This window comes from Klebsiella sp. BIGb0132 (assembly GCF_024810075.1).
Classification (GTDB): domain Bacteria; phylum Pseudomonadota; class Gammaproteobacteria; order Enterobacterales; family Enterobacteriaceae; genus Klebsiella; species Klebsiella terrigena.
In genome coordinates, this window is the sequence record NZ_JANUDW010000009.1 from 1 (window position 1) to 57,671 (window position 57,671).

The 57,671-nt window shown below is 55.4% G+C and carries 48 protein-coding genes, 6 tRNA genes, 1 other RNA gene and 3 pseudogenes; 28 read left to right on the forward strand and 30 right to left on the reverse strand.

The genetic code is table 11. The features are described from left to right. From M2416_RS21015 to M2416_RS21055, 9 genes and pseudogenes are all read right to left on the reverse strand, one after another. A pseudogene (locus tag M2416_RS21015) lies at positions 1-743 on the reverse strand (type VI secretion protein VasK); the annotation flags it as partial. A gap of 224 nt (positions 744-967) precedes the next feature. Then, positions 968-1,240 (reverse strand): annotated as a pseudogene (locus M2416_RS21020) (PAAR domain-containing protein); the annotation flags it as partial. 168 nt (positions 1,241-1,408) lie between these two features. Next, positions 1,409-2,581, reverse strand: a complete 1,173-nt coding sequence (locus M2416_RS21025) for a hypothetical protein (RefSeq protein ID WP_259226502.1) — start codon at positions 2,579-2,581, stop codon at positions 1,409-1,411. 98 nt (positions 2,582-2,679) lie between these two features. After that, positions 2,680-3,174: a hypothetical protein gene (locus M2416_RS21030; protein ID WP_259226504.1), complete on the reverse strand. Its 495-nt coding sequence runs from the start codon at positions 3,172-3,174 to the stop codon at positions 2,680-2,682. 4 nt (positions 3,175-3,178) lie between these two features. After that, positions 3,179-4,156 carry a hypothetical protein gene (locus M2416_RS21035; RefSeq protein ID WP_259226505.1) on the reverse strand — a complete coding sequence of 326 codons (978 nt, stop codon included), beginning with the start codon at positions 4,154-4,156 and terminating at the stop codon, positions 3,179-3,181. Positions 4,157-4,174: 18 nt separating this feature from the next. Continuing rightward, a complete protein-coding gene (locus tag M2416_RS21040; protein ID WP_259226507.1) occupies positions 4,175-6,673 on the reverse strand; it encodes a type VI secretion system Vgr family protein in 2,499 nt (832 codons plus the stop codon). Positions 6,674-7,664: 991 nt separating this feature from the next. Next, positions 7,665-9,053 carry a carbohydrate porin gene (locus tag M2416_RS21045; RefSeq protein ID WP_259226509.1) on the reverse strand — a complete coding sequence of 463 codons (1,389 nt, stop codon included), beginning with the start codon at positions 9,051-9,053 and terminating at the stop codon, positions 7,665-7,667. 431 nt (positions 9,054-9,484) lie between these two features. Beyond that, the gene (locus M2416_RS21050; RefSeq protein WP_259226510.1) at positions 9,485-11,164 is read right to left on the reverse strand and encodes a glycoside hydrolase family 43 protein; all 1,680 of its coding nucleotides are present in this window, start codon (positions 11,162-11,164) and stop codon (positions 9,485-9,487) included. 60 nt (positions 11,165-11,224) lie between these two features. Next, the gene (locus M2416_RS21055) at positions 11,225-12,664 is read right to left on the reverse strand and encodes an MFS transporter (RefSeq protein ID WP_259226720.1); all 1,440 of its coding nucleotides are present in this window, start codon (positions 12,662-12,664) and stop codon (positions 11,225-11,227) included. Between the two features lie 442 nt (positions 12,665-13,106). Between M2416_RS21055 and M2416_RS21060 the strand changes: the two are divergent. The 3 genes and pseudogenes from M2416_RS21060 to M2416_RS21070 form a co-directional block, all read left to right on the forward strand. Continuing rightward, positions 13,107-13,190 (forward strand): annotated as a pseudogene (locus tag M2416_RS21060) (hypothetical protein); the annotation flags it as partial. Between the two features lie 296 nt (positions 13,191-13,486). Then, a complete protein-coding gene (locus tag M2416_RS21065) occupies positions 13,487-13,738 on the forward strand; it encodes a diguanylate cyclase domain-containing protein (RefSeq protein WP_405047861.1) in 252 nt (83 codons plus the stop codon). An 80-nt stretch (positions 13,739-13,818) separates the two neighbouring features. After that, positions 13,819-14,214 carry a VOC family protein gene (locus M2416_RS21070; protein WP_076947758.1) on the forward strand — a complete coding sequence of 132 codons (396 nt, stop codon included), beginning with the start codon at positions 13,819-13,821 and terminating at the stop codon, positions 14,212-14,214. A 19-nt stretch (positions 14,215-14,233) separates the two neighbouring features. Here the strand turns inward: M2416_RS21070 and M2416_RS21075 are convergent, their stop codons facing one another. Together M2416_RS21075 and M2416_RS21080 are read right to left on the reverse strand one after the other, a co-directional pair. Continuing rightward, positions 14,234-15,454: an arabinose transporter gene (locus M2416_RS21075; RefSeq protein WP_076947685.1), complete on the reverse strand. Its 1,221-nt coding sequence runs from the start codon at positions 15,452-15,454 to the stop codon at positions 14,234-14,236. Between the two features lie 85 nt (positions 15,455-15,539). Then, positions 15,540-16,199, reverse strand: a complete 660-nt coding sequence (locus M2416_RS21080) for an O-methyltransferase (RefSeq protein WP_076947686.1) — start codon at positions 16,197-16,199, stop codon at positions 15,540-15,542. Between the two features lie 127 nt (positions 16,200-16,326). Here M2416_RS21080 and M2416_RS21085 point away from each other — a divergent pair, with 127 nt between their 5' ends. Both M2416_RS21085 and M2416_RS21090 read left to right on the forward strand, forming a co-directional pair. After that, the gene (locus tag M2416_RS21085; RefSeq protein WP_076947687.1) at positions 16,327-16,968 is read left to right on the forward strand and encodes a TetR/AcrR family transcriptional regulator; all 642 of its coding nucleotides are present in this window, start codon (positions 16,327-16,329) and stop codon (positions 16,966-16,968) included. A gap of 254 nt (positions 16,969-17,222) precedes the next feature. Then, positions 17,223-18,023, forward strand: a complete 801-nt coding sequence (locus M2416_RS21090; RefSeq protein ID WP_076947688.1) for a MipA/OmpV family protein — start codon at positions 17,223-17,225, stop codon at positions 18,021-18,023. Between the two features lie 7 nt (positions 18,024-18,030). Here the strand turns inward: M2416_RS21090 and cynR are convergent, their stop codons facing one another. Next, positions 18,031-18,933: a transcriptional regulator CynR gene (gene cynR / locus M2416_RS21095; RefSeq protein ID WP_076947689.1), complete on the reverse strand. Its 903-nt coding sequence runs from the start codon at positions 18,931-18,933 to the stop codon at positions 18,031-18,033. 218 nt (positions 18,934-19,151) lie between these two features. Here cynR and M2416_RS21100 point away from each other — a divergent pair, with 218 nt between their 5' ends. Together M2416_RS21100 and ypdK are read left to right on the forward strand one after the other, a co-directional pair. Continuing rightward, positions 19,152-20,357 carry a cyanate transporter gene (locus M2416_RS21100; protein ID WP_310504039.1) on the forward strand — a complete coding sequence of 402 codons (1,206 nt, stop codon included), beginning with the start codon at positions 19,152-19,154 and terminating at the stop codon, positions 20,355-20,357. 360 nt (positions 20,358-20,717) lie between these two features. Next, complete coding sequence (gene ypdK / locus M2416_RS21105) at positions 20,718-20,789, forward strand: membrane protein YpdK (RefSeq protein WP_115193904.1); 72 nt, start codon at positions 20,718-20,720, stop codon at positions 20,787-20,789. Positions 20,790-20,858: 69 nt separating this feature from the next. Here the strand turns inward: ypdK and alaC are convergent, their stop codons facing one another. Then, complete coding sequence (gene alaC / locus M2416_RS21110; RefSeq protein WP_133599322.1) at positions 20,859-22,097, reverse strand: alanine transaminase; 1,239 nt, start codon at positions 22,095-22,097, stop codon at positions 20,859-20,861. Positions 22,098-22,496: 399 nt separating this feature from the next. On the opposite strand from alaC, the gene M2416_RS21115 reads away from it, so the two are divergent. Together M2416_RS21115 and M2416_RS21120 are read left to right on the forward strand one after the other, a co-directional pair. Further along, the gene (locus M2416_RS21115; RefSeq protein ID WP_175636998.1) at positions 22,497-24,176 is read left to right on the forward strand and encodes a sensor histidine kinase; all 1,680 of its coding nucleotides are present in this window, start codon (positions 22,497-22,499) and stop codon (positions 24,174-24,176) included. A gap of 11 nt (positions 24,177-24,187) precedes the next feature. Beyond that, positions 24,188-24,931: a LytR/AlgR family response regulator transcription factor gene (locus tag M2416_RS21120; RefSeq protein WP_259226526.1), complete on the forward strand. Its 744-nt coding sequence runs from the start codon at positions 24,188-24,190 to the stop codon at positions 24,929-24,931. A gap of 38 nt (positions 24,932-24,969) precedes the next feature. On the opposite strand, the gene glk is transcribed toward M2416_RS21120, so the two are convergent. Then, positions 24,970-25,935 carry a glucokinase gene (glk, locus tag M2416_RS21125; RefSeq protein WP_041146633.1) on the reverse strand — a complete coding sequence of 322 codons (966 nt, stop codon included), beginning with the start codon at positions 25,933-25,935 and terminating at the stop codon, positions 24,970-24,972. A 264-nt stretch (positions 25,936-26,199) separates the two neighbouring features. On the opposite strand from glk, the gene M2416_RS21130 reads away from it, so the two are divergent. Further along, positions 26,200-27,435 carry an ion channel protein gene (locus tag M2416_RS21130; protein WP_259226529.1) on the forward strand — a complete coding sequence of 412 codons (1,236 nt, stop codon included), beginning with the start codon at positions 26,200-26,202 and terminating at the stop codon, positions 27,433-27,435. On the opposite strand, the gene M2416_RS21135 is transcribed toward M2416_RS21130, so the two are convergent. Then, the gene (locus M2416_RS21135) at positions 27,432-29,093 is read right to left on the reverse strand and encodes an alpha-keto acid decarboxylase family protein (protein ID WP_259226532.1); all 1,662 of its coding nucleotides are present in this window, start codon (positions 29,091-29,093) and stop codon (positions 27,432-27,434) included. The genes M2416_RS21130 and M2416_RS21135 overlap by 4 nt on opposite strands. Before the next feature lie 176 nt (positions 29,094-29,269). On the opposite strand from M2416_RS21135, the gene mgrA reads away from it, so the two are divergent. Together mgrA and M2416_RS21145 are read left to right on the forward strand one after the other, a co-directional pair. Next, on the forward strand, positions 29,270-30,262 hold the full coding sequence (gene mgrA / locus M2416_RS21140) for an L-glyceraldehyde 3-phosphate reductase (protein WP_259226534.1): 993 nt from the start codon (positions 29,270-29,272) through the stop codon (positions 30,260-30,262). Between the two features lie 144 nt (positions 30,263-30,406). Continuing rightward, on the forward strand, positions 30,407-30,754 hold the full coding sequence (locus M2416_RS21145; RefSeq protein WP_045856170.1) for a DUF2502 domain-containing protein: 348 nt from the start codon (positions 30,407-30,409) through the stop codon (positions 30,752-30,754). 61 nt (positions 30,755-30,815) lie between these two features. Here M2416_RS21145 and M2416_RS21150 read toward each other — a convergent pair whose 3' ends face one another. Then, positions 30,816-32,054, reverse strand: a complete 1,239-nt coding sequence (locus M2416_RS21150) for an Nramp family divalent metal transporter (RefSeq protein ID WP_076947694.1) — start codon at positions 32,052-32,054, stop codon at positions 30,816-30,818. A gap of 346 nt (positions 32,055-32,400) precedes the next feature. Here M2416_RS21150 and M2416_RS21155 point away from each other — a divergent pair, with 346 nt between their 5' ends. After that, positions 32,401-33,603, forward strand: coding sequence for a NupC/NupG family nucleoside CNT transporter (locus M2416_RS21155; protein ID WP_041146639.1), 1,203 nt, complete (start codon positions 32,401-32,403; stop codon positions 33,601-33,603). A 41-nt stretch (positions 33,604-33,644) separates the two neighbouring features. Here M2416_RS21155 and M2416_RS21160 read toward each other — a convergent pair whose 3' ends face one another. The 3 genes from M2416_RS21160 to M2416_RS21170 form a co-directional block, all read right to left on the reverse strand. Beyond that, entirely contained in the window at positions 33,645-35,825 is a 2,181-nt protein-coding gene (locus M2416_RS21160; RefSeq protein WP_123551801.1) for a sensor domain-containing phosphodiesterase, read from the reverse strand. Between the two features lie 208 nt (positions 35,826-36,033). Then, positions 36,034-36,109: transfer RNA gene (locus M2416_RS21165), tRNA-Ala, on the reverse strand. Between the two features lie 40 nt (positions 36,110-36,149). Beyond that, a tRNA-Ala gene (locus M2416_RS21170) sits at positions 36,150-36,225 on the reverse strand. A gap of 219 nt (positions 36,226-36,444) precedes the next feature. On the opposite strand from M2416_RS21170, the gene M2416_RS21175 reads away from it, so the two are divergent. After that, complete coding sequence (locus tag M2416_RS21175) at positions 36,445-36,798, forward strand: YfeC-like transcriptional regulator (RefSeq protein ID WP_076947696.1); 354 nt, start codon at positions 36,445-36,447, stop codon at positions 36,796-36,798. Between the two features lie 4 nt (positions 36,799-36,802). Further along, positions 36,803-37,204, forward strand: coding sequence for a YfeC-like transcriptional regulator (locus M2416_RS21180; RefSeq protein ID WP_076947760.1), 402 nt, complete (start codon positions 36,803-36,805; stop codon positions 37,202-37,204). Positions 37,205-37,248: 44 nt separating this feature from the next. Here M2416_RS21180 and gltX read toward each other — a convergent pair whose 3' ends face one another. Continuing rightward, entirely contained in the window at positions 37,249-38,667 is a 1,419-nt protein-coding gene (gene gltX, locus M2416_RS21185; protein WP_259226541.1) for a glutamate--tRNA ligase, read from the reverse strand. A 259-nt stretch (positions 38,668-38,926) separates the two neighbouring features. Between gltX and M2416_RS21190 the strand changes: the two genes are divergently transcribed. The 5 genes from M2416_RS21190 (at position 38,927) to M2416_RS21210 (ending at position 39,492) form a co-directional block, all read left to right on the forward strand. Next, a tRNA-Val gene (locus M2416_RS21190) sits at positions 38,927-39,002 on the forward strand. 44 nt (positions 39,003-39,046) lie between these two features. Then, positions 39,047-39,122: transfer RNA gene (locus tag M2416_RS21195), tRNA-Val, on the forward strand. A 46-nt stretch (positions 39,123-39,168) separates the two neighbouring features. Then, a tRNA-Val gene (locus tag M2416_RS21200) sits at positions 39,169-39,244 on the forward strand. A gap of 4 nt (positions 39,245-39,248) precedes the next feature. Beyond that, positions 39,249-39,324 (forward strand) — tRNA-Lys (locus M2416_RS21205). 31 nt (positions 39,325-39,355) lie between these two features. Next, a non-coding RNA gene (locus tag M2416_RS21210) (RtT sRNA) lies at positions 39,356-39,492 on the forward strand. A gap of 62 nt (positions 39,493-39,554) precedes the next feature. Here the strand turns inward: M2416_RS21210 and M2416_RS21215 are convergent. Further along, positions 39,555-40,481, reverse strand: coding sequence for a LysR family transcriptional regulator (locus M2416_RS21215; RefSeq protein WP_041146643.1), 927 nt, complete (start codon positions 40,479-40,481; stop codon positions 39,555-39,557). 89 nt (positions 40,482-40,570) lie between these two features. Between M2416_RS21215 and M2416_RS21220 the strand changes: the two genes are divergently transcribed. Continuing rightward, positions 40,571-41,569, forward strand: coding sequence for a bile acid:sodium symporter family protein (locus M2416_RS21220; protein WP_259226543.1), 999 nt, complete (start codon positions 40,571-40,573; stop codon positions 41,567-41,569). Here M2416_RS21220 and M2416_RS21225 read toward each other — a convergent pair. The 3 genes from M2416_RS21225 to zipA form a co-directional block, all read right to left on the reverse strand. After that, positions 41,566-41,784, reverse strand: a complete 219-nt coding sequence (locus tag M2416_RS21225; protein WP_041147715.1) for a DUF3820 family protein — start codon at positions 41,782-41,784, stop codon at positions 41,566-41,568. The two genes, M2416_RS21220 and M2416_RS21225, sit on opposite strands and share 4 nt — an antisense overlap. 1 nt (position 41,785) lies before the next feature. Beyond that, positions 41,786-43,801, reverse strand: a complete 2,016-nt coding sequence (ligA, locus tag M2416_RS21230; RefSeq protein WP_135184171.1) for an NAD-dependent DNA ligase LigA — start codon at positions 43,799-43,801, stop codon at positions 41,786-41,788. Positions 43,802-43,875: 74 nt separating this feature from the next. After that, a complete protein-coding gene (zipA, locus tag M2416_RS21235; protein ID WP_259226546.1) occupies positions 43,876-44,880 on the reverse strand; it encodes a cell division protein ZipA in 1,005 nt (334 codons plus the stop codon). 230 nt (positions 44,881-45,110) lie between these two features. Between zipA and cysZ the strand changes: the two genes are divergently transcribed. The 5 genes from cysZ to crr all read left to right on the forward strand — a co-directional run bounded on the left by cysZ (position 45,111) and on the right by crr (position 50,029). Beyond that, the gene (gene cysZ / locus M2416_RS21240) at positions 45,111-45,872 is read left to right on the forward strand and encodes a sulfate transporter CysZ (RefSeq protein ID WP_076947701.1); all 762 of its coding nucleotides are present in this window, start codon (positions 45,111-45,113) and stop codon (positions 45,870-45,872) included. A 222-nt stretch (positions 45,873-46,094) separates the two neighbouring features. Further along, the gene (gene cysK, locus M2416_RS21245; RefSeq protein ID WP_041146648.1) at positions 46,095-47,066 is read left to right on the forward strand and encodes a cysteine synthase A; all 972 of its coding nucleotides are present in this window, start codon (positions 46,095-46,097) and stop codon (positions 47,064-47,066) included. Positions 47,067-47,447: 381 nt separating this feature from the next. Continuing rightward, positions 47,448-47,705 (forward strand): phosphocarrier protein Hpr, encoded by a 258-nt coding sequence (gene ptsH / locus M2416_RS21250; protein WP_000487600.1) that lies wholly within the window; start codon positions 47,448-47,450, stop codon positions 47,703-47,705. 44 nt (positions 47,706-47,749) lie between these two features. Beyond that, on the forward strand, positions 47,750-49,477 hold the full coding sequence (gene ptsI / locus M2416_RS21255; protein ID WP_041146649.1) for a phosphoenolpyruvate-protein phosphotransferase PtsI: 1,728 nt from the start codon (positions 47,750-47,752) through the stop codon (positions 49,475-49,477). 42 nt (positions 49,478-49,519) lie between these two features. Beyond that, positions 49,520-50,029 carry a PTS glucose transporter subunit IIA gene (gene crr, locus M2416_RS21260; protein ID WP_041146650.1) on the forward strand — a complete coding sequence of 170 codons (510 nt, stop codon included), beginning with the start codon at positions 49,520-49,522 and terminating at the stop codon, positions 50,027-50,029. 67 nt (positions 50,030-50,096) lie between these two features. Here crr and pdxK read toward each other — a convergent pair whose 3' ends face one another. Further along, the gene (gene pdxK, locus M2416_RS21265) at positions 50,097-50,960 is read right to left on the reverse strand and encodes a pyridoxine/pyridoxal/pyridoxamine kinase (RefSeq protein WP_041146651.1); all 864 of its coding nucleotides are present in this window, start codon (positions 50,958-50,960) and stop codon (positions 50,097-50,099) included. An 82-nt stretch (positions 50,961-51,042) separates the two neighbouring features. On the opposite strand from pdxK, the gene ptsJ reads away from it, so the two are divergent. Next, complete coding sequence (gene ptsJ, locus M2416_RS21270; RefSeq protein WP_076947702.1) at positions 51,043-52,374, forward strand: MocR-like B6 salvage transcription factor PtsJ; 1,332 nt, start codon at positions 51,043-51,045, stop codon at positions 52,372-52,374. Further along, positions 52,356-52,757 carry a YybH family protein gene (locus M2416_RS21275; protein WP_123710298.1) on the forward strand — a complete coding sequence of 134 codons (402 nt, stop codon included), beginning with the start codon at positions 52,356-52,358 and terminating at the stop codon, positions 52,755-52,757. Before ptsJ ends, M2416_RS21275 begins: the two co-directional genes overlap by 19 nt. Here the strand turns inward: M2416_RS21275 and cysM are convergent. The 5 genes from cysM to M2416_RS21300 form a co-directional block, all read right to left on the reverse strand. Then, positions 52,754-53,665 (reverse strand): cysteine synthase CysM, encoded by a 912-nt coding sequence (gene cysM / locus M2416_RS21280; protein WP_259226562.1) that lies wholly within the window; start codon positions 53,663-53,665, stop codon positions 52,754-52,756. The genes M2416_RS21275 and cysM overlap by 4 nt on opposite strands. A gap of 127 nt (positions 53,666-53,792) precedes the next feature. Then, complete coding sequence (gene cysA, locus M2416_RS21285; protein ID WP_076947705.1) at positions 53,793-54,887, reverse strand: sulfate/thiosulfate ABC transporter ATP-binding protein CysA; 1,095 nt, start codon at positions 54,885-54,887, stop codon at positions 53,793-53,795. Then, on the reverse strand, positions 54,877-55,752 hold the full coding sequence (gene cysW / locus M2416_RS21290; RefSeq protein WP_041146656.1) for a sulfate/thiosulfate ABC transporter permease CysW: 876 nt from the start codon (positions 55,750-55,752) through the stop codon (positions 54,877-54,879). Before cysW ends, cysA begins: the two co-directional genes overlap by 11 nt. After that, positions 55,752-56,585: a sulfate/thiosulfate ABC transporter permease CysT gene (cysT, locus tag M2416_RS21295; RefSeq protein ID WP_041146657.1), complete on the reverse strand. Its 834-nt coding sequence runs from the start codon at positions 56,583-56,585 to the stop codon at positions 55,752-55,754. Before cysT ends, cysW begins: the two co-directional genes overlap by 1 nt. Further along, complete coding sequence (locus M2416_RS21300; protein WP_041146658.1) at positions 56,585-57,601, reverse strand: sulfate ABC transporter substrate-binding protein; 1,017 nt, start codon at positions 57,599-57,601, stop codon at positions 56,585-56,587. The genes cysT and M2416_RS21300 overlap by 1 nt, the downstream gene beginning before the upstream one ends. Positions 57,602-57,671: the final 70 nt, after the last annotated feature.

Here is a 57,671-nt window from a genome sequence, read left to right on the forward strand (position 1 = left end):
ACCGCCTGCTCAGTGCGCGTTGTCTGCGCCCATTTGCTGTCACACAGCCGCCACAGCCAGACAGGTGCTGAGTAATGCAGCAATTCACTGATTTTCTCCAGCCCACGAAGGTCGCTGTCACTGATTTGCGGGGTCAGGTTAAGCGACTGAGGCATGACCCGGACAATCCCGTCCAGTGGACGCCCACGGCGCAGTTTACGCAGCGCGGTGTATTTTTCCTTATCGGGCTCAGTAGTCAGACTACCGCCGTAAATCAGAACGGTACGGTTGCCTTCAAGCCACTGCTGCTGCTGCAGGCCAGGAACCAGTAGCTCAATAGCTGCATCATCGCCAGTAACCAACAATATACGGACTTTGTGGTGCCAGAAGAGGGTATATCGACGGCGAAGGTGAGTGCGAATTTGTTGACTGATCGTCATAGCAGTAAATACAGGGGCAGCATCTTCCTTTGATGACCCCTTAACATCATCACCCTGTGCACATTGCAGTTCTTTGCTGAAACTACGCTTGCCTTCAGCGCGAGCACCAAAGAGCAGAAAGATTCCAACTAAGACCAGAGCAATGCTGACTGCCACAGTACCGCTCAACCAAGCATACCAGGCAGAAGTATCCCTAATGAGTTGTAGCCTTTCAGGCTGCCAGTAAACGATGCCCGCCACAACAATACTGCCGACCAGCGTGATTAACGCCAAAAGCCAGAATACAATTTCCGGTTTCTTAAACAGCAAGAGGAATCGCCTCATGCCTCACCCTCCTTAGCGGAAGTCACGGGGGATACAGCCATATTCCCAACCTTTCCATTTTTGTGTTCACGGCATCCCAGTAAATGGTGCGCCAGTTGTTGTATTGATTGTGTGGTAACGGCCACGGCACGATCAGAAGTACGGCCTCGCAGCGAATACCGATAGTCCGACATTGACAGGGTTATCTTTGGGTTATTGCCGCCTTTGCTCTATTGGGGAGTAAATTCATATGTGTCGGTATATATCGATGGAATAAACTCAGCCCGGCACGGGCAGGTGCTTCTGCTGTGCAGCGTACCGGCAATACGGCGGCCATGAATAAAATCGTCAGGTAAGCCCCCCATGATTTTAAAAAGGCCGGGATGCTTACCACAGGTTACGCAGTGCTCCTCGCAGGCCTGCAATCTCCCGAAATGCATGTGATCGGGCATTCCTTCTGTGATCACCCCGCCGCAGCTTGTTTTATCGTCCTGAAACAAAAAATGTCCAACCGCCATCACTCTGTCCTTACTTTTTTACTTTCATCCGTTTCCGCACTTCTGTCTGTGCATAACGTCATTTCCGCTGTCTTCGGCCCCATTCAGCCAGAGCATGCAGATCCATTTCTTCCTGTGTCCGACTCCGTTTTAAGATCATCCCCGACAATCAGCACTTAACCATGGCCGTCAACCATGCTGTGCTCTCGCAGCCACGGTGTCAGGGTGACTCGCACGCGGGGTAATAGCCTGTATCCAGAGTGTCCCGGTGACATCATCGGCGCTGATCGCCAATTGTGCGGAGCCGGTCTGCTGCGCAGCAAGTGTCCCCATGGCTGCGGCCAGCCATGGGGAAACGCAACCAGCATGTCCTATAATAAGGTCGGTGTTATGACGGCCTGCCGGTGATGGTACGCCGGAAAGAAGCGGTATAGTCATCACCGGGATAACGGCGGAAGCCTCCTCTAACGTCAGACCACTGAGCCAGAGGTGTTTAACCTGCCCAGCCTCCAGGGGTGCCCAGTCAGCAGCCTGCTCTATGGCTTCTTCAAGCAATTGTGGAACGGCCCGTTCCGGGCGGTGTAACAAAGCCAGTGGCGGTATCGTGTTCTGCGTAAGTCTATTACCAAGCAGCAACGCCACCATTGCCTCTGCGCTTCCCTGACGAATTTCAGGTGCGACCTGAGCAGCAATGACGAGCAGTAGTGATCTGTCATTGATGCGGTTATCAAGCCACTCATCAATAAACTGCGCACCGTGACCATCAACATATTCAATCGGTTGTACGATACCGGCCTCCCCCAGGCTTTCGTGCCAGGCCGGAATAAAACGACGCGGCAAAATAGAAGTGTCGACCTCAAACAGCACTGAGAGCGTTTGTTTCGGGGAAAACGGTGCAAGTGCGATTGCAACATCAGCGAGCAGCTTCTGCAGCCGGGCCTGAAATACCACCAGATCCTGTTGTTCGGGCTCCAGTGAATCATCACTCTCATGCACCATCGGAGGGATTGGGAAAAATGTATGTAAACAATAGCCTTCCCGACCACGGCCGACCTGGCTTTTGAGTATTGAGGGCCCTTCCATTAACAATGTCACCGGAGAATGCCCCGGTTCCTCTGGTAACGGAATATCCACGCCTATATGCAGGATCTGGAGCCCCCGGCGACCCCGTCGGGTTTCCCGCAATAATGTTTCCTCACGCTTTCTGTCCCATCCATCAGCATGATTATGCTGAAAAAGCCAGAACAGCACTCTCAGAACAAACACTAGTAACCAAACCAGCACGATGCCCGCAGGAAAGAGTATCCAAAGTTTTATACTCTCTCCCTGCCGATCAAATGCCAGACCCGCTATTGTAGCCATAGCAACCAGCGCCCCCAGAACCGAAAACCAGTAGCCGAAATGAATGGGTGTCGGGCGCCAAGCTGTGGGGGGAATGATTTTAAGATTTACCGGCATAGTCAGGGTAAAAAAACCAGTTCAGGTGAAACAGTATTAAGATTCAATTGTGCGCGGACATTAGTAAATTTAGGCGGCACAATCCAGTCAAATATAACTCCATTCTTATTCCATGTAATCGATGAAAAATTTTCTTGCTTCTGCCAGCTATCTAATTCCAGTGAACGCCAGCAACTGACAACCATTATACGCTGTACCCTAGTTGTTTTTTTTGCCCCAACCTGATAAATATCGGCATACATTTCCTGCCCGGCCCCGCACTGTGCTGTAGGGTTCCCCGGGCGTGAGGGGAAACCATTAATTAAAAGAAAATATTGTCTATTACCGATGGTATGCAACTTCCTGTCACTGTATAGTGATGCCAGTTCTTTTTGAGGTATAATCGTTACACCTTCAATCGCTAATGGTTGTTGGCGGTTAAATATTTCCTTGATTTCTGATGCGGAGGCATTCAATGCTACACCAAGAAAAAACACAAGGCCTTGAATATATTTCATGTATTTATTCCCCATAAACTTTATCGGCATAACACAGCCCTGAATAAACCCATGCGTGATCCGCAGACTGCCCAGCAGAGCCAGAAGCATAGGTTGGCTGATCTCGATTGTGTAGCTGTTCTTCAGTCTGACCAGTATTCGTGGAGTTATTCATATTCCAGCCAATATTTCCGGTGTTACTGTCACACAGATGGTTATATTTACGTACCCAAGAACTAGTCGTGTCATCCCATTTGTAATAGTACCCCCCATTCCACAGAGCGATTGCTTCCCGCTCGACCATGTCGTCCGTATAGGTGCCGTGTTGGCTGAGATGACGTATCGCCTGCTCACGTTTAGCCTGGAACAAGTCGTTTCCAGCTTTAACATTCGCTTTCCAGCTCCAGGTTGTGGTGTAGTCCGGCGCCGGATTTGTCATTTGAGCCATACCATAGCCCTGGTCAAAGGATACAATTGGTTCACCATCAAGATTAATAAATTGCTTATTGAAGCTTTCATGAGCCAGCAGTTTCTTAAGCCCGGATGAGTTTTCAAGGGTATCAATAAAAGCGTGCAGATCTGTAACAACCGGGTTCTGGCCTTTGATTTTAATATTACGCTTAATGATCAACTCACCAATTTTGACTGACACGACCAGTTTCCCCCCTAGTAATTTCTCTTCACCAAAATTTACCGTCCATCTTTTTTCAGTAGAAGAAAACTCCCCGGCATCCGAAAATGCTCTTAATACGGTGGTTCCCCGAGTTCTTTCCCTCAGACCACTTCTTTTGGCATCCCAGCTAATCGCCCAGGACCATTGATAAGGGCCAGTAGCTTCCGTTCGAAATTCAAAAACAATCTCCGGAATCGTGGCATCAGCATTTAAAGTAAATTCCGCATTATCTGCCGGCGTAACCCAGGATGTATTCTCTGCGGTGGCAACCACCCGGACAAGACTATCCCGAGTGGTATTAGTAGTTCCCGCGTTCCGTGCGTTGTCCATTTTTTGGCTCCTTGATCCTTAAAACTTCAGTGAAAGTTTTTCAGCAGTGCGGGTAACGACCCGCTCCGTCATGCCGTCTTTATTCGTTATTCCCTCCCATACCTGCCCGGACACACTGCTGATGGTATAGGGAACGCCAGCGCGCGGTGTGACTTTATCTGCCTCAGTGATACGGAACTGTTCGCTAAACAAGTCACTCACCTTGCCAGGTGGAGTGGCAATGGTTTTTACATCACTGGCGGCCTCCTTACGTCCATAACGACCCGCCCTGGTGTTATAGTCACCGATCGTCGCCAGCTCAATCCTGCCGCAGTCTAGTGTGATATAACTGCCTCCGGCGTTTAACGTGATACTCTTTGCTGCTGTTATTTGGATCTCATCTTCAGTGCTGACAATGCTGATCCCCTTTCGTGCCAGTAACTCCATCATATCGTTCTGAGCCTGCACCATTACAGGTCCTTGGTTGGCAATCAGCTTCATCCCAAGTTTGCGTACAAACACACTCAACTGCGCGCCGACTCCTACAAACAACTTTTTCACCACACTGATGTCGGCATTATTTCCGGCGGTCGCCACTAGGTTCTGGCTGGCTGACAGTTGAAGGTGTTCCCCGCTTGTCACCGCCACGCCATCAGGCGCGGTCAGGTGCAACACTGAGGCCTTCAGTTCATTCAATTTTTGCTCCATCAGCGTTATTTGTGCCTGTAACTCCGCCGCACTCGCCTGTGAAGCCTCCGCATCACCGGAAATCACCTGCATTTCTTCTCTGGCAGCCTTCAGACGGTTGACCGCCGCCCCCATCTCCAGCACTTCCCCCTGCGCCTTCGCCTGCCCGTCCGCCGTAATGAATATCCCTTTCTGCGCCCGGATGGCACCCCATGAATCCGTACGCAGCTCAAAGCCTTCCCCGCGCTGTTGCTTCTCGCTGTCGACAAGATGGCCCAGGTTCAGCTGGCTCTTGCCGCCGTACTCCGTCGAGACCTTGATGTGCTCTTTCCCGCGCTCGTCGTCGAGCCGGATTTTATTATTCGCAGGCGTCCGCAGGACGTTACGTTTGTAGTTACGGATGGTGACATGGTCGCCGTGGGCCGAGTCGTGCAGCACGCCGGCGATATACGGCCTGTCCGGGTTACCGTCCTCAAAGCTAATTGCCACTTCGGTACCCGCCAGCAGCGGCAGGTGCAGGCCGTAAGTGTCGCCCGCGTACGGGCGGGACTGCCGCACCCACAGGCTTTCAAATCCGGTCTCCCAGCCGTCGCGGTCAAACAGCATGTTGACCCGGTAGCGCCCGTCTTTATCAATATGTCCGTAGGTGTCATTTTCGGTGGTGCTGGTCACGCGGGCAGGCAGCGTACCGGCCATCACCGGGCGTGAGCCTGGTACGGAACGGAAACCAAAATCGACGCTGTCCGGGATACCCTCAAAGTTAACCCCAAAGTCTTCATCACGGCGGGCATGCGTATGCATTGCGGTGACGACCACGCCCTGGCAGAAGGTCTCCGCCACCTCATAGCCGCCGGTCACCTTCAGCACCTGACCCGGAGAGAGCGTCGGGCAGCTGGTCATCGCCCGGGTCCGCGTCTGGCCGTTCAGGTAACGTTCATGCCGTATGCGGGCGTAAAACGCCCCGGACTCCGGGGCCGGGTTGCGGTCGTACGCGCTACCCGGCGTGAGATAATTGTCCGCATAGTGATAGGCATCACCGTAGGTGGTGCTATCCCCGCGGGTGGTATCCACCTGCGCATTCATGTCCTCGTTAGCCTGACGGTAGTTGTAGTCGCGGGTGCTGACCTGTTTCTGCACCACGTTGTGATGACATACCATCTCCCAGACCGAGTCCACCCCTTTAGAATGCTGGCCCGACAGCGGTACCGATGGCAACGTCAGGCCTTTCTCGTAGCCCTGCTGGCTGTCGTAAAATGCCACCACGTCGATGTTCAGGCGCGTGTCGGCGGTAAAACGAAACCAGATCCCCACCTCCCCCAGCAGACGGGTGATGAAATGCAGGTCATCTTCGCCGTACTGCATCACCTGCTCCCGGCGCGGGTACTCTTTGCTTAGCGAGAACAGAAAGTCCTGGCCTTTGAAGCCATGGCGTTCGCGCAGAATTTTTTCGACGATCTGTGGGACGGACATGTCCTGGTAGATGGCGTTCTGGTGCGAACGATCGAGCAGCACCAGACGCGGCTGGAGCGTCAGCGCGTAACGGGTTTCATCCGCGGAGGTACTGAGGCGTTCAAAGCCCGTCACTACGCCCTGAATCACCCGCACCGGCTGCTGTAGCTTAATGCCGAAGCCCTGATCGACCGGGGCCTGCAGCGTCAGGGCGCCGGGCTTCATCAGCATCATCTCTTTACTGATGGCATGCTCGGCGCTGGTGAACTCAATGCGATAGCTGAACGGCCTGCTCAGGGCTTCCTGGCCTTCAAAAGCCAGAACATCGAGCCCTGCTTCACATCCCTTCACCGACAGCTGGTGATGGTTGTGGTTGAATCTGATCGGGGGATTACTGCTCATGCGTGCACTCCTTGTGTACGGTCAAACTCCAGCCCGATAACGCCCATATCCTTCACCTGGAAGTACGGAATATCAGACTGACGTTGTTTTGGCCGCCGTCATCAACGGGGATGTTTTTAACGATAACTTTTCTTTTTTAGAAACATTCGAAAAGGACTGCACCGAAATTATTTTTATTAACATTTAACTTTTTTCTCTCTCTGAGAATAACGCAGACGTCTGATGGTGACTTAAATATCAAGAAATCATTAATTCAACGGATGATTTTGCTTTCTTTTTCGTCCTAAATGAATGAAAGTCAATATTTATATCAACGCACAAATTAGGCAACCCATTTTGGAAACTTTCAGTCATCTAATCATCCCTCTGCTTATCACGATGCACGTTTTCACGTTTCGATTCCTTAGAGGCGATAATAGAATAATGATGATTAAAAGATCAAAGATAAACACACTCAAGCCAAAACAATAAAATAACCAGGATTTTTCGTCTAATTATTAATAATGAGTTGCACTGGGGCAACAGGAAAACAAACCATCACCATCCAGAATAAACAATCATTTATATCGAAGAAGGAAATGCCGTCAGAGCATTGTTTAAAATAAGCTCCTTGGTTGATGTAAATCAACGTTTGAAAAACAAAATAACCAATTAATAACAAGGACTAATATATACGGAGTGAAATATTAAAGGGGAATATGAAACTTGCAACAAATGGATTTAACACCTCAAAACTATGATCGCAGAACCTGTCAGTAAGTTTGTGTAACTACCATCGTATTAAAGTCGATCGCTCAGGCGGTTACCCCTTCCTTACAGCCCTCACAGCGGCAGAACTTCCCGAGGTTTTATGCAAACTCGCACATTACTCAGGAAGTCTCATCCCTCTTCCGGCAAGCGGCAGTGACCGACAGGAACTCTCATCCCTGCAGGTCACTCAGCCGTAAGCAACTACTCCACTCCGGTCCTGACACAAGGTAATCAAACTAACTTAGAACCACGCCTCGAACATACCGCCGACGTTCAGCGAGTCCAGCTGATCGCTGCTGGTGCCGTTGACCTTAGCGGTATGTTTATTATCCACCTGACCGCCGGTGACGTAGAAGCGCAACATCGGCCGGAACTCAGGCCCCATCCCGATAGAGATGTTCTGCGATAGCGTCAGCTTCCAGCCCTTGTTGTCGCCACCCTGATCGTAGTCAACGCGCTGATAGCCGGCCTCCAGCCAGGTTGAATGCACGTCGTTCCAGAAATACATCGGACGAACAATCGCGCCGTAGTTTTTACGGTTATCGGTATTGTCCTTGCCGTTGTCGTAGTCATGGAAGGCCAGCAGGTATTCAACCTGCGCCTGGCGGGTGAACTTATAGTTACCTTCGAAGCTGGCGTAGATAGCCGTCAGCCCGTCGGTTTTGTTATAGACGCTGTTATCCGCGTTATCGGAATAGCGCAGGATCACCTTGTTCACGCCGCTGTCGTCGCCGTTGGTGTGACTCAACAGCAGGCCGCCCTGCCAGGCATCGAGCTGCGCGTCGTTATCCACCGCTTTTGAATCAAAGCCGTAGTTGGCGTACACCTCAACGTCGATTGGGCCAGCCTTCATATTGTGGATTTTTGACGTCAGCGCGTAGTGGCCGTCATCGCCGGTGCCCGAGCCGCCGGTACAGGTGATGCGCGACGGGTTGGACTCATCGGCCATCACCTCCGGGCTACAGGACTCAACCTGTGAGACCCCCGCCACGTCAAACTGCACGCCGCCGATGTCAAAGTTTTTCACCCCGGCGCCCTGGCCGTCGTGGTTCATCCAGAAGTAGTCGTTGATCCCCTGCTGCGGACGCTGATGGAAGTCGCGGCCGGCCCAGATATAGGCGTTGGGGTTTGATTCGAGGACGTTAGTGACGCCGACGTAGGCCTTTTTCAGGTTAACTTCGTCGCTCCAGTGGTCGAACATAACGTTAATATCCCAGATAGCGCCCTGGCTGCTCTTAAAGGCTTTGGTTATCTGGAATTCGCCGCCGTTACCTTCGTTGCCGAGACGGCCGATGGCCGACGCGCCGTTGTAGGAGCCGTCGACGCCGACGAACTTCTGATCGCCGGTCTGGAACTGGGCGCCGTAGCGGGCGTAGCCGCTAAACTTCAGGCCGAATGGAATAGCCATATCCGGCGTGGCTGCGGCGGTTTGCGGGTTGGTTTCCAGATCCACCTTCTTCGCAGCGGCGGCATCCATTTTAACCTGACGGTCGGCCAGCGCTTTATCCACGGCTTTCGCCACAATGGCGTCGATTTGTTCCTGCGTAAAATCTTGTGCCATGACAGAGGAAAGCGGGCACAGCGCGGCAATAACCGCCATGGCTAATGGCAGTTTTTTTATAATTTTCATGGTTATCTCAAATTAATTAATTATATTTTCAGACAATAACCATCCCGTTCTGGGGTAAATTGAAAAGATACCGCCAAAACAAGCTGATTTTATTTTTATTTGCGCAGAGGTACAGTTAAATAAATCGGATAATAGGCTTCTCCATATTCGGTATAATTAAATATCAGCATGGATATAGATGAATAGTCTGTTGCAATAATCCACGCACGAGAAAAAATGATGGTGGCCCGACATCTGCACCACGGTCGAAGCCATAGACTGCCGTATTTCGCTTACAGCCTTGCCGCTCTGCCGGGTCTACCGCGGTGCGCCATCGGCATCCCACAGCAGATATCTGGCACTCTCTGTCGCGCGCTGACGTAAGGCGGGCAGCGCTCATCGGCAGCCCCCCTTTCTTCACGACCGTAAGTGGATATTTCGTTTATTATTATTTAATTAGAGCGTAATTCCCCAGCGTCCCAGCCGTAATTACCAGTCGGCGTTAACGAATCACCGAGCTCCTGATAAGCGAAATCATAAAAATCAGCGCTGACCTCGTAGCCAGAGTAGTCGACTGCCGCCAGGCCAACGAATGCCCCGGTAAAGAACCCACCATAGCTTTGCAGGACATAATCGTCTGAAAGTATTGCGGCATCTAGCGTGACCGGAATTTGAGTGAAGCTGATCCCGTCAAAGCTATATTCATAGCTGTACGTTTGTTTGCGAACTTTGGTGCGGAACCAGACATACTCGGTACCTTCAGGGATCTTGATGGCATCATCTTTTAAATAAGAGGTGTATTTCCCGCGATTATTTTCACCTATTTCGATGACGGAGCCATTAATTTCATTCCAGGTGATGAACACAAAACTCCAGTGGCGATCGTTGTAGAAATTCGTTAACCCCGCCATTTGTTGATAGCTGAATGGATTAAATTTGACCTTAACCTGGGCATCAAAATAGAAGGCTTGCCAACGTCGGGCAATAAGCGACAGGTCATGGGTATTCGCTAACGAACCCTGGCCAATCAACGTCAGTTTGCCATCGCCTGTGGTACCCATTTTTTTGCTGAACGGAACGCGGAGCGTATTCCAGTTGCGATCGAGCGTCGACGTTGTAAACGCATCATGCTGGCTATGATCTTTTGCGCTTTCGGTGTAAATGGCATCCTCTGGGCCTTCAACAAATGTTTTTCCACCGTGGCCACCTTCAACACGCGGCCAGCCCTCTTCATCCCAGTACACTTTTTGGATCGACGTTTCTCTGCCCAGCGTTGACCAGCCGCGAGGATCGTAGACAGACTCGCCTGGACGATTCCACGGACGCGCGCAGAGCGAAGCGTAATACCATTCGCCAGCAGGAGTTGAAACCAAAGACCCGTGGCCCTGCTTCTGGATGTAGCTGTCCGGCGTATCGACGTTGGTTAGGAAAACGTCTCCCGGTGCCGTGGTAAAACTGTGGGCATCTAAGGTTTTAGAACGCGCGACAACCTCCTGATGGGTGAATACGGTCCCTCCCTGAGCGGCGAAAAGATAATAATATCCGTTCAGTTTGTAGAGGTGTGGCCCCTCGACGAGCGCAACGGCAGTGCCGTGATAGAGGGTTCGTGCTGTTTCCGGTTTTAACTTTAATGTCCGGGTATCAAGCTCAGTCAACGTAATGCCATCGAAGGGGTGATGATATTCCCGATGGTCCCAGGTTTGCTGAACGATATATTTACGCCCGTCATCATCATGGAACAGTGAAGCATCAAAGCCCACGCCATTCAGCTTGATAGGATCTGACCATGGACCACGAATATCCGTCGCGGTGGTCAGATAGTTGGTCATGTCTTTAAAGGCACCTTCCGTGATTTTCACATCTGTATACACTAACCAGAATTTGCCATCAGCGTGAGAAAGCGCCGGAGCCCAAATGCCACCTGATGAAGGGTTGCCTTTCATGTCTAACAGCGCGGTTGTGGACAAGGGGCTAGGGAGAAGATCCCAGTGCTGCAGGTCCTTTGACTCATGTAAACGCACGCCAGGGAACCACTCAAACGTAGAGTTTGCGATATAGTAGGTGTCATCTACACGGATAATACTGGGGTCCGCATTAAATCCAGGTAACACAGGGTTTTGAATAAGAGTCATATCAATCTTCCTTTATATAATTCTCTAATTTAAATTCTCGCAATTTAATTCAAATTTTAACTATACCCGTACCTCGTCAAGCTGACGGTTGATCTCTGTGACGTTTTTATCTGAGATAGGATAGAGCTGAATGACGATCATCGAAACAACGGATAAAGCAATCGGGATCCAAACCGCTGTCATAATAATTCCATCGATAGCATTGGCACTTTGTTGAGCACCGGTTTCGCTAAAGCCATACGCAGCCAGTAACCATAAGGGAATTGCGCCGCCAATAGTAAACCCAATCTTGAAGAAGAGGCCCATGATCGCATTAATAATCGCCGCATTGCGCTTGCCTGATTTCAATTCTCCATAGGCAATCACTTCAGGAACCAGCGCCCACATAAAGCCCGTCGCCGAGGTTAAGCCCCATTGTTTAATGAATGTGGCAATATAAGCAAGCCACAGGGCATCATGCATGCCTTCGCGTGACCAAACGTAAGTCAACAATTCACCCACAATAAACATGGCAAGGAAAAGATGGAAGAACCCTTTTTTGCCAAAAAACTTCTTGAGTTTGGGCCAAAAAATAGGGAAGACAATACCAGGAATTGAGGCAACAAGACCCACCGCCCCCATCCATTCTGAATGGCCGACAACAAACTGATTGAAGAAGCCATTCACCGTATTCATGAAGAACATAAAGGTAAAGGCCAGCATGAAAAATAGCCCCAGAATGACCAGCGGCCGGTTGTTTTTCAGTTCAAGAAATAGATCGGTCGTTTTTACGTTGGCCGTTTGTTCTGCCGTCGCGACCACGCGCTCTTTGGTAAATTTATAACAGAAGAAAAGTGCCGCTGCGCCTAGTACCATATAAATTGAGTACACGCCAAACCACGCGTAATTCGCAGATGGATCGGTATAGTTCCCCATATTGAGTTCAAAGCCAAAAAAACCGGTATCCTTGAGGCTTCGATCTTTGGGTGAAGCAATTTGTACAAACATCGGGAACAGGGTATAGACAAGCAGGTTCGCACTGTTTGCCAGCATCATTCGGGTACTGGTCAATTTATCAATGGACTCAGGATCGCGTGTCAATGACGCGTTAAGAGAACCATAAGGAATATTCACCACTGAATAAATTAAATCCAGTGCCAAATAAATAACAAAGGCAAAAGGAACGGAACCCCGAACGCCAGGAATAGGGGCAAACAGCAATGCAGAAAGAATAACCAGCGGAATGCCAGCCCTTAAAAGCCAGGGGCGATATTTACCAGCACTGGAGCTTCTTCTGTCAATGTAGGTTCCGACCATTGGGTCCCAAAAAACGTTAACTATTCGGACAAAAAGAAATATAAACCCTGCCGTTGCCGTGCTGATAGTATTTACCGTCAACATGTGAAGAGCAAGAAAACCGCCAATTGTGCCAAAGACAAGGTTTTGCGCAAAATCACCCATGCCATAACCAATGCGCTCGCCCCGCGTTAATTTGTGGTACTCATCATGCCGACTTGGAATTATGTCTTTACGCATTCTAATCAGGTCTCCGATTGTTTTTGTAAATGTGAAACACTTTTTGACACAGATAACCGCGGAGAATCTATTGCGTTTTTATATTAACTAGTTACGTTTTTTTACTTTTGTGATCATTAAACCACAGGCTTCTATCGTTCACATAACAAAAATATGGGCTTTGTATTCCCCCTCAAGGACCTGGCAGCGCGTATCTACCCGACAAAACCGGCCTTTTATTTCAGCGCGGGTCAGCGGAATCCTCCCGAAGGCTCAATTCTACATGACTGTCGGCAAGGTGAATGCATGACTATAATTTTTGCGATATTGCTCACATTTGAGCAATATCTTAATTTACGAATGAAATAACGTAATTGATCAACCGACGATGGAAATACAGGATAGCCGCAGTCATTCACTTTACGCGTCCTGAATTACGGAGTTCGTTATGCAAAATTATTTCGATCAACTCGATCGCGCGCGTCCTCAAGGTTCTAAAACAACAAACCCGCTGGCTTTCCGCCATCATCACGATCGTTAAAGGAGTTTATGCCGTCTTTTCCCCTCTAACCATCGGCGTATCGCTCGCCAAACGCACATCCACGCACGAGAACGCTGGATCGCCCCGGACAGTCCAGAGGCTTGGCGAGGAGGCCAGCCCATCTTTTTCCTGAACGCCTTTAGGCTCTATCAAAAATCTAATCATAAATATGAAGATGCCTATCAAAACTCAATTCGAGACTACCTCACCCAGCTATTTAACCGTCGTTACTGCTATCATCAACTCGCGATAAAAATTCAGCAAGCGGCTAAAAAAATCCGCTGAGTATTATTTTATGCGATATAGATCATTTCAAACGTATTAATGATAAATATGGACACTATCAGGGAGACCTTGTTATCCAATATGTCGCATGGGTACTTCAGGATCTGGTCCGCAGCGATGATATTGTCGCCAGAACGGGCGGGGAGACGAATGCTAATCGTGATGATTGTCCCGCTCATCATAAAAAAGCGACGAAAGGTACCCTTAGCCCTCTGCTCCCCTTCGATTTCCTCCACCCGCTCCAGAGCAGATAGCGCACCGGCGAGCAAGCGTCGGTCCGCGGGACATCTATATTAGATGTCCCCAACACACACGATCGTTAAAGGAGTTTATGGTGTCTTTTACCCATCTGCGTATCGCTCGTCCCGTCACCCGCCTTGCGCACGCATTCAGGATGTATGCCGAGGGTTTAGGTTTACAAAAAATTGCCGATTTCTCGGATCACGATGGTTTTAGCGGGATCATGCTGGGCCGCAAAGATTTACCCTGGCATATCGAATTGACTCTCTGTCACCATCACCCGGTTCGCCCTGCGCAGACGGCAGAAGACTTGTTGGTGCTGTACTACCCCGAACGGGATGAGTGGCAAAGGGCGTGCGCAAAAATGGAGCTGGCCGGGTTTACCCCGGTGAGCTCGTTTAATCCGTACTGGGATGTTAGCGGGCGGACCTTTGCCGATGACGATGGCTATCGGGTGGTCCTGCAGAACAGATCCTGGTCATCGGTCTAGAATCAACGCGTAGACCCGCTCAGCCCGCACGGTTTGCGCCTCTGTTCAGCAGTGCCAGCGCGACGGCGGCAGAGAGCGCAACGGCAACCGCGCTCGCCAGATAGACGGCGTTAATTCCCCATTTGCCCGCCAGGGCGCCGGCCAGCGGAGCTGTTACCCCTAAAGAAACATCAAGGAAAGCAACGTACGCCCCCATTGCCAGACTGCGGGTTTGCGGAGGAGCGCGGCGTACGGCCTCCACGCCAAATCCGGGAAAAGCCAGCGAGTAGCCAAAGCCGGTAAGCGCCGCGCCAAAGTAGGCCAGGGAGGCCGTATCGGCTCGCCAGATAAACAGCTGGCCCACGGCCTCAATCACCACGCAGATCAGCGCAACCCTTGCGCCGCCAAGCCTGTCGGGCAGATGGCCGAAGGCAACCCGCGCGGCGATAAAGGCCAGGCCGAAAGCGGTAAAAGCCAGCGAGGCGTTACCCCAGCGATGGGCAGTAAACAGCAGCGCGATAAACGCTTCGATAACGCCGAAGCCGACGCTGCACAGGGCGAGGCCTAATCCCGGCTTCCAGACGGCGCTAAGGACGGTATAGAACGAGGTTTTCTCCGTCGCCAACGGGGCAACGCCGCGAACTCTGGCAATGGCCAGCAGAGCAATAAAGGGGACCAGCAGCACGGCAAGCGACAGGCCAAAGAAGCCGCCCCAGGCGTTAAAGGCCACCCCGAGCGGAGCGCCTGACGCGTAGGCGCCGTACATCGCAATCCCGTTCCAGGACATCACTTTCCCGGCGTTTCGCGGGCCCACCAGCCCTATCCCCCAGCCCATCGCGCCGGTCACCAGCAGGCTTTCGCCCAGCGCCAGCACGATGCGTCCGGCCAGCAGGATCCACACGCTAACGCCGGGGCTGGTCGTAAACAGCAGCGAGAACAGATACAGGATCCCGGACCCAGCCGTCACCAGCAGGCCGATAACCATCGCGCGTTTCGCGCCGTGTATATCGGCAAAGTTGCCGGCCCAGGAGCGCGAAAGTAGCGCGGCCACGAACTGCGATCCGATAACCAGCCCCACCACCAGCGTACTCTGCCCCAGCGTACCGTGCAGATGCAGCGGTAATACCGGCAGCTGCATGCCAATAATCAGGAAACCAATATAAACCGATATCACAATCGGCAGTAAGGTCAGGAACACGGACCTGGACTGCGGTACGGCGTGAGTCAACGCCGCGGAAGTTTGATTTTGTTGTTCAGTCATAAGTGAATTCATTCAATGCGGGGATAAATAGCGGGCCGAAGGGCGTCCTCCCCTTCGGCTCTTGTGCCCTGTTGCGGGCTCTTTTTCATCTCGTGCGCAGCGAGAGCTCCACGTCATCCGCAAAGGGCACGGACAGATAACCCTGTTGCGGATCGCGCACGTACTCCAGATATTCCGCGCTGTAGTCGGCATTATCGGCGATGATAAGCGCGCCGGGGCGCAGACGGCTTTCGAGGAGCGCCAAAATCTCCGGATACAGTGCTTTGGCGCCGTCCAGCAGCACCATATCGATGGTCTCCGGCAGATTCTGCGCCAGAGTTTGCAGCGCATCGCCTTCGCGAACATCGACCAGAGCATCAAGCCCGGCCTCTTTCAGGTGCTCGCGGGCCCGCAGCACCTTATTCGGCTCAAACTCGCTGGTTATCAGCAGGCCACCGCCGTTATCCTTTAGCGCCGCGGCCAGATGGAGCGCGGAAATACCAAACGAGGTCCCGAACTCCACAATATGCTGCGCCCGAATGCTGCGAGCCAGCATATAGAGCAACGTCCCGGTCTCCGCGGCGACGGGGAGCCAGAGGTCCTTCAGATGACCATAAAGCTCGCGATATTCAGTTTTGCTGGTCATCATCCGCTCGCGGTCGGCGCGAGGAATGCCGGAGAACGCCGCGCTTGCGGCCCCATTTGCCTGTTTAAACAGGCGTTCCAGTAATGCCGCCAGCGGCGCGGATGTCAGCGTGGTTGACATAATAAATCCTTCAGAAGTTGTGTGGTTTACGCCTGCGGCATAAAATGCGAATAATTCGTCATCTTTTAAAGAATACGATCAATTATTCGCATTAACTATTCGCGTTCCGACTCGGGAGAGAAGCGCCATGTCACCTGCTAAAAGCAATTTGATTTCATTGAGGAAAAAGCCAAAACAGGCCCGCTCAACCGAGCTGGTATCGGCAATTATTCAGGCCGCGCTTCAGGTTTTAGAAAAAGAGGGCGCGGTACGCTTTACCACCGCGAGGGTGGCAGAAAAGGCGGGAGTGAGCGTCGGGTCGGTATATCAGTATTTTCCCAACAAAGCGGCGATTCTGTTTCGCTTACAAAGCGATGAATGGCAGCAGACAACGGCCATGCTCAGCGGGATCCTCGGTAACGCCGATCGTCCTCCGCTCGACCGATTACGCACCCTGGTGCACGCCTTTATCCAGTCGGAGTGCGAAGAGGCGGGACTGCGCCAGGCGCTCAACGACGCCGCGCCGCTCTATCGCGACGCGCCCGAGGCCACAGAAAATAGAACCGCGGCCGATAGCGTCTATCGCCACTTTATTGAGGAAGTTCTTCCCGACGCCTCGGCGGCCAGGCAGCAGCTGGCCTGCGAGCTGTTGACGACAACGCTAAGTTCGGTGGGCAGCGGTTTCTCATCCAGCCCGCGCACGGCCGAAGAAATTAGCCGCTTCTCTGATGCGATGGCGGATATGTTCAGCGCCTGGCTAAGAGAGTCCGCGCAGGAGGACGCCGGCTGAAGGCGCCGCAGAACTGATGGCGTGGTACCGCAAGGCGCAGGTTGGCGACGGCGCGTTTATCCTCCAGAAACGCCGGTTCCTCAGACAAAGACGCCCTCAGTCGACTCACGGCGGGCGGCGTCCTTACCGCAGCGTACTTCGCGAAAAATTAAGAAAAAACAAAAACCAACCCGCATACCCACCCAACCTGGTATATATTCAAAAAGCACTTTTCTGCCTTCATTTCACCGCCGCTAGCCATTTTTGGAATATGGATGAAACCCTATCTCAGCCCGGTCGCCGTACTTTGCACGTTATGTTTATCTTGCACCTATGCCAGCGCCGAGGTTGATCTGGGCTCTATCGATATTTTCTCGGCAAACAACCCCAATAGTCCGGTACCCAAAGGGTTCGTGCTGGGTGCCGCCGCCATCAGCGGCACCGCGCGCTACGAAAAGCAGGATAACGATACGCACCTGATCCCCGGCGGACTCTATTTTGGCGACCGCTTTATCTACCTTGGCGATCGCGCCCGCTACTATTTTCATATCGATGACACGGTGGCGGCCTACGGTTACGGCCGCTGGCGTTTTGGTAATTTAGATCCCAGCGATAGCGCTGCGTTCAGCGGAATGGAAAAGCGCAAGGGAGAGTTTGAAGCGGGGATCGGCGCGACGCTGATCACCCCCTATGCGCTGCTCAGCGCACGCATCAGCTCCGACGTCACCGGTCGCAGCGACGGGCAGGAGCTGCTTTTATGGGCGGATTTCCCGATCATCAAAAACAATCTGCTGATCATGCCGGGGATGGGGCTGATGATCCGCAGTAAAAATATGGCGAACTACTATTTTGGCGGCGTGTCGTCCGCGGAAGCTACCGACCAGCGCCAGCAGTGGGATACCGGCACGACCGTTTCGCCGATGGCGGCCATTGTCACCAGCTACCGCTTTAGCCCCCACTGGGTAGGGATGTTCGCGGCTAACTACGAGCTCTACGATAAGGACATCGCCGACAGCCCTATCGTTCAGCACAGCGGCGAGCTGTACGGTATTCTCGCCGTCGGCTACACCTGGTAAGCCCGCGCTAGCGCCCTTCTCCTTCAGCGTTCAGCCCGGCGGCCACCTCCAGCGCCATGGTGCTAAACGCCCGTGCGGCCGCGCTCTGCCAGGCATCCTTATGTTGCAGCAGACAGGCCGTTCTTTCCAGCAGCGCCGGCGTTAGCTCAACGGCAACCAGATCGTCGCGCTCCCGGACAACGGCGGCCGGCAGCAGGGTCGATAGCGGCGTACGCTGGATAACGGTCAGTACCGCGCTAATCGAGTTCGCCTCCATCCGAACCTGCGGCTCAATCCCATACCGGCGGCAATAGAGATCGATCCGCTCGCGGGTCGCAAACTCTCCGCTGAGCAATATCAGCGACTCCTGGCTCAGCGCTTCCCGCTCCACCCGCCGCTGCGCCGCCAGCGGGTGGTGGCGGCCCACCACCAGCGCCAGCGTTTCCGTCAGCAAAGGGCGGGACAGGATATCTCGCGAGCCGCCACCGTCAAAAGCAATACCGAGATCCAGCTCATCGTTGCGCAGCAGGGCTTCCATTCGATCCTGATCCATTTCGCGCAGGGTCAGCGAAATATTGGGGTAGCGCTGATAAAAAGAGCCCACCAGCGGCCCCATAAAATAGGTCGTAAAGGTCGGCATCATCGCCACCCGCAGCGTCCCTCGCTGAAGGTCCTCCACGTCGTGGATGGCGCGCTTTCCCTCGGCTAAATCCTGCAGCGCCCGGCGCGCATAGATCAGCCACACCTCCCCGGCATCCGTTAAGCGGATGCTGCGCGCGCTGCGGTCAAAAAGCTGGGCCCCCAGCGTCTCTTCAAGCTGGCGGATCTGCTGCGATAGCGCCGGCTGCGAGATATGAAGCGCCGTGGCGGCGCGCGTAAAGCCGCGATGTTCGGCAACCGCCAGAAAACAGGTGAGATGACGCAGCAGCATGCCGGTATCCATAAGCAATTCAAATTGAACTCATCATAAATAAGTCTTTTAACTTATGGAATAAGATACGTAACCTGTCGGCACCTTTAATCCCGGCGCTTCCCCCCGCGCGCCGCATCCCTATTTGCAGGAGCCTTTATGTCCATCGACGTTAACCTTCTTCAGCCTGCGTCCGTCGGCCGCCCTGGCCCGCATCCGCAGCGGGCAGGCGGGTCGCTATGAGCCACGCGGCGCGCGGCCGGCTGATGCTGTTGGTACTGGTCCTCGTCGGCATCAATATGCGCCCCCTGCTGACCTCAATCGGCCCCCTCCTTCCCCAGTTGCAGCAGGCCAGCGGTATGAGCTTTACCCTCGTTTCGCTACTCACCGCCATCCCGGTCGTCGCGATGGGCGCGCTGGCGCTGGCCAGCCCGTGGATTGACCGCCGCCTCAGTGAGAACCGGGGGATCGCGCTGAGCCTGCTGGCAATCGCCGCCGGCGCGCTGCTACGCGAGCTCGCCCCGCGCAGCGGGCTGCTGCTGAGCAGCGCCCTGCTCGGGGGGATCGGCATCGGTATTATTCAGGCAACGATCCCGCGAGTGATAAAACGCCGCTTCCCGCAGCATACGCCCCAGGTGATGGGGCTATGGTCAGCGGCGCTGATGGGCGGCGGCGGTCTCGGAGCGGCCTTGACGCCGTGGCTGGCGCAGCGCAGCGCCGTCTGGTACCACGCCCTGGCCTGGTGGACGCTGCCCGCGGCGCTGGCGCTCCTCGGCTGGTGGTCCGTTAACCGCGCGCCCGCGCGGGAAGCGCCTTTCGCCTCAGCGACGCCGGAAACCGCTATTTTACGCCACCGTCGCGCCTGGACGCTCGGGCTGTACTTCGGCCTCATTAACGGCGGCTACGCCAGCCTGATCGCCTGGCTGCCGCCCTACTACATGCAGTCAGGCTACAGCGCGCAGCTTAGCGGCACCCTGCTTGCCGTGATGACACTGGGCCAAACCGTCGGCGCCCTGCTGCTGCCGATGCTGGCCCGGCATGAAGATCGGCGTAAATTGCTGATGCTGACGCTGCTGCTGCAGCTGATTGGCTTCTGCGGGTTTATCTGGCTGCCGCTGTATCTGCCGCAGCTCTGGGCGATAAGCTGCGGGGTTGGTTTAGGCGGCGCCTTTCCGCTGTGCCTGGTGCTGGCGCTCGACCACTCCCGACATCCGGCGATTGCCGGACGGCTGGTGGCCTTTATGCAGGGAATTGGCTTTATCGTTGCCGGCCTCTCGCCATGGCTATCGGGCCTGCTGCGCAGCCTGAGCGGGAATTACGTGCTGGACTGGGCCTTTCACGCCGTCTGTGTGGCGCTCCTGATGGTGATAACGCTGCGTTTTGTGCCGGCACGCTACCCGCAGGAGTGGCGAAAATCGTCGCCGACTGGCGACCAGGCGCAATAACGTCAGGTGCGCAAGGGCCGCTTTCGCCCCCTTCCCGCAGAGAAAAAAGCCAAAAATCAAACCGCTACCCGCGTTAAAACTATCGCCGCCAATTGCCTTCGCCAGAATCGTATTTATTACCGAGTGAAATTAATGTGTCGCCGAATCACGACACTCGTAAGTAACTAAAAATTAATAAAAAAATGCCTCTTGTTTCCCCCATTTTTTAGGCGTACATTAGCGCCAGCTGGAGCAGTTACAGCCTGTAATTCCGAACCGCCGCAGCCGCCAGAAGCCTCTGGTTTTTCCTGCGACAGTTCATGGAAAACAATGAAAACAAAATTCGTTTGGCGTTTCGCCGAGAATGCGGAGTAATGAGACGTGAAATACTTTTTTATGGGCGTGTCTTTTATGGTCATCGTTTGGGCCGGCACCTTTGCCCTGATGATCTAAGCAGCGTGAATAGTTAAAAGAAAGGGAGCCAGCGGCTCCCTTTTTTTATTCCTGTTTTTATTCCCGCACTTATTCCTGGCCTTCGCCTGCCGTCTTGCCCGCGGCAGGAAGCAGTCCGTCGGCGCGGAACATCGATTTTATGCCGCGAATAGCCTGACGGATCCGATCGCGGTTTTCAATCAAGGCGAAGCGCACGTGGGTGTCGCCGTAGTCGCCAAAACCGATGCCCGGCGATACGCACACTTTGGCATCCTGAAGCAGCTTTTTGGCGAACTCCAGCGATCCCATCGCTGCGTAGTGCTCAGGGATCTTTGCCCACACGTACATGGACGCTTTCGGGCACTCCACCATCCAGCCCGCTTCGTGCAGCCCCTTAACCAGCACATCGCGACGGCGCTTGTACTGCTCCGCAATATCGCGCACGCACTGCTGATCGCCCTCCAGGGCGGCGATGGCCGCCACCTGCAGCGGGGTGAAGGTGCCGTAATCGTGGTAGCTTTTAATTCGCGCCAGCGCGTTGACCAGCGTTTTGTTGCCGACCATAAAGCCGATACGCCAGCCGGCCATATTGTAGCTTTTCGACAGCGTGAAGAACTCAACCGCCACGTCGCGCGCGCCGGGCACTTCCATAATGGAAGGCGCCTTCCAGCCGTCATAGACAATATCGGCATAGGCCAGGTCATGCACCACCAGCACGTCGTAGCGCTTGGCCAGCGCCACCACTTTTTCAAAGAACTCCAGCTCGACGCACTGCGCGGTTGGGTTTGAAGGGAAGCCAAGGATCATCATCTTCGGCTTCGGATAGCTTTCGCGGATCGCGCGTTCCAGCTCGTTGAAGAAATCAACGCCTTCCACCAGCGGCACCGAACGCACCTGGGCGCCAGCAATGACCGCGCCGTAAATATGAATAGGGTAGCTGGGATTCGGCACCAGTACCGTGTCACCGTGATCCAGCGTCGCCAGCATCAAATGCGCCAGCCCCTCTTTCGAGCCGATGGTGACAATGGCTTCCGATTCCGGGTCAATCTCGACGTTGTAGCGATCCTGATACCAGCGCGAGATAGCCCGGCGCAGGCGTGGAATACCGCGAGAGGTCGAGTAGCCGTGGGTATCCGGGCGTTGGGCAACAGTGCACAGTTTTTCAACGATATGCGGCGGCGTCGCGCCGTCCGGGTTGCCCATGCTGAAATCAATAATATCTTCGCCGCGCCGACGCGCAGCCATTTTCAGTTCAGCGGTAATGTTAAAAACGTACGGGGGGAGACGATCGATACGCGTAAAGCGGCGTTCAGGACTGAATTCAGCCATAGATTCCTCGGATTAACGTGAGCGCCCGGACCGTCCGAGCGACGCTGCCGCTGTTGCGACACGTTTAGAAAATAACCCGAAAAAATTCATGCTGTCGAGAGGGCAGAGAAAAAATAAAATCTGGCAGGAAAAACGGGCACTCGTTCCAGTAAATACGGCAGCTGCGGATCCGGGTTTAGCCGATACGATCGTTGAAAGTAACATCTTAATATCTTTTGTATTACCATATTTTAGCCGCAGGGCTCTCGCCCTGGCGGCCGCCCGGCGTTTGCTATGGATCCCCTTTTAAGCGTGTGCCTGTTCCCTATTATTGTCTGCGGCTGGCCTTCTGGGGCGAGGTTTTTTATCATAGCGTTTTCCCGCGAATGACACGGCGCCTCCATGCACGAAATATTCACCATGCTGCTCGCAGTTTTTGACCGCGCGGCACTGATGCTGATTTGTCTTTTTTTCCTCATCCGCCTGCGGCTGTTTCGCGAACTGCTGCATAAATCTGCCCATACGCCGAAGGAGCTGCTGGCGGTCACCGCCATTTTCTCCCTGTTTGCCCTGTTCAGTACCTGGTCAGGCGTACCGGTAGAGGGTTCGCTGGTCAACGTGCGCATCATCGCGGTGATGTCCGGCGGTATCCTGTTTGGCCCGTGGGTCGGCGCTATCGTTGGCGTCATTGCCGGGGTGCACCGCTACCTGATCGATATCGACGGCGTTACCGCCATCCCCTGCTTTATCACCAGCATCATCGCCGGGCTATTGTCCGGACTGATCGGCCGCAGGGTGCCCAAGGCCCAGCGCTGGAAGGCCGGGATCCTCGCCGGTATGCTCTGCGAAACGCTGACCATGATCCTCGTTGTGCTGTGGGCACCCTCTTTTTCACTGGGCTTCGATATCGTCTCGAAAATCGGTATTCCGATGATCCTCGGCAGCGTCAGTATCGGTTTTATCGTCCTGCTGGTGCAGAGCGTTGAGGGAGAAAAAGAGGCCAGCGCCGCGCGCCAGGCCAAGCTGGCGCTGGATATTGCCAACAAAACGCTGCCGCTGTTTCGCCACGTTAACAGCGAGTCGCTCCGTCAGGTCTGCGACATTATCCGCCGCGATATCAACGCCGATGCGGTAGCCATTACCACCACCGATCGGGTGCTGGCCTACGTTGGCTTCGGCGAGGGCAACTATCACGACCGCGACAACGCCATTAGCCCCACCACTCGCCAGGCGATTGAGAGTGGCAAAATTATTATCAAGAACAACGATGAGGCCTACAGAACTCCGGAAATTCACTCGATGCTGGTGATCCCACTGCGGGAAAAAGGCGTCGTCACCGGAACGCTGAAAATCTACTACTGCCACGCGCACCGCATCACTTCGTCGCTGCAGGAGATGGCGATAGGCCTGTCGCAAATTATCTCCACCCAGCTGGAGGTCTCCCGCGCGGAGCAGCTGCGGGAAATGGCCAACAGGGCCGAACTGCGCGCGCTGCAGAGTAAAATCAATCCGCACTTTCTCTTCAACGCGCTCAACGCCATTTCGTCATCGATTCGCATGAACCCGGATACCGCGCGTCAGCTTATTTTTAATTTATCGCGCTATTTACGCTATAACATTGAATTAAAAGACGACGAGCAGATTGATATTAAAAGGGAGCTGTACCAAATCAAGGACTACATTGCCATTGAACAGGCGCGTTTCGGCGACAAGCTCACCGTTATCTATGATATCGATGATGAAGTCAGCTGCGTCATCCCCAGCCTGCTGATCCAGCCGCTGGTAGAAAATGCCATTGTTCATGGGATCCAGCCCTGCAAGGGAAAAGGCGTGGTCACGATTGGCATCAACGAGTGTGGGAACCGGGTACGAATTAGCGTCCGTGATACCGGAAACGGCATCGATCCGGCCGTCGTCGCCCGGGTGGAGGCCGATGAAATGCCGGGGAATAAAATCGGCCTGCTCAACGTTCACCATCGGGTCAAACTGCTGTACGGCGAAGGGCTGCATATCCGGCGCATGACCCCGGGTACGGAGATCACCTTCTACGTACCCAACCGCAACGCCCCTCAGTCTACGCCGGTGTCGCTGCTGCCATGAGCGGAGAAAAAATGAAAGTCATCATCGTTGAGGACGAGTTCCTGGCGCAACAGGAGCTGACCTGGCTGATTAATACCCACAGCCAGATGGAGATTGTCGGTACCTTTGACGACGGGCTGGACGTGCTGAAGTTTCTGCAGCACAACAGGGTTGATGCCATTTTTCTCGACATCAACATTCCGTCGCTGGACGGCGTTCTGCTGGCGCAGAACATCAGCCAGTTTGCCCACAAGCCGTTTATTGTGTTTATCACCGCCTGGAAAGAGCACGCCGTAGAGGCATTTGAGCTGGAGGCGTTCGATTACATCCTCAAGCCCTATCAGGAATCACGCATTATCAACATGCTGCAGAAGCTAAGCAGCGCCTGGCAACAGCAGCAGCTTCCGCCGGCCAGCGCCAGCGCGGCGCCGAACCCGCAGCGGGAAAACGACACCATCAATATGATCAAAGATGAGCGGATTATCGTCACCAGCATTCACGATATCTACTACGCGGAAGCGCATGAAAAAATGACGTTTGTCTATACCCGGCGGGAGTCGTTCGTGATGCCGATGAACATTACGGAGTTTTGCGCCAAACTGCCGCCGGCGCACTTCTTCCGCTGCCATCGCTCCTACTGCGTCAACCTGAACAAAATTCGCGAAATTGAGCCGTGGTTTAATAACACCTACGTTCTGCGGCTGCGGGATCTGGAGTTTCAGGTGCCGGTGAGCCGCAGCAAGGTCAAAGAGTTCCGCCAGCTGATGCACCTGTAGCCGGCGCTTATCCGGGCCCTCGGGCCCGGAGGCGTGGTTTAGAGGATCTGGCCGAGCGTCTGGCGTAAATGCGCGCCGGAGCCCAACAGCCCTGGATTGTCGTGGACAATCAGGTACACCGGAATATCCTGCACGAAGGCTTTAAAGCGCCCTTTATCCTCAAAACCGCCGCGGAAGCCGGACGCCTTAAAGAATTCGAGGAAGCGCGGCACGATACCGCCCGCAATATACACGCCGCCAAAGGTCGCCAGCGTCAGCGCCAGGTTGCCGCCAAAACGGCCCATGATCACGCAGAACAGCGACAGCGCGCGGCGGCAGTCGATGCAGGAGTCGGCAAGCGCGCGTTCGGTCACGTCTTTCGGCTGCAGATTTTCCGGTAAACGACCGTCGGATTTCACTATCGCGCGATAGAGGTATACCAGACCCGGGCCTGAGAGCACGCGTTCGGCGGAAACGTGTCCCAGCTCGGCGCGCAGCTCTTCCAGAATAATGCCCTCTTCTTCGCTGTTCGGCGCGAAGTCGACGTGGCCGCCCTCGCCCGGCAGGCTGACCCAGCGTTTATCAACGTGGACCAGGTGCGCCACGCCGAGGCCGGTCCCCGCGCCATAGACGGCGATAGGTTTCCCCTCCACCGGCGCCGTGCCGCCAAACTGAATCAGGTGCTCGGCTTTTAGCATCGGAATCGCCATCGATACCGCCGTGAAATCGTTGATGATTTCCAGGTGCGCAAACCCGAGGTTGCTTTTCATTTCGGCAATGGAAAACGCCCAGGTATGGTTGGTCATCGCCACCCAGTCGCCGGTGATCGGGCAGGCGATAGCAATGCAGCCATCCTCGACGTCGACGCTGTGCTCGTCGAGATAGACGCGAACAACGGCTTCGAGACTGGGATAATCGAGCCCGGAATAGGTTTTTGCGCGGGAGATCTCCCCGTTCGCCATATCACATAATGCCAGTCGGGCATTGGTTCCGCCGACATCCCCTACTAAAGCAAATTTTGTCATTCCGTTACGGCTCCACTAAAGTCAAAATGATTCTTTTGGCACACTGTAAATTCATGATGCCTTAACAACAACGACCAACGTATAAGCGCCCACAGTTTAGCGACCTATATCACATTTAGGCTGTAATCTGTGCAAAATGGTTTATCCTGCGCCGCCGCGATCGTCAGGCATAGCCTTAAGTTTATCGTTTCAGCACCATTTGCATCGACGCTCTCCTGGCGCGAAGGCAAAGTAGTGCTCCGCCACCTGCAAAAGGAAATTTTCATGCTGCATCCGCGCGCCAGAACAATGCTGTTGCTATCGGTCCCGGCGGTTATCATCGGGATTGCATCCAGCCTGGTATTGATTGTGACGATGAAGGTTGCGAGCGTCCTGCAGAATATCCTCTGGAGCGTTTTGCCGCTAAGCCTCGGCCTTAACGCCGGCGGGCATCTCTGGACCATTGCCATTCTGACGCTCACCGGTATTGCCGTCGGTCTGGTTATCCGCTTTAGCCCAGGCCACGCCGGGCCCGATCCGGCGGCTGAATCGCTGGTCGGCGCGCCGGTCAGCACCAGCGCCTTGCCGGGGCTGATTGCCGCGCTCATTTTAGGCCTCGCGGGCGGCGTCAGCCTTGGGCCAGAACACCCCATCATGGTGGTCAATATCGCCCTGGCGGTGGCTATCGGTTCGCGCCTCTTTCCTCGCGTCAGCTCGCTTGACTGGACGATCCTCGCCGCCTCCGGGACTATCGGCGCCCTGTTTGGCACGCCAGTTGCCGCCGCGCTGATCTTTTCGCAAACCCTTAACGGCAGCAACGACGTCCCGCTGTGGGACCGCCTTTTTGCCCCGCTGCTGGCGGCAGCGGCCGGCGCCCTGACAACCAGCCTGTTCTTCAACCCTCATTTCTCGCTACCTATTCCGCACTATCCCCAGATGCGGCTGGTGGATATCTTTAGCGGCGCGGTGGTCGCGCTTATCGCAATTGCCGTGGGCATGGTTGCCGTCTGGTGCTTACCGCGCCTGCATGCGCTAATGCACCGCCTGAAAAGCCCCGTTTTAACGCTCGGGATCGGCGGTTTGCTGCTCGGCATTCTCGGAACCGTCGGCGGGCATATCACCCTGTTTAAAGGGCTGGATGAGATGCAGCAGATGGCTTTCAGCCAGACCCTGACCGGCGGCGACTTTATGCTGATTGCGCTGGTGAAGCTGGCGGCGCTGGTGCTGGCGGCCGCCAGCGGCTTTCGCGGTGGGCGGATTTTCCCGGCGGTATTTGTCGGCGTGGCGCTGGGCCTGATGCTGCACGCGCACGTTGACGCCGTCCCGGCGGCGATTACGGTCTCGTGCGCGATTCTCGGCATGACGCTGGTGGTCACCCGTGACGGCTGGCTGAGCCTGTTTATGGCCGCCGTCGTGGTGCCGGACACCACCCTGCTGCCGCTGCTGTGCATGGTGATGCTCCCGGCCTGGCTGCTGCTGGCCGGGAAGCCGCTGATGATGATTAAACGACGCCCCGACTAAACGCGGCTGTTGCGCTCCTCAAGAGCCTGAGTTACCGCGCGCAAAAAGTCGGGGATATCCATTTTGGGCAGCATCACCTCGACCAGCGTCAGCCGGTCGGAGGTTACGCTGTCGTTCATCGCCTCCTTCAGCTCCGCGGTACGCGTCACGCGCCAGCAGCGCGAAGGAACGTCGGGGGCAAACGCCTCCGGCAGGCGGTTCCAGTCCCAGAGGGCAATATCGTTATAGCGCTGCTCAGGCCCGTGGATCGCCCGCTCAACCGTATAACCTTCGTTGTTAAGCAGCAGAATGAGCGGCCGCTGCTTGTCGCGCAGCATCGAGCCCATCTCCTGGATCGTGAGCTGCGCTGCGCCATCGCCGATAATCAATACCACCCTTCGGTCCGGCGCGGCGGTCTGCGCGCCGTAGGCCGCCGGCAGCGTAAAGCCTATCGACCCCCACAGCGGCTGAACCAGCAGCGTCGCATCCGAGGGCAGCCTCAGCGCCGCGACGCCGAATGCCGCGGTTCCCTGATCGGCAAGAATAATATCGCCCGGCCGCAGCTGCTCCTGCACGGTGCTCCAGAAGCTTTTTTGCGTCAGCGCGCCGCCCGTAGCTCCGCCCACCTCCGGCAGCGAGACCGGCGGCAGCGTCCACTCCGCCGCCAGGCTGGCAGAGAGCCCGATCAGGACCGCCAGCGCCTGATCCATCGGGATCCGACTAAACCAGCGCTCCCCTACCCTGACGGCGAACGGCTGGATCTCAATGGTGTGCTCTGGCGGTAAATGCTGGGTAAATCCGGCGGTAATGGTGTCGGTAAAGCGCGTACCTACGCAGATAATGGTATCGGCGTTTTCAATGGTCTCGCGGGTCTGGGGCGCGCTGGCGATGCCGCTGTAGGTGCCAACAAAACCAGGGTTTTGCTCGTCAAAGAGCCCCTTGCCCATCAGCATGGTGGCGTGAGCAATCGGCGTTTTTTCGACCCAGGTTCTTAGCGTTTCCTGCAGGCCATAGCGCTGAGCGAGAAAATCCGCCAGCAGCGATACCCGCCGACTGCCCCGCAGCAGCTGTCCCGCATACTCCTGAAAGCCGGCCAGCTGATTCTCGTCCGCCGGCGGCCCCTCAATCACCAGACGACGCGCGGGCGGCGTGGCGCTGGCCCTTGCGACGTCGGCGGGCAGCATTAAATAGCCGGGGCGATGGTGGGCCAGCATTTCGCTGAGAACGCGATCGATTTCATGGCAGGCGTTGCCCGCCGTCAGGGTGGCCTGAGTGCAGGTAATCTGCTCGCTCATGCGCGCAAAATGGGTAAAGTCGCCATCCCCCAGCGTGTGGTGCAGCAGCTCCCCTCGCTGCTGGGCGCCGCTGCAGGGGGCGCCCACGATATGCAGAACCGGGACGTGTTCGGCATAGCTGCCCGCCACGCCGTTAAGCGCGCTCAGCTCGCCAACGCCGTAGGTCGTCAGCAGCGCGCCGGCGCCCTTAATACGCGCATAGCCGTCGGCCGCATAGGCGGCGTTCAGTTCGTTCGCGCAGCCGACCCATCCCAGCGCCTCATGCGCAATCACACGATCGAGGAACTGCAGGTTGTAATCTCCCGGTACGCCAAACAAGCGGTCTATGCCGCAATCTACAAGGCGATCCAGCAGATAATCGCCAATCGTGTAAGTCGGTTGCATAGCCATACTCCTCATCCCGTGCAGGTAATTTGAGTATTGAATAAGCGATCGAACTGTCCAGATTGTGTCGAATATATGAGGTGGAAAGCAAAATTTACGACTTTGGGGTGTGTACTCCGGGCTGAACATTCTTTAGTGTAAACGTATACACAAGCTGTTTTATCTGCGGAGGAAGTATGGTTTACCAGGCAAATGCGACGCGATATGAGACAATGGAGTTCCGCCGATGCGGCCAGAGCGGGCTAAAGCTGCCGGCAGTTTCTCTCGGCCTTTGGCATAACTTTGGTGACGAAACGCGAGTAGAAACCAGCCGCCAGCTGCTGCGTCACGCCTTCGATCTCGGCATTACGCACTTCGATCTGGCCAACAACTACGGGCCGCCGCCGGGTTCCGCTGAGAGCAATTTCGGCCGCATCCTGCGGGAGGATTTTTTACCTTATCGCGATGAGCTGATTATCTCCAGCAAGGCCGGCTACACCATGTGGGACGGGCCTTACGGCGACTGGGGTTCGCGCAAGTATCTGATTGCCAGCCTCGATCAGAGCCTGAAACGGATGGGGCTGGAATACGTCGATATCTTCTATCATCACCGCCCCGATCCCGAGACTCCGCTGCTGGAAACGATGCGCACGCTTGACCACATCGTGCGTCAGGGTAAAGCGCTTTACGTCGGGCTATCGAACTACCCTCTCGCCCAGGCGACGGAGGCGGTGAGCATTCTCAACGATCTCGGCACGCCGTGCATTATTCATCAGCCAAAATACTCCATGTTAGAGCGCTGGGTCGAAGACGGGCTGCTGGATTTCCTGCAGGCCGAGGGGGTCGGAAGCATTGCGTTTTCACCGCTGGCCGGCGGCCAGCTAACCGACCGCTATTTACACGGTATCCCGGCGGATTCCCGGGCTGCCAGCGGCAGCCGCTTCCTGCAGGCGGATCAGCTGACGGCAGAAAAGCTGGAGAAAGTCCGCCAGCTGGACGCCCTGGCGCAGGCGCGCGGACAGAAGCTATCGCAGATGGCGCTGGCCTGGGTGCTGCGCGGTGAAAAAGTGACCTCGGTGCTGATCGGGGCCAGCAAAACGGCCCAGCTTGACGATGCCGTCGGGATGCTCGCCAACCGCCACTTCAGCCCTGATGAGTGCGCGAAAATAGACGCGATTCTGGCGGCGTAAACAAAAAGTTACTTTAGCAAAAAAGTCACTTTAGCAAAAAGTGCTCTTATCCGCGATTTAGGAGTTCATCCAATGCTGCGGGGCTTCACCGCCTCGTAATATCACGTTAACAAGCCGCAAGGCTCGATCGTGAAGGAGAAGAGTATGTTCAGGTCACTGATACTGGCTGCCGTGCTGCTGGCCTCAGCGCCATTAGTTGCTAACGCTGGTGAAATCACCCTGCTGCCATCTGTAAAATTACAAATAGGCGATCGCGACAATTACGGTAATTACTGGGACGGTGGCGGCTGGCGCGACCGTGATTACTGGCGTCGTAACTACGAATGGCGCGACAACCGCTGGCGGCATCATGACAACGGCCGTCACCGCGGCTGGGATAAGCGCAAAGCTTATGAACGCGGCTACCGTGAGGGCTGGAACGATCGCGACGACCGTCGCGGCGGCTGGGGGCGTGGACCGGGAGGTCGCGGACACGGTCACGGCCATCACTGAATGTCCTGCAATCAGTTAAATCAAACGGGGGAGCCTTATGGCTCCCCCGTTTATTACCCGCTTAAAATCCCAGCACCGTCCCCACCAGCAGCCAGCCGTTCAGCGCAACCACAATCGCCACAATGACCCAGCCGGTTCGCTTAATCCATACCGTATTCACCAGATCGCCCATCAGCTTCGGGTTACTGGTAAAAATTAGCAGTGGCACCAGCGCCAGCGCAATACCAAAGCTCAGCAGCACCTGGCTCATCACTAAGATACGGGTCGGATCGAGCCCCATCATGATGACGATAAACGACGGCAGCATGGTAATCGCCCGGCGAAACCACAGCGGGATATGAAAGCGAATAAACCCCTGCATCACCACCTGGCCCGCCAGGGTTCCTACCACCGTCGACGACAGCCCGGCAGCCACCAGGCTGAGGCCAAATATGGTTGCCGCGGCGTGGCTCAACAGCGGCTCCAGCGTCAGATAGGCAGCATCAAGATCGGCGACGCCGGTATGACCGTTAAAGTGAAACGCGGCGGCGGCGGTGGCCATCATCGCCAGGTTAACAAAGCCGGCGATGGTCATGGCAATCGCTACATCCCAGCGGGTGGCGTTATAGCGCTCTTTGCGCGTGCCGTCATGCAGGTTCTGGGTCAGCGACGAGTGCAGATAGATGACGTGAGGCATAATGGTGGCCCCCAGCACCCCGGCCGCCAGGAATACCGCTTCTCCGTTAGGCAGGCTCGGGATAATCATCCCTTTCGCCAACGGCGCCAGCGCCGGCTGGGAGAAAATTAGCTCAACGATATAGGCACCGGCAACGAACAGCAGCAGGCCGCCAATGACCTTCTCCAGCGGCTTTTGCCCGCGACGCTGGAGCATCAAAATCAAAAACGTGGCGATACCGGTCAGCACGGCGCCCTGCAGTAAAGAGACGCCAAGCAGCAGCTTAAAGCCGATCGCCGCGCCAATAAACTCGGCAAGGTCCGTCGCCATGGCGATAATTTCCGCCTGCACCCAATAGAACCACACCACCGGGCGCGGATAGTGGTCGCGGATCTGCTCCGCGAGATTTTTACCCGTCGCAATTCCCAGCTTTGCCGACAGCACCTGAATCAGCATCGCCATCAGGTTTGCCCACACCACTACCCACAGCAGCTGGTAGCCGAAGCTGGCGCCCGCCTGGATATTGGTCGCAAAGTTACCGGGATCGATATACCCGATGGCAGCAATAAAGGCAGGCCCCATCAACGCGAGCTTCATCTTGCGCGCTGCGCGACCGCTGCTATTCTCAACGCGACTGCTTGTCATTTTCTGCCTCAGAAATATAGCCTTTGCTATGTTTAATGCTACCAAAATGCGAATGATTATCAAGTTCATTTGTAACGGCGATAATTATTGCTTTGATAGGGGGGAACGATAGCGGCTAACAACGAAAAGGTGGCATCGATGGAAGTCCATCTCGCCTGGTCATCAGATTAGTACAATCTAAGCAACTTTTAAAACCTTTACGCAACATAACAAAAATGTATGTTCGATCACTATTTTGGTGATTAGTCACAGTTCCTTGCAATAGTGTGGATTTGATCTCGTTTTCTTTGGGCTTGTTACATAGAATGTGCACAGAAATTTAACCTGCCTCATATTTGGAGCAAATATGGACCGCGTCCTGCACTTTATTCTCGCGATCGTCGTGGTGGCTATTTTGGCCCTTTTGGTCAGCCACAACCGTAAGCAGATTCGTATTCGTTATGTTATTCAATTGCTTGTCATTGAAGTCCTGCTGGCATGGTTCTTCCTGAACTCCGATATCGGTCTCGGTTTCGTGAAAGGATTCTCCGAGATGTTCGAAAAACTTCTCGGCTTTGCTAACGAAGGGACCAACTTCGTCTTCGGCAATATGAACGATAAAGGCCTCGCCTTCTTCTTCCTCAAGGTTCTGTGCCCAATCGTCTTCATCTCTGCGCTGATCGGTATTTTGCAGCATATCCGCATCCTGCCTATCGTCATTCGCGCGATCGGTACCGTGCTCTCCAAAATCAACGGCATGGGTAAGCTGGAATCATTCAACGCCGTCAGCTCGCTGATTCTGGGCCAGTCGGAAAACTTTATCGCGTATAAAGATATCCTCGGCAAAATGTCGCGTAACCGCATGTACACCATGGCGGCAACCGCGATGTCCACCGTTTCCATGTCCATCGTCGGCGCATACATGACCATGCTGCAGCCGAAGTACGTCGTGGCGGCGCTGGTTCTGAACATGTTCAGCACCTTTATCGTCCTGTCGCTGATTAACCCTTACCGCGTTGATGAAAGCGAAGAAAACCTGCAGATGTCGAACCTGCATGAAGGTCAGAGCTTCTTTGAAATGCTGGGTGAGTACATCCTGGCAGGCTTTAAAGTGGCGATTATCGTTGCGGCGATGCTGATTGGCTTCATCGCGTTAATCTCTGCGCTGAACGCCCTGTTCGCGACCGTTACCGGCTGGTTCGGTTACAGCATCTCCTTCCAGGGTATCCTCGGCTACATCTTCTACCCGGTTGCATGGGTGATGGGCGTACCGGCAGGTGAAGCGCTGCAGGTCGGCAGTATCATGGCGACTAAACTGGTTTCAAACGAATTCGTGGCGATGATGGATCTGCAGAAAATTGCCAGCACGCTCTCTCCGCGTGCGGAAGGCATTATCTCCATCTTCCTGGTCTCCTTCGCCAACTTCTCTTCAATCGGGATTATTGCCGGGGCGATTAAAGGCCTGAACGAAGAACAGGGTAACGTTGTTTCCCGCTTTGGCCTGAAGCTGGTTTACGGCTCGACCCTGGTGAGCGTGCTCTCAGCGTCTATCGCCGCGTTGGTACTGTAATTTCTTAAGGTTGTGCAAAAGCCGGGCGAGTCCCGGCTTTTTTACGCCCGTAGTTCCTCGAGCGGCCGCGGCTTGCCGATCAGGTAGCCCTGCAAATAGTCAACGCCTAGCGCCAGCAGCCGCGCCTTCTGCTCTTGCGTTTCCACGTACTCCGCCACAACCGTCAGGTTTTTCACTCTCGCCATCTCGATGATGGATTTGATAATGATCGCATCCAGAGGGTCGGTTTCCACGTCGCGCACGAAGCAGCCGTCAATCTTCACGATATCCGCCTGGAGCCGCTTCAGGCGCTCATAGTTCGCATAGCCGGTACCAAAGTCATCGATAGCAATGGCGCAGCCAAAATCCCGCAGCTGCTGGATGTTGTGGAGGCTGGTTTGCTCATCGCAGAAGGCCTGCTCTTCGGTAATTTCGAGGGTGATCGCTTCGGCCTGGAGGTTATAGCGTCTGAACAACGCAATAATCTGCGCCGCGCTGTCGCGCTGCATCAGCGTGTAGGGCAGAAGATTAACGGAGAAGTGCTGGCCCGGATGACGATGCAGGGTGCTGAACAACGTTTCCAGTACCAGCATGTCGAAACGCTGGCTCAGGTTGAACTGCACGATGAGCGGAATAAAGCGGTCCGGCGTAATGACGGTTTCTCCGCACTGCATCCGCGTAAGCACTTCGTAATAGCCCTCCCCCGCCGCGTTCTGGATCGGCTGGGCATACAGCACGAGATCGCGTTTGCTGAGCGCCTGCTTCACCCGGGTCAGCATGCGCACCTGCTCGCTGGTCTGATCGGAAACCTGCCCCTGCGTCGCGTCCAGCGCCAGCACCCGCTGCGCTGCGCCGGCCTGCTCCGAAAGCCAGCTCAGCTGGCCCAGCATTGGATGAAGCTCGGCCTCGACGCCGTGATGTCGGCCCCACGATGCGCCAAACTCCAGATCCAGCGTCTGGTTATTCCAGCTAAATTTATTGTGGTTGAGTATCGCCACGATGTGGCCTAGCCGCGCCTCGGGTTCCGGCCCGCACAGCACCAGCAGCAGCTCGCTGCCGGGTAGCTGAAATATTTTATCTCCCGCCCCCAGCAGCGGCTGCACCTTACCGGCTACCTGCCGCTTGCAGTGCACGCGCATCATCATGCCGTAATGGCGGCTGAGGAAGTCCAGATTATCAATTCGCAGGCTGCTGATGGCGACCTGAGGATTGCGGCGTAAATGGCACTCCAGCGCACGCAGATTAGGTAATCCGGTCAGCGGGTCCTCCTGCGCCTGATCCCGCCATCTGAGCTTGATTCTTTCGTTCTGAGCGTAAATATCCAGCATATAAAACAAGCAGATGGTGAATGAGATGAGTACCGAGAGCACGAATGATAAGGCGTATTCAGTCTTTACGCCCTGCAGGAAATTTTGATTATAGGCAACCAGCAAGAATGCTGAAACGGACCATGAAATACGGATCAGCACATGGCCCAGGCGGCTAATACCAATAAAATAGAGAATAAAAATAAGCGGGACTAAATAACCTGCAATAAAAACAGAGTTATAAGGTGCACAAAGTACCGCTAATATTGCTGCGAGCGCCATAAACCAGTACAGCGTAAATACCCGACGCTCGCGCGTAAGCCACGGTTGACAATGTCGAAGCCAGAATGTGCTGGCAAAACGCGGACTGATAATCATCCGCAACGGATAATAAAAGAAGGTCGTAAAAATTAACGCCGCGCAAATCAAACTCTGAATATCAATAATGGTATAAATTGCCGGCATGCCTTTGAAATAACTCGATATAACCAGTGGGAAAGAAAAAAACACTCCCGCCAGATACATGGTGACTTTCATTAATATGGGGGCAAAAAATCCGCCCCAAAAGATTCTGATGCCCATCCGCTTTGTGGTGAGCCCGCTGCGCCACGTCTTACCGAGCAGCATGCGGACAACGGCGCACGACGCCAGCACCGAGAATAGCTGACAGAATAATAAAATTGCCGCCTGCGGTATCGTCAGAGGGATTATCCAGGCGTTAGTGATAGCAAAGGCAATAATCAGCGGGCCGACCGCATAGCGGCCAAATATAAAGATGACCGCGTACATCATACTTAGCGGTAGCCAGGCGAGGAAAATTTGGTTGCCGTCAATCAATGCCTGAGGTGAAATAAACCTGGCTAATGGAATCGTAATTAAACAAACGATCAGCGCGAGTAAAGATCTTCTGATATTAATGTTAAATTTACCTGTCATTATTGTTAATTAAAGGTCCCGCACCGGAATTATATTTAATATATAAATACTATGTTGGTTAATTATGGCAGGCAAGGTAATAAGCCAGGGAAAATTCTTAAATTACCTTTCATTCTACTAGCAGTAGGTTTTCTGACGTAAGCACAAAGTGCTTTACATTGGCGAAGGAGAAAACAAAAAACCCCCGCCGAAGCGAGGGTTTCGAATTTGGTGGAGCTAAGCGGGATCGAACCGCTGACCTCTTGCATGCCATGCAAGCGCTCTCCCAGCTGAGCTATAGCCCCAACAGTACGTTTTACAACCAAACCTGATGGGAACAGGATTTGGTGGAGCTAAGCGGGATCGAACCGCTGACCTCTTGCATGCCATGCAAGCGCTCTCCCAGCTGAGCTATAGCCCCGTAACATAAAACGTGTCGTGTTGACGGGCGGCATAATATGAATTCCTTCGTCAGGTGTCAACGGCAAAATCACCCCTCTGAATTTGATCGCTGAAAAAGCAGGCAAATAGCTGACATTGCGAAGCTTATCGCAGGGAGAAGTTAAACATGTCACTCTTTCATCTAAAAGGATGCTATAACATGAACAACTAATTCCCACATCTTTACTCAGGAAATAGTATGCTCAAGGAACGAATGACACCTGAAGAAATCGCCCATCTCACCGGCTTCAGCCGGCAGACAATCAATAAATGGGTGCGCAAAGAAGGATGGCAAACATCCCCCCGACCCGGCGTGCAGGGAGGCAAAGCTCGCCTCGTACACGTCAACGAGCAGGTGCGCGATTTTATTCGCAGCGCACAGCGCGTGGCTGAAACGCCGCCCTCCTACGCCAGCGTAGAAAACGACCTTGAACCGCTGCTGCTTACGCTGAGCAAAGAGATGACCCCCGGCGAACAGAAAAAGCTGATGTCGCTTCTGCTGCGTGAAGGTATCAGCGGTTTACTCCAGCGCCTGGACATTCGCGACCAGTAACATGATGATGAAATTAAAAGATAAGATGACCCCGGCAGAGCTTGCGGAATGTCTCGGCCTTGCCAGACAAACGATCAACCGCTGGGTCAGAGAGCAGAAGTGGCGTACGGAGGCCATTCCCGGCGTCAAAGGTGGGCGCGCCCGTCTCATCGTTATCGACAGGCCGGTGCTCGATTTTCTGACAAATATTCCCGCGCTGCGGCACCTGATTGCCGATTATCAGCTGGCAGAACCGCCTGGCCACTACTTTATTAACGATGCCGGAGCTATCTGGCGACAAATTGCCGAGACGCTTCATCTCATGACGCCGGAAGAACAGCAGCATTTGCGGGACTTTCTTGCAAGAGAGGGCATCAGCGGATTTTTATCGCGTCTGGGAATTAGCGGCGAGCGGTCAAAAGAGTAAAAAAAACGGCAGGAGTGCCTGCCGTTATACGTAGCTTATGATGCTCAGGCCTGCTGGCTTTCGCGTTCAGCAATAAACGCCAGCGCTTTGTTGATGCGTTCTACGCTGCGGGATTTACCAATCGCATGAACGGTCACGTCGAGGGCCGGAGATTGTCCAGCGCCGGTTACCGCAACGCGCAGCGGCATCCCAACTTTCCCCATCCCAACTTCCAGCTCATCCGCCGTCGCCTGAATAGCGTGGTGAACGTTTTCTGCCGTCCAGTCGGTCACCGCAGCCAGCTTATCGCGTACCACTTCCAGCGGCTGACGCGCAACCGGGCGCAGGTGTTTTTTCGCCGCGTCGGCGTCAAACTCGGCAAACTCTTCATAGAAATAACGGCAGCTCGCCGCCATCTCCTTCAGCGTTTTGCAACGCTCGCCGAGCAGCTTCACCAGCTCAGCCAGCTGCGGGCCGTTACGGGTATCGATATTTTCCTGCTCGATATGCCACTGCAGATGCGTTGCCACATACTCCGGCGCCAGGGAGTTAATGTAGTGATGGTTCAGCCACTGCAGCTTCTCGGTGTTAAACGCGCTGGCGGATTTACTGACCGCACCGAGGGAGAAGAGCTTAATCATCTCTTCACGGGTGAAGATCTCCTGATCGCCGCTGGACCAGCCCAGACGTACCAGGTAGTTCAGCAGCGCTTCAGGCAGGTAGCCATCGTCGCGATACTGCATCACGCTCACCGCACCGTGGCGCTTAGAGAGCTTTTTACCGTCATCGCCGTTGATCATCGAAACGTGCGCATAGACCGGCACCGGCGCGTCCAATGCTTTAAGGATATTGATCTGACGCGGGGTGTTGTTGATATGGTCTTCACCACGGATCACGTGGGTGATCTCCATATCCCAGTCATCCACGACAACGCAGAAGTTATAGGTCGGAGAACCGTCGGTGCGGCGAATGATCAGATCGTCCAGTTCCTGGTTACTGAACTCAATCGGTCCGCGGATCTGATCGTCAAAAATAACGGAACCGTCCTGCGGGTTGGCAAAACGTACCACGCACGGTTCGTTGTCCGCATGATGTTCGTGACCATGGCGGCAGCGACCGTCGTAGCGAGGTTTCTCGCCGTTTGCCATCTGCTCTTCACGCAGCGCGTCGAGGCGCTCTTTAGAGCAGTAGCATTTATAGGCCGTGCCCGCTTCCAGCATTTCATCAATAACGGCGTTGTAGCGGTCAAAACGTTTAGTCTGGAAATATGGACCTTCGTCCCACTCCAGATTCAGCCAGTTCATCCCATCCATAATGGCTTCGATTGCTTCCGGCGTGGAGCGCTCGAGATCGGTGTCTTCAATACGCAGTACAAACTCACCGTTGTTGTTGCGGGCAAAAAGCCAGGAGTAGAGAGCAGTACGCGCGCCGCCAACGTGCAGGTAGCCTGTCGGGCTGGGCGCGAAGCGAGTTTTGATTTTCATGAAATGGCCTTACGTTTAATAAAGATGCCGACAACCGGCAGAGTCTGTTGGTATTTATGGGTGAATATTCTAACACCGTAGGCTGATTCCTCAATGTAGTTCCCGTCTGAACGTCACGCTTTGCCATTTTTGTTTATAAATCATGCGTCGCGGATGCTTTCGCGATCGTTTTGTTTAATTTTACGACGAACAAACAAATTATTTAGAAAAGGCGTTGACTCATTTTCAACTCTCCCTATAATGCGACTCCACACAGCGGGGGTGATTAGCTCAGCTGGGAGAGCACCTCCCTTACAAGGAGGGGGTCGGCGGTTCGAACCCGTCATCACCCACCAACTACTTTACGTAGTCTCCGCCGTGTAGCAAGAAATTGAGAAGTGGGTGATTAGCTCAGCTGGGAGAGCACCTCCCTTACAAGGAGGGGGTCGGCGGTTCGATCCCGTCATCACCCACCACTTTCTCGCCAGCTGGATTTCTTGCAATAAAATGAAGTACCGAAGTGGGTGATTAGCTCAGCTGGGAGAGCACCTCCCTTACAAGGAGGGGGTCGGCGGTTCGATCCCGTCATCACCCACCACTTCGGGTCGTTAGCTCAGTTGGTAGAGCAGTTGACTTTTAATCAATTGGTCGCAGGTTCGAATCCTGCACGACCCACCAATGTAGAAAGGCGCCCTAAAGGCGCCTTTTTGCTATTTCCGATTCGTGCTGGATGAGAACCTGCCGCAGGTTCGACAAAATCGTCGGGAACGATTTTGCATCGCCGCTCGCGGCGACCCGTAGGGCGAGTCTCAGGATGAGACGAGTGATATCCTGCACGACCCACAGCTCACCCCCTCACTTTTCTTTTATTTCTGAACACCACGCACGCCCCTGGAGAGCCAAACGCCTCACCGCTGATACAGCGGATCCTCGGTTCTGCCTGCGGTCAGCGTATTCCCCTCTTCACGCACCACCTCCCACAGCGCCTGGGCGGCGGTTGAAAGCGAGCGTTTTTTGCGCTGCGCCAGCATCAGCTGACGCTCAACGACCGGCGTTAGCCGCTTAACCCGCAAATGGCTGCCCTGAGGCAGCGGTAGCGCCAGCGCCGGTAGGATGCTGATACCAATTCCTGACTCCACCATCGGAAACAGCGTCGCCGGATGCCCAATCTCCTGCACAATATTGGCGTCAATGCCAAAGCGCGCCAGCGCGGCGTCAATCAGCGGCCGGCTGCCGGAGGCGTAGTCCTGCAATACCAGCCGCTGGTGCTGCAGATCCTGCCAGCTCACCGATGCCCTTTCGGCAAAAGGATGATCCTCCCGACATAAAAGCAAAAACGGCTCAGACAGGACCGTCTCACACTGCAAATCCGTCGCGGCGCCGGGATCGATAACAATGCCAAAATCCACCTCTCCCTGCCGAATGCTCTCCAGAACCCACTGCTGAGGGCGATCGTGGAGCACAAAATCAATCTCCGGGTAACGCTGATTGCTGTGGGCAATACACTGGGGGATGAGGTGAGCGGAAATCGTCTGGCTGGCGGCAACCCGCACGGTTCCCGTCAGCTGCTGGCCCACGCGTCCGGCGTCGCGCAGCGTACTGTTCAGCTCGTCCAGCAGCCGCTCAAGCCGACCCGCCAGCTGATGCCCCGCCTCCGTCAGCACCACCTCTCGGGTGGTTCTGTCGAGCAGCCGCACGCCGGTCTGATGCTCCAGCTCCTTAACGCTATGGCTCACCGCCGACTGGCTGAGCCCAATCATCGCCCCTGCCCGGCTGAAGCTTCTCGCCCTGGCGACGGTGACAAATACCTTTAACTGACGCAGCGAATAATTCATCTTTTTTATTCATGAATAGATGCAATAAATCAATTTTATTTCTCAAACTAAAAAAAGCACAATAGCGAAATCGATTTTCAGGAGCGATTATGAAATTTTTCCGCATTCTTGACCCATTTACCCTTACCCTGGTTACCGTCGTCCTGCTGGCCTCCTTTTTCCCGGCGCGCGGCGAATTTGTCCCCTTCTTTGAGCACCTCACCACCGCGGCTATCGCCCTGCTGTTCTTTATGCACGGCGCAAAGCTCTCCCGCGAGGCGATTATCTCCGGCGGCGGCCACTGGCGTTTGCATCTGTGGGTGATGTGCAGCACCTTTATCGTCTTCCCCGTTTTAGGGGTGCTGTTTGCGTGGTGGGCGCCGATAAACGTCGATCCATCGCTCTATACCGGCTTTATTTATCTCTGCATTCTGCCCGCTACCGTACAGTCAGCGATCGCCTTCACTTCGCTGGCTGGCGGAAACGTAGCGGCGGCCGTATGTTCAGCCTCGGCATCGAGCCTGCTGGGAATTTTCATTTCACCGCTGCTGGTCGGGCTACTGATGAATCTGCACGGCGCCGGCGGCAGCCTGGAGCAGGTCGGCAAGATTATGCTGCAGCTTCTGCTGCCGTTCGTCCTCGGTCATCTGTCCCGTCCGTGGATTGGCGCATGGGTGGCACGGCATAAAAAATGGATTTCAAAAACCGACCAGACCTCTATCCTGCTGGTCGTCTACTCGGCGTTTAGTGAGGCGGTGGTGAACGGTATCTGGCATAAAGTCGGTCCAGGCTCGCTGCTTTTCATCGTCGCCGTCAGCATCGTGCTGCTGGCCATCGTTATCGCCATTAACATCTTTGTGGCGCGCAAATGCGGCTTCAATAAAGCGGATGAAATTACCATTGTCTTCTGCGGATCGAAAAAGAGCCTGGCAAACGGGATCCCGATGGCCAATATTCTCTTTCCAACCTCGATTCTGGGGATCATGGTGCTGCCGCTGATGATTTTCCATCAGATCCAGCTGATGGTGTGCGCCGTGCTGGCACGACGCTATAAACGACAGGCGGAAGAGCGGCTGGCGCGTGAAAACGCCAGCGCGCCAGAGGCTTAACGCGGCTGCTTGAGGGGCTGAACCAGCTGGGTCAGCCCTTCAGTTTTAATCAATAAGGTTAACGCCATCAGCTCGCCAAGATGCCCGGCGGGAAACTGCTCCTTACGGGCAAACCACAGCAAATACTCTTCAGGTACGTCAATCAAACGACGACCTTTATATTTGCCAAACGGCATTTCCGTATTGGCAATCTCGATAAGCCGTTCCTTATCCACGTTAATCTCCCAACAGCCGCAGCATTTCGGCTTCATCGATCACCGCAATACCCAGCTCCTGCGCTTTAGCCAGCTTCGACCCCGCAGCTTCCCCGGCAATCACCAGATCGGTTTTCTTTGATACGCTGCCCGCCACTTTCGCCCCTAACGCCACCAGCCGCGCCTTGGCATCATCACGGGACAGCAGGCTCAGGCTGCCGGTGAGGACCACGGTTTTGCCGGCAAACGGGCTATCGATCTCTTCGGCATTGACCACCACCGGCGCGGGCCAGCGGACGCCCTCCGCGCGCAGCTGGGCGATAACCTCTCGGTTGCTCTCTTCAGCAAAGAAATTTCGCACGTGGGTAGCCACCACAATACCGACGTCCGGCACCTTCTGCAGATCGTCAATGGATGCCTGCTCGAGTGCCTCAATCGTCGCAAAATGCGCCGCCAGCCCCGCGGCCGTTGCTTCGCCGACCTCACGAATGCCGAGCGCGTAAAGGAAGCGGGCAAAGGTGGTCTCTTTCGATTTTTCCAGCGAATTGACCACGTTTTGCGCCGACTTTGGCCCCATACGATCAAGGCCGGTGAGCTTACCCGGGCTTAAGCGGAACAGGTCGGCCGGCGTATGCACGTACTCTTTCTCAACCAGCTGGTCGATGATCTTGTCGCCCATGCCTTCAACGTCTAACGCGCGGCGGGAAACGAAGTGCTTTAAGGCCTCTTTACGCTGCGCACCGCAAATTAATCCGCCGGTACAGCGCGTCACCACTTCGCCTTCCACGCGCTCAACGTCTGAATGACAGACCGGGCAGTGGGTCGGGAAGAGGATTTCTCGCGTATCTTCCGGACGTTCGGAGAGCACAACGTTAACCACCTGAGGAATAACGTCCCCGGCGCGGCGGATCACCACCTTATCGCCGATTCGCAGACCCAGGCGTTCAATTTCATCGGCGTTGTGCAGCGTGGCGTTACTCACCAGCACGCCGGCAACATGGACCGGCTCAAGGCGCGCCACCGGCGTGATAGCTCCGGTACGGCCAACCTGGAACTCCACGTCGCGCACGAAGGTCATCTGCTCCTGAGCGGGGAACTTAAAGGCAACGGCCCAGCGCGGGGCGCGGGCGACAAAGCCGAGCTGCTCCTGAAGCGCCAGAGAATCTACTTTGATGACCACGCCGTCGATATCAAAGCCTAACGTCGGGCGGTCCTCCTCAACCTTACGATAGTAAGTAAGTACTTCCTCTGGAGTGCGGCAGAGCGTTACGCGCTCGCTAACCGGCAATCCCCAGGCCTTAAACTGCTGCAGACGCCCGGAATGACTCGCCGGCAGCTCGCCGCCTTCCAGCGCACCCACGCCGTAGCAAAAGAAAGTAAGCGGTCGCTTCGCTGTGATCCGCGGGTCGAGCTGGCGCAGGGAGCCTGCGGCCGCATTGCGCGGGTTAGCAAAGACCTTGCCGCCGCTACGACGCGCCTCGTCGTTAATTTTTTCGAACCCGGCCTGCGGCAGGAACACCTCGCCGCGCACTTCCAGGCGCGCAGGAATATTGTCACCGCGCAGCTTCAGCGGGATCGCGCGAATCGTCCTCACATTAGAGGTAATATCCTCGCCGGTGGTACCGTCGCCGCGCGTTGCCGCCTGCACCAGCACGCCGTTTTCGTAGAGAATACTCACCGCCAGTCCGTCCAGCTTCAGCTCACAGCAGTAGACCAGATCGTCGCTGCTTTTCAGCCGGTCCTGAACGCGCTTGTTAAACGCGAGGAAGCTCTCTTCGTCAAAGACGTTATCCAGCGAAAGCATCGGGACTTCATGGCGAATCTGGCTGAAGGAGGCCAGCGGAGCCGCGCCCACGCGCTGAGTCGGCGAGTCCGAGACGATGAGTTCGGGATGCTCGGCTTCCAGCTCGCGCAGTTCGCGCATCAGCCGGTCATATTCCGCATCGGGAACTTCAGGGGTATCCATAACGTGGTACAGATATTCATGATGGCGAAGCGTGGTTCGCAGTTCAGTCAGTTTTTGTTCGATCGGTTCCATATCGCACCATCAATGATAAAAAACCCCCGACGGGCGGGGGTTCAGGATTGGGAGACGAAACGCAGGTCGGTGAATCAGGCGTTAGCCTCTTTCACTTCACGAATACGGTCTTGATATTCACGCATTTTCTGCGGAGTCATCATCCGACGCTGATCGTCCAACACCACGCCACCGACTTCGTCAGCGATGTACTGTGCAGACTGCAGCATCAGCTTAAAGTTTTGCAGCTCGTCGCCGAAGGACGGCACCTGCATAAAGATAGTGACCCCAGGCGTCGTCATATCCGCCATGCTGTCCGGGTTGAAGGTACCGGGTTTCACCATATTCGCGAGGCTGAACAGGATCTGGCCGCTGCCGTCCGGGCTGAGATGGCGATGGAAGATATTCATATCGCCAAATTTGAAGCCCGCCTGCTGGATGCTGTTGATTAACACTTCACCGTTGATCTGCGAGCCCTGATGCGCAGACACGTTCATCACGATGACCGTCTCTTTACGCTCTTTTGGCTGAGGGGCTGCCGGCGCGGGTTCCGCAATCGCCGGTTCAGGCGCTGGCTGAGTCGGTGCGGCGGCGGCTGGCTGGACCGGAGCAGGCTGCGGTGCGCTGTGCGCTACCGGCTGCTGAGGCGCCTGCGCCACGGGCTGATGCTGCACTGGCTGCTGCGGCGCTACCGGCTGATGCTGGGGCGCGCTGGTTTGCGGCTGCGGGGCCTGCGGCTGGTGATTGGCAGGCTGCGGCTGGCGAACGGGTTCTTCCGCACGCACGGGCGGCTGCACCTGACGTTCGTAAGGCGGCTGATACTGGTGTTGCGGCGTCTGACGAGGTGCCTCTTGCTCCCCATTGTGACCATTTGGGGCGTGATTAACCCGATGAACACGAACTTCACCTACGCCTTCAACATCGTCATCGAAGCCATCGCTTTCAGACTCTTCGTCATCGCGAGACTTCATACGTTTTAGTGGGCGATCGCGAAACATCGAGGAACGTTCTTTACGGCTGGTCCAGAAACCGTGTACCAGTAAAGCGATTATGGCGATCGCGCCAACAATGATTAATATCAGACGCAAATCCTGCATCATTATATTCTCTGTTGTTCTAACACCTTGCCACCACGGCAAACATTTACTTACTAAGAGTATTTGTCGATTACGCCGAGTGCAAGTGGGTCTACCGCTTTCACTACATAAAGATGAACTAAATCGTGCTTTTTGCTGCTTTTTCGAACATTTCCTAACTGGTTATTGTCTGGCAACCCGATAAAATAAGCGGGCATTCAGCCTGAATGCCAAAAAAGGAGCATCGCCTGACCATGGTTTCAACATCCACCACTTCCCCGCGTAGCGGCGTTTACTATTTTTCGCAGGGCTGGAAACTGATCGGGCTGCCGGGAATTCGTCGTTTCGTATTTCTGCCTTTATTAGTCAATATTATCCTGATGGGGGGCGCCTTCTGGTGGCTGTTTACGCGCCTTGATAGCTGGATCCCCTCGCTGATGAGCCACGTGCCGGAATGGCTGAGCTGGCTCAACTATTTGCTGTGGCCGGTCATGGTCATCTCGATTCTGCTGGTCTTCGGCTACTTTTTCTCCACCATTGCCAACTGGATTGCCGCCCCGTTTAGCGGCCTGCTGGCGGAGCAGCTGGAGGCGCGCCTAACCGGCGCCACGCCTCCCGACGTCGGCGTATTCGGCATAATGAAAGATGTTCCGCGCATCATGAAGCGTGAGTGGCAAAAGTTTTCCTGGTATCTGCCGCGCGCCATCATTCTGCTGATCCTGTACTTCATTCCAGGCATCGGCCAGACCGTGGCGCCGGTGCTGTGGTTCCTGTTCAGCGCGTGGATGCTGGCCATTCAGTACTGCGACTACCCGTTTGATAACCACAAGGTACCGTTTAAGACCATGCGTGAGGCGCTGCGTACGCGCAAAGTCACCAACATGCAGTTTGGCGCGCTGACCAGCCTGTTCACCATGATCCCGGTCCTCAACCTCGTTATCCTGCCGGTGGCCATTTGCGGCGCAACGGCGATGTGGGTCGACTGCTATCGCGATAAACATGCGATGTGGAAATAGGCCCTGACGGATGAGCCAGGCCTATGGATGGGCCAAAAATCGCGACTTCACGGCCCCTCATTTTCAGCGTTACCGGGCGACGGCTTATGCCGCGCCTTATTCCTTCTGGCTTGCCATTATTTCCCTTACGAATATAGATATGCTAAATCCTTACTTCCGCATATTCTTTAAGCGGGTATGCTGAAGCCGTACTCCCAAATTTCATACAGTTAAGGACGGGCCATGAGTAAGATTTTTGAAGATAACTCCCTGACTATCGGTCATACGCCGCTAGTCCGACTGAACCGAATCGGTAACGGACGCATCCTGGCAAAGGTTGAATCTCGCAACCCGAGCTTTAGCGTTAAATGCCGTATCGGTGCCAATATGATTTGGGATGCTGAAAAACGCGGAGTATTGAAAGCGGGCGTTGAGCTGGTAGAACCGACCAGCGGCAACACCGGTATCGCCCTCGCCTACGTCGCCGCAGCCCGCGGCTACAAGCTGACGCTGACCATGCCGGAAACCATGAGCATCGAACGCCGTAAGCTGCTGAAAGCGCTGGGTGCCAACCTGGTACTGACCGAAGGCGCGAAAGGCATGAAAGGGGCGATTCAAAAAGCCGAAGAAATCGTTGCCAGCAACCCGGAAAAATATCTGCTGCTGCAGCAGTTCAGCAACCCGGCAAACCCGGAAATTCATGAAAAGACCACCGGCCCGGAAATCTGGGAAGATACCGATGGTCAGGTTGACGTCTTTATCTCCGGCGTCGGCACCGGCGGTACGCTGACCGGCGTAAGTCGCTACATTAAAGGCACCAAGGGCAAAAAAGATCTGATTACCGTTGCGGTCGAGCCGACCGATTCACCGGTGATCGCTCAGGCGCTGGCGGGCCAGGAGCTCAAGCCAGGCCCGCACAAAATTCAGGGGATCGGCGCCGGCTTTATTCCCGGCAACCTCGATCTGAAGCTGGTCGATAAAGTCGTGGCCATCACCAACGAAGAGGCTATCTCGACCGCCCGTCGCCTGATGGATGAAGAGGGTATCCTTGCCGGTATCTCCTCCGGCGCTGCCGTCGCCGCCGCGCTTAAGCTGCAGGAAGATGAGGCCTTTACCAATAAGAATATAGTGGTTATCCTACCTTCTTCTGGTGAGCGTTATTTAAGCACAGCCCTGTTTGCCGATCTCTTCACCGAGAAAGAACTGCAACAGTGATGCCAGCTTGTAAGTATCGTGTAAAAAAGCACCTTTTTAGGTGCTTTTTTGTGGCATACGTCAAAGTTTTACCCCTCCTGGCATTGATTCACCGCGTAGGGTCTGGTATTTAACCAGCACATTTATTTTGATGCGCGAAATTATTCAGAATTGGATTTCCATAAGCTGAATCGATTTTATGATTTGGTTCAAGTCTTCCTTTCGCGGCATAATGTTTAATGACGTGCCAGACGTCAACGGCCAGATGGTCCTCACAGCGGTTCACCGCTGCCGACACCTTAGCCAGACACGTAACGCCGGCGCTAACAATACAGGCTAAAGCCTGGCCGTTAGGCTAGACTTTAGGTCCACAACACTAAACCTATAAGTTGGGGAAATATAATGTTCCAGCAAGAAGTTACCATTACCGCTCCGAACGGTCTGCACACCCGCCCTGCTGCTCAGTTTGTTAAAGAAGCTAAAGGCTTTACTTCTGAGATCACTGTTACCTCCAACGGCAAAAGCGCCAGCGCCAAAAGCCTGTTCAAACTGCAAACTCTGGGTCTGACTCAGGGTACCGTAGTCACCATCTCCGCTGAAGGCGAAGATGAGCAGAAAGCAGTTGAGCATCTGGTAAAACTGATGGCTGAACTCGAATAAGTTCACGGGTTCTTTTTAATATCAGTCACAAGTAAGGTAGGGTTATGATTTCAGGCATTTTAGCATCCCCGGGTATCGCTTTCGGTAAGGCTCTCCTGCTGAAAGAAGACGAAATTGTCATCGACCGGAAGAAAATTTCTGCCGATAAGGTTGAGCAGGAAATTGAACGTTTCCTGAGTGGCCGCACCAAGGCCTCCGCCCAGCTGGAGGTCATCAAAACCAAAGCTGGTGAAACTTTCGGTGAAGAAAAAGAAGCCATCTTCGAAGGGCACATCATGCTGCTGGAAGATGAGGAGCTTGAGCAGGAAATCATAGCCCTGATTAAAGATAAGCACATGACTGCCGACGCGGCAGCTAATGAAATTATCGAAGGCCAGGCTATCGCTCTGGAAGAGCTGGATGATGAATACCTGAAAGAGCGTGCGGCTGACGTACGCGATATTGGTAAGCGCCTGCTGCGTAACATCCTTGGCCTGGCAATCATCGATCTGAGCGCGATTCAGGATGAAGTCATTCTGGTTGCCGCCGATCTTACCCCGTCAGAAACTGCACAGCTGAACCTGAACAAGGTGCTGGGCTTTATCACCGACGCGGGCGGCCGTACTTCCCACACCTCCATCATGGCGCGCTCCCTTGAGCTGCCGGCAATTGTCGGCACCGGTAGCGTAACCACGCAGGTGAAAAACGGCGACTATCTGGTGCTTGACGCGGTCAACAACCAGGTGCTGGTTAACCCAAGCAACGAACAAATTGAAGAGCTGCGCGATCTGCAGGCTCAGGTCGCTGAAGAGAAAGCCGAGCTGGCGAAGCTGAAAGATCTGCCGGCCATCACGCTCGACGGCCATCAGGTTGAAGTGTGCGCCAACATCGGTACCGTTCGCGATATCGACGGTGCTGAACGTAACGGCGCGGAAGGCGTAGGCCTGTACCGTACCGAATTCCTGTTCATGGACCGCGACGCGCTGCCGACTGAAGAAGAACAGTTCGCCGCCTACAAAGCGGTAGCTGAAGCGTGCGGCTCTCAGGCAGTTATCGTGCGCACCATGGATATCGGTGGCGATAAAGAGCTGCCGTACATGAACTTCCCGAAAGAAGAGAACCCGTTCCTCGGCTGGCGTGCCGTGCGTATCGCAATGGATCGTAAAGAGATCCTGCGTGACCAGGTTCGCGCCATCCTGCGTGCCTCTGCTTTCGGTAAGCTGCGCATCATGTTCCCGATGATCATCTCTGTTGAAGAAGTGCGTGCGCTGAAGAAAGAGATTGAAATCTATAAGCAGGAACTGCGTGACGAAGGTAAAGCATTTGACGAAACAATCGAAGTTGGCGTGATGGTTGAAACGCCGGCCGCTGCCACGATTGCCCGTCACTTAGCGAAGGAAGTTGATTTCTTTAGTATCGGAACCAATGATTTAACGCAGTATACTCTGGCAGTTGACCGTGGTAATGATATGATTTCACATCTTTACCAGCCAATGTCACCATCCGTCCTGACGCTGATTAAGCAAGTTATTGATGCTTCTCACGCTGAAGGCAAATGGACCGGCATGTGTGGTGAGCTTGCGGGCGATGAACGTGCTACACTTCTGTTGCTGGGTATGGGGCTGGACGAATTCTCTATGAGCGCCATTTCCATCCCGCGCATCAAGAAGATTATTCGTAACACGAACTTCGAAGATGCGAAAGTATTAGCAGAGCAGGCTCTTGCTCAACCGACAACGGACGAGTTAATGACGCTGGTTAACAAGTTCATTGAAGAAAAAACAATCTGCTAATCCATAAGATGCGCGGCCCAAATTACTGCTTAGGAGAAGATCATGGGTTTGTTCGATAAATTGAAATCTCTGGTTTCTGATGACAAAAAAGACACCGGAACTATTGAGATTATTGCTCCGCTCTCTGGCGAGATCGTTAACATCGAAGACGTGCCGGATGTGGTTTTTGCAGAAAAAATTGTGGGTGATGGCATCGCCATCAAGCCTACCGGCAACAAAATGGTTGCGCCGGTAGACGGCACCATCGGTAAAATCTTTGAAACCAACCATGCGTTCTCTATCGAATCCGATAGCGGCATCGAGCTGTTCGTTCACTTCGGTATTGATACCGTTGAGCTGAAAGGCGAAGGCTTCAAGCGTATTGCTGAAGAAGGCCAGCGCGTGAAAATCGGTGACCCGGTTATCGAATTTGACCTGCCGCTGCTGGAAGAGAAAGCCAAGTCTACCCTGACTCCGGTTGTTATCTCCAACATGGACGAGATCAAAGAGCTGATCAAACTGTCCGGTAGCGTGACCGTGGGTGAAACTCCGGTTATTCGCATCAAGAAGTAATTCTTGCCGCAGAAAAATGGCGCCTTCTGGCGCCATTTTTTTATCTCCGCATCGCCGGATCCGGCCGTTACCCTCTTCTCAACGCTGGTAGGATCAGCTCATCGCTACCGTGCTCTGCGGTCCAGGTCATCACCGCCAGCACCCGCTGCGCCGCTGCGCGCGTCGCGTCACCTAACGCCTGTCCGCTCACTAAACCACTGATCAGCTCAGCGCAGAAAAGGTCGCCCGTGCCCTTCAGATCCGTTTCTACCCGCGGATGGATAACCACCTCCACCGACTCTGCCGTCACTACCAGCACATTCATGGTGGCGCTATCGAGGCCCGGCGCGCTGGTGATAACCACCCATTTCAGCGTTTCGGACAGCAGGCTACGCGCGGCGCTCACCGCCTCCTGCTGGCTGCGGCAGGACATACCGCTGAGCGTTTCCAGCTCAAAAAGGTTAGGCGTGATCCCCTGGGCCAGCGGCAGCAGGTGGCGACGATAGGCCTCCGGGATTTCTGCCTTAACGTAAATGCCGCTGTCAACGTCGCCGATCACCGGATCGACCAGAATACACAGCTCAGGGTGGCTATCGCGGATCCGCATCAGCCACTGCGCCAGACGCTCAATCTGCACCGCGCTCCCCATATAGCCCGCGGTAACCGCCCGCAGCTCGCGTAGCGCATCGCGCTCTTCCAGCGCGCGCAGATAGCCAACGAACCACTCTTCAGGGATCACCCCGCCGTAGTAGGTATCGTAGTGCGGCGTATTGCTGAACAGCACCGTCGGCACGGCCATGACCCGCAGGCCGTGCTGTTCGATTGCCGGCACCGCGATGCTGTTGCCCACGCTGCCGTAAACGACCTGCGACTGCACGGCAACGATATCGACCTGCAGCGCCCGGCTTTTGTCATTGAAGAGCACCGATTGTATTTCGTCTTGCTGGCCCATCCCGTCTCCTCCCGCTGGACAGCGGGTTATACCCTGATTATTATTCGTCTTATGCTAAAATTCATTTTGTCATAGGTCAATAATGTTCGCCGGAAAAACCGCCAATGATATCTTCGATAACATCCGTCATCTGGTGCAGAGCGGAGCGTTACAACCCGGCGACATGCTGCCTCCGGTTCGCGAGCTGGCTACCAGACTCGCCGTTAACCGCAATACCGTCGCTGCGGCCTATAAGCGCCTGGTGACCTCCGGACTGGCCGTAAGCCAGGGGCGCAACGGTACGGCAATCAGAGCCCCCGGCGCGCCAATGGTGCTCGAGGGCAGCGCCCAGGGCTCTGCGCTGAACGATATTTCCGGCGGCAACCCCGACCCACGGCGTCTCCCCGACCTCACCCGCTATCTTCCTGGCCTCAGCCCGGCTCCGCGCCTGTACGGCAGCGCCGCCGTTGACCCGAAGCTGGCCCGCTGGGCGCACGACTGGGTGCAAAAAGACGTGACAGCTGAGAGCGAAATCAACCTCACCAGCGGCGCGATTGACGCCCTGGAGCGGCTCCTGTGCGCTCTGCTGCTGCCCGGCGATCGGGTGGTAGTGGAAGACCCCTGCTTTCTCAGCAGCATCAACATGCTGCGCTATGCCGGTTTTAACGCCTGTCCGGTGCCGGTCGATAGCGAAGGCATGCAGCCTGCCGCGCTGGAGGAGGCGTTACGCCAGGGCGCCCGCGCGGTCATTATCACCCCGCGCGCGCACAATCCCACCGGCTGCAGCCTGAGCGAGGCGCGGGCCGCGGCGATGCGCGAAATCCTGGCCCGCTACCCGCAGGTGCTGGTCATTCTCGACGACCATTTTGCCCTGCTCTCATCCACGCCGTGGCACTCTCCTCTGCCCGAGGAGACCCGGCGCTGGGCGCTGATCCGCTCGATGTCAAAGGCCCTGGGACCCGACTTGCGGCTGGCGGTTGTCGCCAGCGATCCCACCACCTCAGCGGCGCTGAGGCTGCGCCTCAACTCCGGTAGCCAGTGGGTCAGCCATCTGCTGCAGGATTTGGCGCTGGCCTGTCTGAATGATAGCGTGTTTACTGCCTCCCTGGCGCAAACCCGCCGCGCCTACCGCCAGCGTAATGAAAGGCTGGCCAGCGCCCTTACCCGCCGCGGTATCGATAACCCTGGCCCCGGCGATGGCCTGAACTTTTGGCTTCCGCTGTCGGCGCCGAGCCAGCCGCTTGCGCTGCGCCTGGCCCGCGCCGGTTGGCTGGTGCGCGAAGGCGAGCCCTTTGGCATTCGCGCGCCGTCATATGGATTACGGCTCTCGCTCGCCGCCCTCACTCCCGATGAGATTGACCGGCTGGCCGGGGATCTCCATCACGCGCTTTCCCCACACAAACCGGAGTCAATATCATGTCAAACCCGCAGCTAAAAGCGGCCATCGAAGCCTGCGACCGGGCTATCTCGCAGGAAGACTACGCCACCTTAATGGCCTACTACGCGGAAGACGCCGTGCTGGTCGTTAAGCCGGGAATGGTAGTCAGGGGCAAAGAGAATATCCGCAAGGCTTTCGTCGCGATTGCCGACTATTTTCAGCATCGGCTGGTCGTCACCCAGGGAAAAATGGAGATTATTGAAGGCGCGGGAAATGCGCTGGTGATAATGGAAACGCGGCTGGATATCCCCACCGCGGAGGGTGGTTCAACGCAGGTCACGCGCCGCGCGACCTACGTTTTCCAGCTGCAGAACGATCGCTGGCTCTGCAGCGTTGATAACTCCTACGGCACCGACCTGCTGGACCAGCCGCCGGTTTAAATACCCGCGCCCTGGGCAAAGTGCTCTTCGCCAAATACGCCGGTAGAAAGATAGCGATCGCCGCGATCGCAGACGATCGCCACCACCACCGCCCCGGGATTTTCCCGGGCGATACGCAGCGCGCCGGCCACCGCACCACCGGAGCTTACGCCGCAAAAAATGCCTTCCCGGATAGCCAGCATACGCATGGTGTTTTCCGCATCCTGCTGATGAATATCCAGCACCGCGTCCACCAGCGAGGCATTAAAAATGCCCGGCATATACTCCGCCGGCCAGCGGCGGATGCCCGGGATGCTGCTCCCCTCCTCCGGCTGCAGGCCGACAATGCTCACCGGCTTATGCTGTTCGCGCAGGAAGCGTGAAACGCCGGTAATCGTACCGGTCGTCCCCATGCTGGAGACAAAATGGCTGATGCGCCCCTCGGTCTGCTGCCAAATTTCCGGCCCGGTGGTAGTGTAGTGCGCGTAGGGATTATCGGGATTATTGAACTGATCCAGCAGCTTACCTTCGCCACGCTGCGCCATCTCGGCGGCGAGGTCACGCGCGCCTTCCATTCCCTGCTCTTTGGTGACCAGAATCAGCTCGGCGCCGTATGCCCGCATGGCGGCGCGGCGCTCCTGGCTCATATTATCGGGCATCAGCAGCTTCATCTGATAGCCTTTCAGCGCCGCGATCATCGCCAGCGCGATGCCGGTATTGCCGCTGGTCGCTTCAATCAGCATGTCGCCGGGGGCGATTTCGCCACGTTTTTCCGCCTCGACGATCATCGAAAGCGCAGCGCGGTCCTTAACGGAACCCGCCGGGTTATTGCCTTCCAGTTTGACCCAGATTTCGCTGCCGTTGTCCGGCCCCAGGCGCTGCAACTTAACCAGAGGAGTATTGCCGATGGTTTGTTCTAATGTATTCACGGTTTTTACCCAATAAAAAGGCCGGGGTCTGAGTTTACCCGGCCTGCAAACGTCCCCGGATGGCGCTGCATCCGGGCTACCTAATCCTTGCCGTCGCCTGAACGACGATAAACTGAGGGTTAAGCTATCAGGCAGATTCTGCCAGAGCAAGCTCCTCGCGCGGCTCGATACGCTCTTTGCCGTTGTACAGGCGCGCGTTTTGCAAGCCGACAAACAGACGTTCGCCGCGATACGGCGCGTCGTTGCCGGGCAGGACCACGGTCAGCGGCTCGTCATACCACCCGAGCGGCTGCACGACTAATTGGGTGTAGTGGCCTTTCGGGCTGGCTTCCAGCACCTGTACCGGCAGCGGTGAATCAAGGCTGGTACGGCGGCTGATATCGACCTCCCACGGACGCAGGAACAGATCGACCGGCCCCTGATACGCCGGGGTATAGCCCAACGGCCAGCGGTGGGCGCCAACGTGGAACTGGCCGCCGCGGATGGTCCCCTTCAGGCGGTTAACTTCGCCCATAAACTCCAGCACGAATCGGGTAGAAGGTTCGCGCCAGACCCGTTCCGGGGCGTCGGCCTGCTCGATGCTGCCCTGGCTCATGACCACCACGCGATCGGCGACTTCCATCGCCTCTTCCTGATCGTGGGTCACAAACACGCTGGTAAACTTGAGCTCTTCATGCAGCTGACGCAGCCAGCGGCGGAGCTCTTTACGCACCTGGGCATCCAGCGCGCCAAAGGGCTCATCAAGCAGCAGAATCTGCGGCTCAACGGCCAGCGCGCGCGCAAGGGCCACGCGCTGTTTCTGACCGCCGGAGAGCTGCGCCGGATAACGATCGGCAAGGTGCGCCAGCTGCACCATTTCCAGCAGCTTCGTCACCTTAGCCTTGATCCCGGCGGCGTTCGGCCGTTCACGGCGCGGCAGCACCGTCAGGCCAAAGGCGATATTGTCGAATACCGTCATATGGCGGAACAGCGCGTAGTGCTGGAACACAAAGCCCACTTTACGATCGCGGGCGTGCACGCGGCTCACGTCGGTACCGTGAAAGCGAATATGGCCGCTGGACTGATTCTCCAGGCCGGCAATGATGCGCAGCAGCGTCGTTTTCCCGGAGCCTGAAGGCCCCAGCAGCGCCACCATCTGTCCGGAAGGGATATCCAGCGAGATATCATTCAGCACCTGGGTGCGACCAAAAGATTTCTTAATATTGGCAATCTCAATGCTCATGATTTCCCTCCAGCTGCGCACGTTTTTCCTGATTGGCCAAACGCCATTGCACAAAACTTTTCAAAAACAGGGTCAAAATAGCCATTAACGTCAGCAGAGCTGCGGCGGTAAATGAACCCACGGAATTGTAATCCTGCTCCAGCAGCTCAATTTGCAGCGGCAGCGATAACGTCTCGCCGCGAATTGACCCGGAGACCACCGACACCGCGCCGAACTCGCCGATGGCGCGCGCGTTGGTCAGCACCACGCCGTACAGCAGCGCCCAGCGAATATTGGGCAGCGTGACCCGACGGAACATCTGCCAGCCCGATGCGCCGAGCAGAATCGCCGCCTCATCTTCGTTGCTGCCCTGGCTCATCATCACCGGCACCAGCTCGCGCACTACAAACGGACAGGTCACGAAGATCGTTGCCAGCACCATGCCCGGCCAGGCAAACATAATCTGCAGGTTATGCTCATCCAGCCAGCCGCCAAGTGGGCCGTTAGAGCCGTAAAACAGCAGATAGACCAGCCCCGCCACTACCGGCGAAACGGCAAAAGGGATATCCAGCAGCGTCAGCAGAAGCTGGCGGCCGGGGAAGGTAAAGCGCGTCACCAGCCAGGCAAGCAGCGTACCGAATACCAGGTTCACCGGTACCGTAATCAGCGCAATCATCACCGTCAGCCAGATCGCGTGCAGCATATCCGGGTCGGCGAGGTTTTGCAGGACCGGCATCAGGCCTTTACTAAAGGCCTGAACGAAGATGTAAACCATCGGCACGATAAGAATGAAGGCGGAAACCAGCATCCCGGTACCAATCAGAAACCATTTCCCCCAGTTGATGCGGGGCGTGTCGTAACGCTTCAATTGAGTAACTTCCGCCATTAGTGACCTACCACACGTCGACCAAAGCGACTTTGCAGGGTGTTGATGGAATACAGCAGCAGCAGCGAGGCGGCCAGGATCACCGAGGCGATTGCGCTCGCCGCCGGGTAGTCAAACTCCTGCAGACGCACAAAAATCATCAGCGAGGTGACTTCCGTCTTCCACGCGATATTTCCGGCGATAAAGATAACCGCCCCGAACTCACCCAGGCTGCGGGTAAATGACAGGGCAACGCCGGCCAGCAGCGCCGGAGAGAGCTCCGGAAGCACGACTTTACGGAAGCTCTGCAGACGCGTGGCGCCCAGCGTTTCCGCGGCCTCTTCGTATTCAGGGCCCAGCTCTTCCAGCACCGGCTGAACGGTACGCACCACGAACGGGATGCTGGTAAAAGCCATCGCCACCGCAATACCCAGCCAGGTATAGGTGACCTTGATATCAAACTTCGCCAGCCACTCGCCGTAAAAGCCGTTAACCGAAAACAGCGACGCCAGGGTCAGGCCCGCTACCGCCGTCGGCAGCGCAAAGGGCAGATCGATCAGCGCATCGAGCAGCGTGCGGCCAGGAAAACGATAGCGCGTCAGGATCCACGCCATCAGCAGGCCAAACACGCCGTTAAAAATAGAGGCCACAAAGGCCGACAGCAGCGTCACCTTATACGCGGCAACCACCTGCGGGTTGGTAACAACATCCCAGTACTGTCCCCAGCTCATCTGCGCCAGCTGCATCACCAGCGCGCTCAGAGGAAGCAGCAGAATTAAACAGACAAACAGCAGGCTGGTGCCGAGGCTCAGGGTAAAGCCCGGCAGCACGCGCTTAGAGGCAACAGCAAACATTACTTACGCCCCGCCGCCAACAGTTTGTCCAGCTCACCGCCGCTGGCAAAATGCGTTTTCATGACCTGCGGCCAGGATCCAAACTTGTCCTCAACGCGGAACAGTTCGGTCTGCGGGAATTTATCCTTCAGCGTTTCCATCACCTGCGGGTTATTCACGCGGTAGTAGTAGTCGGTGATGATCGTCTGCGCCTGCGGGCTGTAGAGCCAGTTCAGGTAGGCTTTTGCCGCCTTCTCCGTGCCGTTGGCCTTGACGTTTTTATCCACCCACGCCACCGGGAATTCGGCAAGAACGTTGGTTTTCGGCACCACTACCTCAAACCCCTGCGCTTCATACTGCTTGCGGATGTTGTTCACTTCCGATTCGAAGCTAATCAGCACATCGCCCAGCCCGCGCTCTGCGAAGGTGGTGGTCGCGCCGCGGCCGCCGGTATCAAACACTTCGACATTTTTCAGGAACTGGGTCATGAACTGCTCGGTTTTGGCTTTATCGCCGCCGTCGGCTTTATCCGCTGCGCCCCATGCGGCTAAATAGGTGTAGCGCGCGTTGCCCGACGTTTTCGGGTTCGGGAAGATAAGCTTCACGTCGGAACGGACGAGATCGTTCCAGTCATGGATATTTTTCGGGTTCCCTTTGCGTACCAGGAAGCCCATCGTGGAGTAGAACGGCGAGCTGTTGTTAGGCAGACGGCTCTGCCAGTCGGCCGGGATCAGGTTGCCTTTGTCATGCAGGACCTGCACGTCGGTCACCTGGTTATAGGTCACCACGTCGGCTTTTAAGCCCTGCAGGATCGCCAGCGCCTGCTTTGACGAGCCGGCGTGGGACTGCTTAATCGTCAGCTTATCGCCGGCGTTATCTTTCGCCCACTGCTGTTCAAACGGCGGGTTAAGGGCGGCAAACAGCTCGCGCGAAACATCGTAGGAACTGTTCAGCAATTCAGTCGCCTGAGCCTGCGCAACCAGCAGCACAGAAGCAGCCAGCGCCAGGTATCCTTTGTTCAGTGATTTAACGGCCATTGCGCACCCTTATAAGATTGATGACTTTCATATGGTCATAATATTTATAACGAGTACCAAAGGAGTAACG

Bases quoted from the DNA above. Each gene is read 5' to 3' on its own strand.
- ptsH (WP_000487600.1), top strand. From the start codon at position 47,448: ATGTTCCAGCAAGAAGTTACCATTACCGCTCCGAACGGTCTGCACACC.
- cysK (WP_041146648.1), top strand. From the start codon at position 46,095: ATGAGTAAGATTTTTGAAGATAACTCCCTGACTATCGGTCATACGCCG.
- ligA (WP_135184171.1), bottom strand. From the start codon at position 43,801: ATGGAACCGATCGAACAAAAACTGACTGAACTGCGAACCACGCTTCGC.
- cynR (WP_076947689.1), bottom strand. From the start codon at position 18,933: ATGCTGCTGCGTCATCTCACCTGTTTTCTGGCGGTTGCCGAACATCGC.
- alaC (WP_133599322.1), bottom strand. From the start codon at position 22,097: ATGGCTGAATTCAGTCCTGAACGCCGCTTTACGCGTATCGATCGTCTC.
- glk (WP_041146633.1), bottom strand. From the start codon at position 25,935: ATGACAAAATTTGCTTTAGTAGGGGATGTCGGCGGAACCAATGCCCGA.
- M2416_RS21045 (WP_259226509.1), bottom strand. From the start codon at position 9,053: ATGAAAATTATAAAAAAACTGCCATTAGCCATGGCGGTTATTGCCGCG.
- M2416_RS21150 (WP_076947694.1), bottom strand. From the start codon at position 32,054: ATGACAAGCAGTCGCGTTGAGAATAGCAGCGGTCGCGCAGCGCGCAAG.
- M2416_RS21215 (WP_041146643.1), bottom strand. From the start codon at position 40,481: ATGAATTATTCGCTGCGTCAGTTAAAGGTATTTGTCACCGTCGCCAGG.
- M2416_RS21050 (WP_259226510.1), bottom strand. From the start codon at position 11,164: ATGACTCTTATTCAAAACCCTGTGTTACCTGGATTTAATGCGGACCCC.
- M2416_RS21090 (WP_076947688.1), top strand. From the start codon at position 17,223: ATGAAACCCTATCTCAGCCCGGTCGCCGTACTTTGCACGTTATGTTTA.
- mgrA (WP_259226534.1), top strand. From the start codon at position 29,270: ATGGTTTACCAGGCAAATGCGACGCGATATGAGACAATGGAGTTCCGC.
- M2416_RS21155 (WP_041146639.1), top strand. From the start codon at position 32,401: ATGGACCGCGTCCTGCACTTTATTCTCGCGATCGTCGTGGTGGCTATT.
- M2416_RS21175 (WP_076947696.1), top strand. From the start codon at position 36,445: ATGCTCAAGGAACGAATGACACCTGAAGAAATCGCCCATCTCACCGGC.
- M2416_RS21135 (WP_259226532.1), bottom strand. From the start codon at position 29,093: ATGCAACCGACTTACACGATTGGCGATTATCTGCTGGATCGCCTTGTA.
- M2416_RS21145 (WP_045856170.1), top strand. From the start codon at position 30,407: ATGTTCAGGTCACTGATACTGGCTGCCGTGCTGCTGGCCTCAGCGCCA.
- M2416_RS21030 (WP_259226504.1), bottom strand. From the start codon at position 3,174: ATGAAATATATTCAAGGCCTTGTGTTTTTTCTTGGTGTAGCATTGAAT.
- M2416_RS21180 (WP_076947760.1), top strand. From the start codon at position 36,803: ATGATGAAATTAAAAGATAAGATGACCCCGGCAGAGCTTGCGGAATGT.
- pdxK (WP_041146651.1), bottom strand. From the start codon at position 50,960: ATGGGCCAGCAAGACGAAATACAATCGGTGCTCTTCAATGACAAAAGC.
- M2416_RS21085 (WP_076947687.1), top strand. From the start codon at position 16,327: ATGTCACCTGCTAAAAGCAATTTGATTTCATTGAGGAAAAAGCCAAAA.
- cysZ (WP_076947701.1), top strand. From the start codon at position 45,111: ATGGTTTCAACATCCACCACTTCCCCGCGTAGCGGCGTTTACTATTTT.
- crr (WP_041146650.1), top strand. From the start codon at position 49,520: ATGGGTTTGTTCGATAAATTGAAATCTCTGGTTTCTGATGACAAAAAA.
- M2416_RS21120 (WP_259226526.1), top strand. From the start codon at position 24,188: ATGAAAGTCATCATCGTTGAGGACGAGTTCCTGGCGCAACAGGAGCTG.
- M2416_RS21220 (WP_259226543.1), top strand. From the start codon at position 40,571: ATGAAATTTTTCCGCATTCTTGACCCATTTACCCTTACCCTGGTTACC.
- M2416_RS21025 (WP_259226502.1), bottom strand. From the start codon at position 2,581: ATGGCTACAATAGCGGGTCTGGCATTTGATCGGCAGGGAGAGAGTATA.
- M2416_RS21130 (WP_259226529.1), top strand. From the start codon at position 26,200: ATGCTGCATCCGCGCGCCAGAACAATGCTGTTGCTATCGGTCCCGGCG.
- M2416_RS21160 (WP_123551801.1), bottom strand. From the start codon at position 35,825: ATGACAGGTAAATTTAACATTAATATCAGAAGATCTTTACTCGCGCTG.
- zipA (WP_259226546.1), bottom strand. From the start codon at position 44,880: ATGATGCAGGATTTGCGTCTGATATTAATCATTGTTGGCGCGATCGCC.
- cysW (WP_041146656.1), bottom strand. From the start codon at position 55,752: ATGGCGGAAGTTACTCAATTGAAGCGTTACGACACGCCCCGCATCAAC.
- gltX (WP_259226541.1), bottom strand. From the start codon at position 38,667: ATGAAAATCAAAACTCGCTTCGCGCCCAGCCCGACAGGCTACCTGCAC.
- M2416_RS21040 (WP_259226507.1), bottom strand. From the start codon at position 6,673: ATGAGCAGTAATCCCCCGATCAGATTCAACCACAACCATCACCAGCTG.
- ptsI (WP_041146649.1), top strand. From the start codon at position 47,750: ATGATTTCAGGCATTTTAGCATCCCCGGGTATCGCTTTCGGTAAGGCT.
- ptsJ (WP_076947702.1), top strand. From the start codon at position 51,043: ATGTTCGCCGGAAAAACCGCCAATGATATCTTCGATAACATCCGTCAT.
- M2416_RS21100 (WP_310504039.1), top strand. From the start codon at position 19,152: ATGAGCCACGCGGCGCGCGGCCGGCTGATGCTGTTGGTACTGGTCCTC.
- M2416_RS21115 (WP_175636998.1), top strand. From the start codon at position 22,497: ATGCTGCTCGCAGTTTTTGACCGCGCGGCACTGATGCTGATTTGTCTT.
- M2416_RS21275 (WP_123710298.1), top strand. From the start codon at position 52,356: ATGTCAAACCCGCAGCTAAAAGCGGCCATCGAAGCCTGCGACCGGGCT.
- cysA (WP_076947705.1), bottom strand. From the start codon at position 54,887: ATGAGCATTGAGATTGCCAATATTAAGAAATCTTTTGGTCGCACCCAG.
- M2416_RS21080 (WP_076947686.1), bottom strand. From the start codon at position 16,199: ATGTCAACCACGCTGACATCCGCGCCGCTGGCGGCATTACTGGAACGC.
- M2416_RS21035 (WP_259226505.1), bottom strand. From the start codon at position 4,156: ATGGACAACGCACGGAACGCGGGAACTACTAATACCACTCGGGATAGT.
- M2416_RS21300 (WP_041146658.1), bottom strand. From the start codon at position 57,601: ATGGCCGTTAAATCACTGAACAAAGGATACCTGGCGCTGGCTGCTTCT.
- M2416_RS21075 (WP_076947685.1), bottom strand. From the start codon at position 15,454: ATGACTGAACAACAAAATCAAACTTCCGCGGCGTTGACTCACGCCGTA.
- cysT (WP_041146657.1), bottom strand. From the start codon at position 56,585: ATGTTTGCTGTTGCCTCTAAGCGCGTGCTGCCGGGCTTTACCCTGAGC.